The 42593-nt window shown below is 67.4% G+C and carries 26 protein-coding genes and 3 pseudogenes; 20 read left to right on the forward strand and 9 right to left on the reverse strand.

Annotated features, from left to right (window positions below):
- The 7 genes from Van01_RS28515 to Van01_RS28545 all read left to right on the forward strand — a co-directional run.
- A partial coding sequence (locus Van01_RS28515) for an SDR family oxidoreductase (protein ID WP_204014075.1) occupies positions 1-779 on the forward strand: 779 nt, incomplete at its 5' end.
- Complete coding sequence (locus tag Van01_RS28520) at positions 776-2158, forward strand: MFS transporter (RefSeq protein ID WP_204014076.1); 1383 nt, start codon at positions 776-778, stop codon at positions 2156-2158. The genes Van01_RS28515 and Van01_RS28520, both read left to right, overlap by 4 nt.
- A 1846-nt stretch (positions 2159-4004) precedes the next feature.
- Complete coding sequence (locus Van01_RS28525; RefSeq protein WP_204014077.1) at positions 4005-4652, forward strand: hypothetical protein; 648 nt, start codon at positions 4005-4007, stop codon at positions 4650-4652.
- A gap of 102 nt (positions 4653-4754) precedes the next feature.
- Positions 4755-8918: a LamG-like jellyroll fold domain-containing protein gene (locus Van01_RS28530; RefSeq protein WP_204014079.1), complete on the forward strand. Its 4164-nt coding sequence runs from the start codon at positions 4755-4757 to the stop codon at positions 8916-8918.
- A gap of 81 nt (positions 8919-8999) precedes the next feature.
- Positions 9000-15095 carry an RHS repeat domain-containing protein gene (locus Van01_RS28535; protein ID WP_204014082.1) on the forward strand — a complete coding sequence of 2032 codons (6096 nt, stop codon included), beginning with the start codon at positions 9000-9002 and terminating at the stop codon, positions 15093-15095.
- 523 nt (positions 15096-15618) lie between these two features.
- Positions 15619-16407: a PIG-L deacetylase family protein gene (locus Van01_RS28540; RefSeq protein ID WP_204014085.1), complete on the forward strand. Its 789-nt coding sequence runs from the start codon at positions 15619-15621 to the stop codon at positions 16405-16407.
- 127 nt (positions 16408-16534) lie between these two features.
- Positions 16535-17305 (forward strand): MBL fold metallo-hydrolase, encoded by a 771-nt coding sequence (locus Van01_RS28545; RefSeq protein ID WP_204014088.1) that lies wholly within the window; start codon positions 16535-16537, stop codon positions 17303-17305.
- Here the strand turns inward: Van01_RS28545 and Van01_RS33320 are convergent.
- Positions 17269-17430: pseudogene (locus tag Van01_RS33320) on the reverse strand (IS256 family transposase); the annotation flags it as partial. The gene Van01_RS28545 and the pseudogene Van01_RS33320 sit on opposite strands and share 37 nt — an antisense overlap.
- 700 nt (positions 17431-18130) lie before the next feature.
- On the opposite strand from Van01_RS33320, the gene Van01_RS28550 reads away from it, so the two are divergent.
- Positions 18131-18658: a SigE family RNA polymerase sigma factor gene (locus Van01_RS28550; protein WP_204014091.1), complete on the forward strand. Its 528-nt coding sequence runs from the start codon at positions 18131-18133 to the stop codon at positions 18656-18658.
- On the forward strand, positions 18655-20064 hold the full coding sequence (locus Van01_RS28555; protein ID WP_204014094.1) for a hypothetical protein: 1410 nt from the start codon (positions 18655-18657) through the stop codon (positions 20062-20064). Before Van01_RS28550 ends, Van01_RS28555 begins: the two co-directional genes overlap by 4 nt.
- A gap of 161 nt (positions 20065-20225) precedes the next feature.
- Here Van01_RS28555 and Van01_RS28560 read toward each other — a convergent pair whose 3' ends face one another.
- Positions 20226-21062, reverse strand: coding sequence for an IS5 family transposase (locus tag Van01_RS28560; protein WP_204014096.1), 837 nt, complete (start codon positions 21060-21062; stop codon positions 20226-20228).
- Positions 21063-21983: 921 nt separating this feature from the next.
- On the opposite strand from Van01_RS28560, the gene Van01_RS28565 reads away from it, so the two are divergent.
- Positions 21984-25310, forward strand: a complete 3327-nt coding sequence (locus Van01_RS28565) for a S8 family serine peptidase (protein WP_204014099.1) — start codon at positions 21984-21986, stop codon at positions 25308-25310.
- Positions 25311-25724: 414 nt separating this feature from the next.
- Here the strand turns inward: Van01_RS28565 and Van01_RS28570 are convergent, their stop codons facing one another.
- The 3 genes from Van01_RS28570 to Van01_RS28580 all read right to left on the reverse strand — a co-directional run bounded on the left by Van01_RS28570 (position 25725) and on the right by Van01_RS28580 (position 28886).
- Positions 25725-27029: a hypothetical protein gene (locus Van01_RS28570; protein ID WP_204014102.1), complete on the reverse strand. Its 1305-nt coding sequence runs from the start codon at positions 27027-27029 to the stop codon at positions 25725-25727.
- Between the two features lie 404 nt (positions 27030-27433).
- The gene (locus Van01_RS28575; RefSeq protein WP_204014105.1) at positions 27434-28348 is read right to left on the reverse strand and encodes a hypothetical protein; all 915 of its coding nucleotides are present in this window, start codon (positions 28346-28348) and stop codon (positions 27434-27436) included.
- Positions 28349-28364: 16 nt separating this feature from the next.
- A complete protein-coding gene (locus Van01_RS28580; protein WP_204014108.1) occupies positions 28365-28886 on the reverse strand; it encodes an RNA polymerase sigma factor in 522 nt (173 codons plus the stop codon).
- 89 nt (positions 28887-28975) lie between these two features.
- Here Van01_RS28580 and Van01_RS28585 point away from each other — a divergent pair.
- The 5 genes and pseudogenes from Van01_RS28585 to Van01_RS28600 form a co-directional block, all read left to right on the forward strand.
- Positions 28976-29115: pseudogene (locus tag Van01_RS28585) on the forward strand (helix-turn-helix domain-containing protein); the annotation flags it as partial.
- A gap of 163 nt (positions 29116-29278) precedes the next feature.
- Positions 29279-29404 (forward strand): hypothetical protein, encoded by a 126-nt coding sequence (locus tag Van01_RS33580; RefSeq protein WP_275410414.1) that lies wholly within the window; start codon positions 29279-29281, stop codon positions 29402-29404.
- Between the two features lie 181 nt (positions 29405-29585).
- Positions 29586-30452 (forward strand): ABC transporter substrate-binding protein, encoded by an 867-nt coding sequence (locus tag Van01_RS28590; protein WP_204014111.1) that lies wholly within the window; start codon positions 29586-29588, stop codon positions 30450-30452.
- Positions 30452-31984 (forward strand): amino acid ABC transporter permease/ATP-binding protein, encoded by a 1533-nt coding sequence (locus Van01_RS33950; RefSeq protein ID WP_272491677.1) that lies wholly within the window; start codon positions 30452-30454, stop codon positions 31982-31984. Before Van01_RS28590 ends, Van01_RS33950 begins: the two co-directional genes overlap by 1 nt.
- The gene (locus Van01_RS28600) at positions 31977-33077 is read left to right on the forward strand and encodes an amidase (RefSeq protein ID WP_204014114.1); all 1101 of its coding nucleotides are present in this window, start codon (positions 31977-31979) and stop codon (positions 33075-33077) included. The genes Van01_RS33950 and Van01_RS28600 overlap by 8 nt, the downstream gene beginning before the upstream one ends.
- Here Van01_RS28600 and Van01_RS28605 read toward each other — a convergent pair.
- Positions 33064-33960 carry a LysR family transcriptional regulator gene (locus tag Van01_RS28605; RefSeq protein ID WP_204014117.1) on the reverse strand — a complete coding sequence of 299 codons (897 nt, stop codon included), beginning with the start codon at positions 33958-33960 and terminating at the stop codon, positions 33064-33066. The two genes, Van01_RS28600 and Van01_RS28605, sit on opposite strands and share 14 nt — an antisense overlap.
- A gap of 39 nt (positions 33961-33999) precedes the next feature.
- On the opposite strand from Van01_RS28605, the gene Van01_RS28610 reads away from it, so the two are divergent.
- The 3 genes from Van01_RS28610 (at position 34000) to mmsA (ending at position 37330) form a co-directional block, all read left to right on the forward strand.
- A complete protein-coding gene (locus Van01_RS28610; RefSeq protein WP_204014120.1) occupies positions 34000-35202 on the forward strand; it encodes an aminotransferase class V-fold PLP-dependent enzyme in 1203 nt (400 codons plus the stop codon).
- Positions 35203-35204: 2 nt separating this feature from the next.
- Complete coding sequence (locus tag Van01_RS28615; protein WP_204014123.1) at positions 35205-35585, forward strand: ectoine synthase; 381 nt, start codon at positions 35205-35207, stop codon at positions 35583-35585.
- Between the two features lie 236 nt (positions 35586-35821).
- A complete protein-coding gene (gene mmsA, locus Van01_RS28620; RefSeq protein WP_204014126.1) occupies positions 35822-37330 on the forward strand; it encodes a CoA-acylating methylmalonate-semialdehyde dehydrogenase in 1509 nt (502 codons plus the stop codon).
- A gap of 477 nt (positions 37331-37807) precedes the next feature.
- On the opposite strand, the gene Van01_RS28625 is transcribed toward mmsA, so the two are convergent.
- Both Van01_RS28625 and Van01_RS28630 read right to left on the reverse strand, forming a co-directional pair.
- Positions 37808-39223: a WD40 repeat domain-containing protein gene (locus Van01_RS28625; RefSeq protein ID WP_204014129.1), complete on the reverse strand. Its 1416-nt coding sequence runs from the start codon at positions 39221-39223 to the stop codon at positions 37808-37810.
- Positions 39223-39756 carry a SigE family RNA polymerase sigma factor gene (locus Van01_RS28630; protein WP_204014131.1) on the reverse strand — a complete coding sequence of 178 codons (534 nt, stop codon included), beginning with the start codon at positions 39754-39756 and terminating at the stop codon, positions 39223-39225. The genes Van01_RS28625 and Van01_RS28630 overlap by 1 nt, the downstream gene beginning before the upstream one ends.
- Positions 39757-39997: 241 nt before the next feature.
- Between Van01_RS28630 and Van01_RS28635 the strand changes: the two genes are divergently transcribed.
- Positions 39998-40875, forward strand: a protein-coding gene (locus Van01_RS28635; protein WP_204014137.1) for an IS5 family transposase whose coding sequence is annotated in 2 segments (ribosomal slippage) — positions 39998-40394 and positions 40394-40875 — 879 coding nt in all. Because the reading frame shifts where the segments join, the coding sequence is not laid out codon by codon here.
- Positions 40876-41490: 615 nt separating this feature from the next.
- Positions 41491-41673: pseudogene (locus tag Van01_RS28645) on the forward strand (DNA cytosine methyltransferase); the annotation flags it as partial.
- A gap of 121 nt (positions 41674-41794) precedes the next feature.
- On the opposite strand, the gene Van01_RS28650 reads toward Van01_RS28645, so the two are convergent.
- Complete coding sequence (locus tag Van01_RS28650; RefSeq protein WP_204014133.1) at positions 41795-42577, reverse strand: VOC family protein; 783 nt, start codon at positions 42575-42577, stop codon at positions 41795-41797.
- Between the last annotated feature and the right edge of the window lie 16 nt (positions 42578-42593).

Consider the following 42593-nt stretch of genomic DNA (forward strand, 5'->3'; position numbering starts at 1 on the left):
TTAGTGGCGCCCCGCCAAACGGCTACTGCGCCGACCTGGGCGAGGCGGACCAGCTTCTCGTCGCCTTCCAAGGATTGACGTCGCTGTGCTTCACGATGCCTCTGGTCTACGACCGTAAGACCGTTCGTCGGTATGCGCGAAACGTCGCAGAGGCCGCAGTCAAGGCCGGCGTCCGGCGAGTCGTGTTCAACTCCAACACTCGAATCCCGCCGAGCCCCACCGACGTGGCGGGATTCGAGACGCGACGGGACGCCGAGATGATCCTGCGGGAGAGCGGCCTCCCGGTTGTGGTGATCCGCCCCACGATCTACCTGGAGAATCTGCTCGCCCCAGCCGTACTCCACGGGATCGAGACCGACGGCGTGCTCGCGTATCCGGTGCCAGCAGAGGCGCGCATCGCGTGGCTCGGCCTACGGGACCTGGGTGCGGTCGCCGCAGCCGTGTTGGAGCGCGAGGACGTCACCCCTCCTGTCATCGAAGTTGGGGGCGCGGACCTGACCGGGCCGGAGCTCGCCGGTCACATCAGCCACCGCCTCGGCCGAGAACTCGCATTCGTGAGCGTCGCCCCTCGCGACTTCGAGGCGGGCCTGGCGAAGGTGCTCGGCGAAGACGCCGCGCGGGGTGTAGCCGGTCTCTACCACTGGTTACAACGCCACCCCGACAGCGGCCTGATGAGCGGGAGCGAGACTCAGGCTCGTGCGGGCATCGAACCCACCTCCATCATCGAGTGGGCGGAGGCGACCTGGCCGAGTTCCAGCAACGGTGCGGATCGCTCATGACCGGCGTGGATGGGGGCGCCCCGCTGCGCTGGTTCCTGGGACTGACTCAGTTTCTGATGATCCTCGACACGGCCATTCTGAACGTCGCCGTCCCCGTGATCGGCACGGAGCTCGCCATGTCCCCAGCAGCCGAGACGTGGGTCCTCAACGCCTACGTCGTGGCGTTCGGGGGCCTCTTGCTGGTGGGTGGTTCGATCGCTGACACTCTCGGTCACGGGCGAGTGCTGGTCGTGGGCCTCGTCGTCCTGGCGCTCGGCGCTGGCATCGGTGCACTCGCACACAGCGGCGCAGTGCTCATCGCGAGCCGTGCATTGCAGGGAGCGGGCGCCGCGATGGCCGCCGCTTCGGCAATGGCCCTGGTCTTCTCGAGGTACAGCGGTGGCGCGCGCCGCAAGACGCTTGGACTGTTCGCTTCAATGGCCGGGTTCGGCGGCGCTGTGGGCACCGCCTTGTCCGGCCTCCTCACTGAGTACTGGGGTTGGCGGGCAACCTTCTGGGTGAATGCGGTCGCCGCCGCGGTCCTGGTGGTGTGGGCGTGCAGGCTTCAAGGCTTCTTCATGTCGGGACGCCAGCGGCAATTGAGTGTCCTCGGCGGACTCCTCGTCACTGTCGCGCTGGCTTCGACCGCATACGCGATCACGTCCACATCCGACGGCGGCGCAGGGGCACATACGGCTGCCGCCGGCCTCTTGGCTGCAACGACTGCGGCAATGTTCATCGTGCGGGAACGACGCTCGTCCAACCCGTTGATCGGTCGGGCGATCTGGCGCATCCCACCGCTGCTTCGCGCCCTCCTTCTCGCAGGGGTCGGGCAATGGGTGCTCGTGCCGGTCTTCCTCTTCATCAGCCTCTACCTCCAGCGCGTGCTGGGGTACGAACCACTGATTGCCGGATTGGCACTACTACCGATGTCAGTCATCATCTTCCTCGTCGCGCCTTTGGCCCCACCCGTGATAGCCCGCTGGGGAGTCACTCCTGTAATGGCCGCCGCCTTCCTCCTCGTCGCGGGAGCCGGAGCATGGCTGACACAGGTCTCTGTTGACGGATCGTTCGCCGCCGACGTTCTGGGGCCGACACTGCTGCTGGCGTTCGGGCTCCCCTTGGTCTCGATCAGCACAAACCTCATGACGGCGGAGAACGCGCCCGCTCAAGACCCGGGAACCACCTCAGGACTTTTGACAACGACCCAGCAGTTCGGAGCAACCCTTGGACTGGCGTCATGGGTCGCAATCGCTGCCACCGGCCCTACATCGAACCTTCAGGACCTCGCCGAAGGGCACGCTCGGGCCTTCCTAGTCGCCGCAGTGGCAATGGCTCTGGCGGCGTTGGGCGCAATGTACCGGCCGCGTCACACGGCTCGCCCTCTGCCTGGACCATGAACCTCTTACCCGCGACATGCTGGGCGTCACGCGCCCGACACTGACCGTCGCAGTGTGTGACGATGGGCGGCGACAAGTCAGAATTCTGCCACCCTTGAACCGCCCCGGATCTTGTAGGGCCGGCCGGTCTGTCGCGGAGCTGATCCGGGACTCGGAGATCATTGATCAGACGATCTACAACTGGCGCCGCCAGGAGCTGATCGACACCGGCCAGATGCCGGATGTCACCTCTGCCGACCAGGTTGAGTTGGTCGCGGCTTGACGGCGTATCGCCGATTTGGAGACTGAGTTGGCGTGCATCGCCGCGCCCGCAGCCTTTCTCGACCGATCCGGATCCGGCGGGCGGCATCGGAGCTCAGATGGTCGGCGAGCCTGCGCACGCTCCAGCAGGTGTTACCTGATGGCAGGCTACGAGCGGTGCTGGCGAAAGTCCTGGCAGTTGGAGGATCGCCGAACGGTCGTCGGCGGTGTCGACCCTGGCCACCTCGCCGGCGTGGCACGCTCCGAGCCGCAACCACACACGCGGTCGGCGGCGAGCTGGCTGGCAGATCCTCCGGCCGGGTCCGAACGGGTAGACAGGCGCGTCCGGTCGGGCATTCGGCGACCGGACGCTTCGGCGTGTATCGGGTCGGACTGTCCTTCCAGGCGGGCTTCCTCGTCCTCCCTGGTCTGCGGGAGCGACGTTGTTCCGCGGAGCGCCTCAGGATGGTCCGCGACCTGGCCCGGCTTCGGTGGAACAACGGCGCAGAATCGACGATTTCGTCACCCGGGCCTTCGCCGGAGTCGAGGGCGGTGACGGTGTTGCCGTGGCTGTGTGGCAGTTGCCCATTGGTCTTCCGGACAATCCGACGCCCGAGCAGGTCGATGCGTGGGTGGAGTTGGCCGAGCTTGTCGCCGACGACTTTCAGAGCCGGGCTCGCCAGATGGCGGTGGCCCGCGACGGGCAGCCCGTCCCGGCTGTCGGTGGATCTGGATCTGCTGAGCCGGAGCGTGGGTGTGGCGATCACGGCGGGCGTCGCTCCGTACTCGCTGGAGGACCGGGCGGTGCTCGACCGTGTGGTCGGGCCCGATCTGCCTGCGGCCGATCGGCGTCGGCTGACTCCTCCGAGGTCACCCCGGCCGCCGGCCGTCATTGACCTGCTCCTGGCGAGCCCACCTCCGCAACGTCTCAGCCGTGCCGATCCCCAACCCGGCCGCCACCGCCGTGACCGCCGCCCAGTCCGACTCATGTTCGGCCGTTCCTCCGCGACTATCCGCAACGCCCATTCACGCAACTCCTGCACGGTCCCAGCAGGTCACCACCCAGACTCGGCCCTCCAGGTCACCGAACTACGTCGAACGCTGGGAACGTTTGGATAATTTTCGAATTCCTTCTCCGCCTCGCTATGCCTGGTTGAAGATGTTGCCGGCCGGCCTCCAGCCACTGCCGTGCCGAGTTGCGGTTTGGTGGGAGAGGCATGCGTGTAACGGGACGTACCCTTCACGTCCAATCAGGAGCGCATCGCGCATGTGTCGACTATGGCGGAGCTGCCCGCATGGTTGACCGCGTGCCGCACCCGGTGCGTGAAAGATGAGGAGTAGCAGTCAGTCCTGGGCGACCGTCACGGCCGGCCGACTGGCCTCGCCCGCGCCGTTGGCGGCTGGTGAGATGGTCCTGGGCGCCACGGCGACGGCTGGGGGAGTGATCGGGCTCCTGACGACGATGGAGCCGAGGTGTGCACGGGGGTTCGTCCAGGGGCCGAACGGGAACTCGCTTCCCTACTACGAACCCGTTCGTCCCTGCTCGTCGGCGCTGCTCAGGTTCGAAGCGGGGGCGTGGAGCCGGACGGGGCTCGACCATCTTCCCGTGTCGTACCCGATGCTGGCCCTGTTACCCGGTGGCGAGGCGCTCGTCGTGTGCCCCAGGAGGCCGTGGACCGGCGAAGGATGGAACCCGCACAATGCTCACGTTTTCGCCGCCGACGGCGCACACGTGCGCACGCTGATTCTCGGGGACAACATCGTCGGCCTGACCGTCGACGACGAAGGCGGGATCTGGACCGCTCACGGTGAGGAAGGCTGGAAGAGCGTCGGGGGCTCCGGTCTCGTGCGGTGGGCCGCTGGTGGAGCCCGGCTGTGGGGATCCGGCATCGCGTGCGACGAGGGAGCTGTCAACGCCACCCGGAGCGCCGCATGGTCGTTTTCGGGGCCGACCGAGCTGACCCGCGTCGTGGCGTCCGAGCAGGAACGGTACGGGAGCCCGCTGCACGACGTCCACGCCATCGCGTTCGACGGGAATCGCCTGCTGCTGGCCGGTGCGGAGCATCCGGGCGGGCGAGTTGACCAGCTTTACCGGGCGCTGCTGGCCGATGGCGCGGTCCTGCGGGTGGATCGCGTGCAAGTCGTCGACCCGGCTGGACGGCCACTCGACTCGACCATCATCGCGAGCCACGGCAGCCGCCTCTACCTGCACGATCACCGCGACGGGTTTCACGTCCTGGACATTTCGATGTGACCGACGGCATCGAATCGGACGACCCCTTCGAAATCCTTTTCCAGCCAGAACAATCGTCGGGCTTTCGCCGTATCAACGGCGGAGCCCAGGGATGAGGTCATTGTGAGACGTCAGGTCGTGACCGGCCTGCTGATCGGCGGGCTGGCGGTGACCGGGCTCGGCGTACCCGCCGCGGCCGGTCATTCCGTCGTTGCCCCGCAGGCGCAGGCGCAGGCGCAGGCGCAGGCGCAGGCGCAGGCGCAGACGCAGACAAAGGGCGAGGAGCAGGCACCGCCTGGCTCGGTCGCCCGTGCGACAGCGGACGCCCGGCGATCGGGCCAGCCGGTCGAGGTAACCGCGCAACGTGGCGAGTTCAAGGACGTGCACGCGAACCCGGACGGGTCATTGCGCGAGACGTTGCACCTCAATCCAGTACGCGTGCGGCGCGGCGGGGACTGGGCGGCGGTCGACACCACCCTGAAGCCGGCGGGTGCAGGCCGGTTCGCGCCCGTGGCGACAGGTGGGGACGTGTCGTTCAGCGGCGGGGGCGACGGTCCCGCGGTGCGGCTCGCGGAAGGTTCGGCCGAACTGGCGCTGACCTGGCCGACGCCGCTGCCCGCGCCGACTCTCGCCGGAGACACCGCCACCTACGCCGAGGTGATTCCGGGCGTGGACCTGCGCCTCACGGCCACCGCGCGCGGCTTCTCCAAGGTCTTCGTGGTCAAGAGCCGGTCGGCGGCCCGCGATCCGCGTGTGGCCAAGATGGCGTTCGGTCTGACCGTGAAGGGTGCCGACGTCAAGGCGGACAAGCACGGCAACGTCGAGGTGACCGGGCCCGACGGGAAACAACTGTTCGCCATGCGCGCGCCGGCCGCGTGGGACTCCTCGCGGCCGGAGCCGCGGCGGGCGCTCGGCCGCGTCACCCTCGAGCCGGGCCGCCTGATGCTCACCCCGGACGCCGGCCTGCTCACCGACGAGCGGACGACCTTCCCGGTGCACATCGACCCGAGTTTCGAACGGGGCAAAACCGGCTGGGCGTTGGTGGCTTCAAATAAGCCGAACCAGTCGTACTGGGGGGGGCATGACGGTGAACCCACCGTAGCCAAGGTGGGGCCATGCCCGCTCAGTTTTGATCCGTCATGTGTTGATGTCGGAACGGCGATCTCGTACTTCCAGTACAACGCCTCGCCGATGGTGGGCAAACAGCTCATCAGTGCCGAGTTCAACATTGTTGGCACATACTCGCCAGCGTGCGTCGCGAAGCCGGTGAAGGCGTACGGGACCACCCCGGTGAGTTCGGGGACGACCTGGAGCAATCAGCCGTATGGGCGTTCCAGTTCGGTGCTCCTTGGACAGCACAACGCCGCGTTCTACAACTCGGGGCCTGACTGCCGACCTCGGTGGCTCGGCTTCAACGCTCTGGAGGCCGTGCGGAAAGGGGTGAGAGACCACGGCGGCACGGTGGCGATCGCCCTGGTGGTCGACGACACTCACGAGTATGCGTGGAAGAAGTTCGATGCTTCGAACCCGACGCTCGCAATCACGTACAACTCGGAGCCCACCGTGCCGTCGGCGCTGTCGGTGGAGGGCAAGGGGTGCAAGGTGACCCCGAACGAGCCCTATGTCAACCCGCGGATCGACAACGACCCACTCAAGGGCCCCCGTGGCCCCAGAATCTCCGCCAAGGGCAGCGACCCGGACGGCGGTTTGGTGAAGGTGGAGTTCGAGTGGGCGAACTACTCCGGCACCCGGATCGGCGGGACGACGACCGTGGACAAGTCCTCGGGCTCGACGTTCACCGCTGACATTGCCTCAGCCGCCGCTCCGGACGGGGCGAAGCTGGCGGTTCGGGCCCGGGCGAAGGACAGCTCGCTCACCTCCGGGTGGAGCTCGTGGTGTCACGTGGTCGTCGACCGCACCTTGCCGAAGATGCCGGCGGTCACCTCGACCGTGTATCGCGAGTGTGACGGCGAGGACTGTCAGGCCACGGGTGGCGTCGGACGCACCGGCGCCTTCACCTTGACCGCCGCCGCCGGCGACACCGACGTGGCCGGCTACCGCTACCACCTGCTCGCGCAGGCGCCCACCTACATCCAGGCCGACTCTGCGGGTCGGGCCGTCGCCCAGGTCACGCCGGCCGACGACATGACCAATCAACTCTACGTCCAGGCAGTCGACCGGGCCGGCAACGTCTCTCCGCCGAGGATCTACCTCTTCTTCGTCGGAGCAGGTACGCCGCCGGTCGGCCACTGGCGCCTGGATGGCCATGGCGACACAACCGTTTACGACACCAGCAATGGACGACGTCACGGCACCATCAACAACAGCGCGGCCGGTTGGTGGGACGGCCGGCACGGCCGCGGACTATGGATGAACGGCACCCTCGACGCGTCAGTTACCACCTCCGGGACGGCTCCGCTGGATACGTCGGCGTCGTTCGCGGTCTCCGCCTGGGCCCGGTTGGACGGCCTAGGTGACAACCCGACAGTCGTGTCCCAGGACGGCAATTTTGCGTCTGCCATGCGGCTGCACGCCACGTCGGCTGGCCAATGGGCCTTTACGATGTACTCCGAGGACTCAGTCACCCCCACGATCCACCGCGTCTTCTCGGATCGGCCTGCCCGGGTCGGCGCGTGGACCCATCTGGTGGCGCTTTACGACGCCGTCGCCAAGAAGCAGACGCTTTACGTCGACGGCCGTGCGGCTGGGTCATTGACCCGTCCGGCGGCGTGGCGCGGTGAGGGTGCGCTGGCCCTCGGCCGGGCCAAATGGGTCGGCGGCCCGTTCGAACCGTGGCGGGGCATCGTCGACGATGTGCGGGTCTACGACCGGCTCCTGACGGCCCGTGAGATCGCGGACCTGGCGAACCTGCCGGCCCTGCCGGAGGCACAGTTCCCGCTTGACGACCGCCTTGGCGCCACGACTGTCGACGTCGCCGCGCGGCACCACGTCGCCGCGTTCGGCACCGGCACGTCGCAGGTGGCCGGCCGGGTCGGCGCCGGGGCAGTCGACTTCGACGGCGGCGCCGGCGGCGCCCTGACGACGCCGGGGCCGGTGGTGCGAACCGACAACAGCTTCACCGTCGCCGCGTGGGTCAAGCCGGACGCCGACTCGTACAACACCACCAGGACCGTGGTGAGCCAGCACGGCCAGTTCGCCAGCGGGTTGAACCTCCAGTACCGGCCCGACAAGGGCTGGTCGTTCATGCTGTTCCACGAGGACGAGCTGAACGCACAGCGGACCATCGCGGCCACGCCGGCCAGCCCGGGCCAGTCGGAGTGGCTGCACCTGGTCGGTGTGTACGACGCCGCGGCCCAGGAGATCCGCCTCTACAAGGACGGCGAGCCCGTCGCGATCGAGCCCTACACGCTGCCCTCGTGGCACGCGAACGGGTCCATGGAGATCGGGCGGGCCAAGTACAACCGCGAGTTCAAGGACAACTGGAAGGGTGCGATCGACAACGTGCAGGTGTGGGCCGGCGCGCTCACCGACGACCAGATCTTCGCCGAGTTCGCCGAACCCACCTCGGTCAAGGAGACGCCGTACAGCGGTCAGCTGTCGCGGTGGTGGTTCGGGGGTCGCCATGTGACCACCAACATGCCCGTCTCCGCGGGTCACTACTTCGAACGCGGGCTCGGCATGCTGACGCCGATCGGCGCGGAGGGAACCCGGACGATCTACTCATGTCGCATCAACGAGAATGACTACTACCTCTCCGCGGAGGAGAACTGCGAGGGTTACACCCGGCTCGGCGCGCTCGGCGGGCTCTACATCAGCGTTCCGGCCGACGTTCCGACCGTGCCCGTCTATCGGTGCGTACGCACCGCCAACCGGGTGCACTTCCACTCCAACGACCCGGGTTGCGAGGGCCAGACCGTCGAGTTCCTCATGGGTCACGCCCTCGCCTACGGCAATCTGGTCGCGGCCCAGCGGCCGTCGACGCCGCCCGACCGGGTCGCCACCGTGTACGAACTGCCCGGCGAGTATCGGGCGGACCAGAAGCTCGGCATCACGCCCTTGCTCTCGGGTCCGGGGACGGTGCCGCTGATGCGGTGCCGGTCCGGGGACGACACGTTCAGCTCCACGGACCCGGCCTGCGAGGGCGCGACGGTGCTCGGCCGCTCCGGAAACCTCTGGGGCCCCGACTCGCCACCGGAGGGCGTGACCGAACTCGGCACCGTCTGGCGGTGTCGCACCGACGCCGGAGAGGTCTTCGAGGCGGCCAACCCGGACTGTGACGGTGGAGAGATGGTCGCGTTCCTCGGATACACCATCGTCCAGTTCTGACCCGCGATTGTCCCGTACCGGGGCGGCGTCGACCCGACGCCGCCCCGGCCCGCCCCTTTCACCTGACTCAAGAGGACGCACATGAGTACATCCCGATGGCGGCGAGGTCTCGCCGCCGCCTTGGGCGGAGTGGTGGCGCTGAGTGTCGCCGTACCCGCCGAGGGTGCGATACGCAGACCCGTGGACGACACGATCGGCCCGGCGCCGATGAAGTGGATCGAGCCGCAGAAGGTCCGCAGCGTGCCGGTGCGCGAGGTGCCCGGCAAGTCCGCGACGCCCCCCACGCAGCGCGTGGTGACCGGCGACCCGAAGGTGACATGGCCGTCGGCCGGAGCAGCGGAGGTGGACCTCACGAGCCGGGCGGCAGCGGTCGGAACGCTTCCGGTCGCCGTCGCCACCCCGGCGGCAGGTGCCGGAGCCGCCCAGCGGTCCGCCGCCGGAGACAAGCCGCCGCAGCGGGTGCAGGTCTCGGTGCGGGATCGCGCGGCGGCCGCCAAAGCCGGTGTGGACGGCCTCGTGCTCACCGCGCGCCGTGCCGACGGCCGGGCCGAGGCCGCCCCGGTGAAGATCTCGGTGGACTATTCGTCGTTCCGGCACGCCTTCGGCGGCGACTGGGCGAGCCGGCTGCGGCTCGTGCCGCTCGACGGCGCGGCCGCTCCTACGGCGATGCGCAACGACGTGATCGCCGGTCAGGTTTCGGCCCGGGTGACCGTGTCCGGCGCCGACGCGACGTATGCGTTGACGGCGGGACCGGCGGGCGACGCGGGTGACTACACGGCGACCTCGCTGTCGCCCGAGAGCAGATGGCAGGTGTCGACGTCCTCGGGTGCCTTCGCCTGGACCTACCCGATGCCGGTGCCGCCGGTGCCGGGCGGCCTCGTGCCTGAGATCGCCGCGTCCTACAACTCGCAGGCGGTCGACGGTCGGGTGGCGGCCCGCAACAACCAGCCCTCGTGGCTGGGGGAGGGCTGGAACCTCGGAGAGGCGTTCGTCGAACGGTCGTACAAGGCCTGTGCCGACGACATGGGCTCTGGTGCGAACAACACTGAGAAGACCGGTGACCTGTGCTGGGAGACGCAGAACGCCACGATGTCCTTCGGAAGCCGTTCGGGTCGGCTGGTGGCCTTGGACGCCGACGGCGACACCTGGCGGCTGATGGATGATGACGGTACCCGGATCGAGCGGCTGACGGGCGCGGTCAATGGTGACGACAACGGTGAGCGGTGGGTGCTGACGGCCACCGACGGCACCCAGTATCACTTCGGGCTCAACCGCCTGCCTGGGTGGGCGTCGGGCAAGCCGGAGACGCGTTCGGTGTGGACCGTGCCGGTCTACGCCAACGAGGCGAGCGACCCGGCCGGTACTGGTTACGACGCCGGGGACTTCGCCAAGTCGAAGAAGGACAAGCAGGCGTACCGGTGGAACCTCGACTGGGTGGTCGACCCGAACGGTAACGCCATGAGCTACTACTATGCGACCGAGTCGAACAAGTACGGCGCCAACCTCGGTCGGAGTGTTGTCGACTACGTCCGTGGCGGCTGGCTCGAGCGGATCGAGTACGGCCTACGCAGCACCAACGCCTACGCGGCGGAACCCGCCCAGGTGGTGTTCAGCGTGGCCGACCGCTGCGTACCGGGCTCTTCGAGCTGCGCCAAGACCAACAAGCCGGCCTGGCCGGACGTGCCGTGGGACCAGGAATGCACGGCCGCGCCGTGCGCCGGGAAGTACTCTCCGACGTTCTGGTCGAGCAAGCGGTTGACCACCGTGACCACCCGGATCCTCCCGTCCACCGGCGACTACGTGCCGGTGGACCGCTGGAACGCCCAGCACAGCTTTCCGAGCCCGGAGGACGGAACCACCGCGGCACTCTGGCTGACCCAGATCCAGCACACCGGGGCGAGTGGCGGCGAGGCGTCGCTACCTGCGGTGAAGTTCGTCGGTGACCGTTTTGAGAACCGGGTCAACTGGGAAACCGATGGCAAGCCTAAGCTGAACAAGTTCCGGATCATCAGCATTCGGTCTGAGTCCGGCGGTAAGACCGACGTGAAGTACTCGGCGCCGGAGTGCGGCACCACGGTGGCGGAGGGCAACATCAAGCGGTGCTTCCCGGTCAGGTGGGCGATGCCACCCGAGGAGCCCGAGAACGACTGGTTCCGCAAGTACGTCGTCGAGCAGACCGTCGAGGGCGACAACGTCCTCGGTGCCGGCGCGAGATCCCCGGACATCGTCACCAGCTACACCTACGTCGGCGGTGCCGCCTGGGCCTACAACAACGACCCGTTGGTGCCCGCGACCAGGCGGACCTGGGACCAGTGGCGCGGTTACGAGAAGGTCGAGGTGCGCAAGGGCGATCCCGGCGGGCAGCGGTCGTTGACCAGCTACCTGTACTTCCGCGGCATGGGCGGTGACGTCAAAGACTCGACCGGGACCGAGGTGACGGACGCCGAACCTCTCGCGGGCTTCCTCCGCGAGGAGATCACCTACAACGGTGACGGCGGCTCCGAGGTCGAAGGCGAGATCCACACCCCGTGGAAGCGCAGTGTCGCCACCCAGGGCCCGTTCACCGCCTATCAGGTGGAGAACTCCCGGACGGTCACCCGTACCCGGCTGTCCAGCGGCACCTACCGGAGCACCCGGGTCGACACCACGCACGACCACTACGGCAATCCGATCGAGGTCGACGACCACGGCGACACGGCGGTCAGCGGCGACGAGCGGTGCACCACCACCGAGTACGCGCAGGACGCGGCCCGGTGGATGATGGACCTGCCGAAGCAGACCACCACCGTCGCGGTCGACTGCGACCGTACGCCGACCTTGCCGGCGGACGCGATCGCCGATGAGCAAGCCACGTACGACGGCGCGGGTAATCTCGCGAAGACCGAGGTGGTGTCCGGCTACACCGGCGGCGAGCCGACCTGGCTGACCACGGCGACCTCCAAGTACGACATGTACGGCCGGGTCACCGAGACCACCGACTCGCTCGAAAGGACGAGCAAGACCGCCTACACGGAGACTCGCGGTCTGACGACGCGTACCGTGGCCACCAACGCCCTCGATCACACCACGACCACCGATATCGACCCGGCGCGGGGGGTGGCGGTCAAGACGACGGACGTCAACGGGCGCAGCACGTCAGTCAAGCACGATCCGCTCGGCCGGGTCACCGAGGTCTGGAAGCCGGGCCTCGAGAAGGACAAACCCGTGCTGAGTGCCAAGTACGCCTACGCGGTCCGCAACGCGGACGGGCCGAGCTGGGTCCGCACCGAGACGCTGGCGGCCAGCGGCGACTATGTCGTTTCCTATCAGCTTCTCGACGGTCTGCTGCGGCCCCGGCAGACGCAGGCGCCCAGCCCGGTGGGCACCGGGCGGATCATCACCGACACCCTGTACGACGCCCGGGGTCTGGTCAACCGCACGCACGCCGCCTACTACAACGTCGATGCCGCCCCGGGCACGACTTTCGTCGTTCCCAACGCCGGCGACGTTCCCTCGGCCACGGTGAAGGTCTACGACGGCGCCGAACGGGAGACCGACTCCATCCACATGGACCGCAATACCGAGCGCTGGCGGACCAGGACCTACCACGGCGGCGACCACACAAGCGTCGTCCCACCGGAGGGCGGTACCGCGACGTCGACCCACGTTGACGCGCGTGGCCGCACCGTCAAGCTCGTGCAGTACGAGACGCGCCCCTCATCAGGGGCGCCGACCGGGGCCGGGAACACCACCCGGTACACCCACAACGCGGCGGACGCGCTCGAAACGGTCACCGACGCCACGGGCAACGTATGGCGCTACGAGTACGACATCCTGGGCCGCAACACCCGGGTCGATGACCCCGACAAGGGCGAGTCGAGGATGACGTACGACAACGCCGGTCAACTTCTCACCATCACCGACGCGCGTGGGAAGACGATCGCCTCGTCGTACGACGCCCTCGGTCGTCTGACCGAGACGCGGCTCGGCTCCGCCACCGGCACGCTGCTGACCAAACGGGTCTACGACACCCTGACGGAGGGGAAGGGCCTCCTGACGTCGTCGACGAGGTATGTCGGCGGATCGGAATACATTCGCCAAGTTACCGGCTACGACGTGGCCGGCCGCCCCACCGGTGACGAGACCGTCATTCCGGACACGGAGAGTGGGGTCAAGGGCACCTACAAGGAAACCTTCGAGTACCTGGCCGACGGCAGCCTCAAGAAGAGGATCCTGCCGAAGCTCGACAGTGTTCTGCCTGTGGAGACCCTCAACTTCACCTACACCGCAGACCTCGGGCTGCGCAACTCGGTTTTGGGCTGGAAGACATACGTCAACGAGACCAAGTACAACGAGTTGGGCGAGGTTGCGCAGGTCTGGATGGACTCGGTGGCTTCGGGCAAACGCCTGACCTTCACTCCCACGTACGAGTCGGACACTCGCCGGTTGGTCGAGACCGTCGTCCACCGGGAGGAGCCCGAGAGCCCGTTCGTGAACGACCAGAAGTACCAGTACGACCACGTCGGGAACGTGCGGTCCATCGCGGACCGGACGACCGGCCAGGCCAACGACACGCAGTGCTTCGCCTACGACCACCTGCGCCGGATGACCAGCGCGTGGACGGCCAAGGAGGACTGCACCGTCGCGCCTTCGACCAGCACGGTCGACGGCCCGGCGCCGTACTGGCACACCTACTCCTACGATGCGATCGGCAACCGCACGAAGCTGCAGCGGCACGGCCTCGGCGGCGCCGCGGACGTGACGAGCACCTACAAGTACCCGGCGCCAGGAGCAGGCGTGGATCGCCCGCACGCGGTGACCTCTGTGGACACCGGCTCGACCAGGGCGACCTACGGTTACGACGCCGCCGGCAACATGACCAGCCGACCCGGACCCACAGGAGCGCAAACGCTGGCCTGGGACGACGAGGGCCGGCTGTCATCCATCGCCAGCGGCGCGGAAAGCACCGGCTACATTTACGACGCGGACGGCGCAGTGCTGATCCGTCGTGACCCCGGCAAGGTCACCCTCTTCCTGGCCAGCGGTGAGGTCACCGTCGACACCGCCACTGGCAATAAGCGGGGCACCCGTGTCTACGACGGGATCGGCGTGCGCAGCGGTGGCGTCTTCACCTGGACGGTGGCCGACCGCCACGGCACCAACACGCTGGCGATCAGCAGCAAGCTGGAGGTAACGGCGCGGCGCAGCGATCCGTTCGGCAACGCAAGGGGCACCAACCCGGCCTGGCCGGCAGGGAACCGCGGCTTCGTCGGTGGTTCCGACAACCCAGGCACGGGTCTCGTGCGCCTCGGCGCCCGGGAGTACGACCCGCTGCTCGGCCGGTTCATCTCGGTGGATCCGATCATCGACCCGGACGATCCGCAGCAGATGAACGCCTACGCGTACTCCAACAACAACCCCGCCACCATGAGTGACCCCGACGGGCTGCGGTTCAGCTGCCCCGACGGCGACTGCGGCGGACACCGCGGCCCCAGCGCCAACAAGAAGGGCAAGAAGCACACCGCCGCCAAGGCGCCGGGCACCACCTACAGCAAGAAGATGTACCAAATCTACAAAAAGAAGCGGTACGCGGGCACGACGAAGAAGCGTATGCCGAGCCGAATTCTCAACGACGAGAGGCTGTGGCAGCGAACTGCGAAGGAGAAGGCCCATCGGACCCCGAAGGTCCCATCGGGAGATCCGCACTACCACTTTATTTTCCCGTTGTTCCATATGGGGCCGAATCCGACCGTTGGTGAAGACGGATTTCCTGTCTACCTTTTGCCGTTGATGGCCGGCGCGGATAAGGCCATGAAGGAGCTGCATCGTTGTTTCAACTGCAACTTCCCTATACCTGGAGCGCCTAAGCGCTTTCCGGCCCATGGCGAGCACCTGCCGTTGAAGGTCGCAGGTATTGTCCCCGCGCCTCTTGAGTCCTATCCCTTGGAGACCGGAGACGGCATGTACTACCACGTCTCGGGAGATGGTCACTTCGACGGACGCGGGTCTGTGATCCATTTCCGCATGCAGCAAGATGGTAAAGGGCAACTACAGCTCCACGTACGGGGATATGTGGTGGATCCAAAAGTTCCAACAGCTGTGTCGACACCCTTGGCGTATGCCGAATGGTCAAAGTTTGCGGGCAAGTTGGGGCACAACATCGCCCAACACCAGTGCAACTTCAGTCCTACCTGTTGATGCGTCTGGCCGCTCGGCGGGTTACCTGATGTAGATGAATGAATGCACTGCCCACCGCGTCGGTGGGCAGTGCATTCATTCGTACCCGCCCGTCATGCCTGTCATCTCGCCCACGCTGCCCCAGGCGCTATCGCTGGTGGCAGGTTGAGATGGGCATGGCCAGGGTCTTTGACGGCGCGGCGCGAATGCAGCGTGTCACTGTGATGAAGCCGGTCGGTGGGACACTTTCGGGGTTCGCCTTACGGAAGGAGAAGGCCCGTGATTGTGTTCTGGTGGCGGATCAGACTTTGACAGTGATGAAGGGCGCCACTCCTCTGATGGCGCCCTTCATCCGGCCATCTATCGATCCGGCACCTTGGTCACTTGGTCGCCTCAGCGATGGTTTCGGCCTCGCTGCCGTCAACGACAGTGGGGACTCGCATTGTCCCGCGGACGCTCGGAGACGTCGACAACCGGCGTGTTTGCGCCAGCACATCAACGAGGAAACGTCATGGTCACACGTAGAGCTACGCTGGTCGGAGCGATGTCGCTCGCGGGCGTGAGTGTGCTTCGTCCAGGTACGGCGATCGCGGCCGGCACAACGCCTGTCATCTTCGCCGCCGCCCATCCTGATGACGAGACCCTCGCGATGAGTGTGGCCATCGCCAAGCACGCTGCCGCGGGACAGGCAGTACACGTCCTGCTGCTCACCGACGGTGAGGGATCGGGCGTGATCGGCTCCTTGAATGGAACGACGACGAGCAAATGGTGGGGAGTACGCCACGTTCCGTCGGCCGAGGGATACGCGCCCCTCACGCCCGCCGATCTGGCGGCCGCCCGCGTTCGGGAACTGACCACCGCACTGAAGTCGCTCTTCGCGGGGCTGCCGGGCTCAGTGACCCTGCATCGCGCCGGCCTTCCGGACGGTGGCGTGACGACATCGACGGCCCGGGCCGCCATTCTTTCGCTAGCCGATGAGATCGCACCCGGCGCGGCTGTACGGATCAAGGGTCACAGCCACGCCGTGGACGATCACCGTGACCACATCGCGATCGGGCAGGCACTCGTCGCGCTCTCGGCCGAGGATCCCACCCGATTCAGCGACCGGCGGCACTACATCCTGCCCCACTACTGGTCGGACCCGCGCCTGTCTCGGGTCGCCTACGCGTGGGACATGCCCGGTGACGCGAGCATCGCAGCGCGCGCCCGCAATGCGTGCAATTCCTACCGTTCGTGGGCGCCTGCCAACGGCCACTACGCGATCGGCTATCACAGCGTGCCCGAGATGTTCGATGCCCTTACGGGAAACATCAGGAGCATGTACCACAGCTGACGAGGACGTTCAGACTGTGTCAGTCGGGGTTGTTGCTGGGCAGCATCGTGGAAGTAAACCCAGACCTCCTCGCGGCGGTGACGAGAAGTAGTCAATACCTGTGGATCAAGCGCTCTAGACTTCGCGGATGACCAGTGAGCCTCTCCGTCTTACGGTTTTGGGTTGTGCAACGCCATACCCGAGTGTGGATAACCCCTGTTCCGGCTACCTGGTGTCCGGTGGGGGCACTCGGGTGTGGGTGGATGCGGGCAGCGGGACGCTGGCTCAGCTGCAACGACATGTCCGGCTGGACGAGTTGGACGCGATCTGGATCTCGCATCTGCACGCCGATCACAGCGCAGACCTGCTCACTGCCTACTACGGCGCGCTCTACGCCGACATCCAGCTCACGGCGCCGATCCCCTTGTACGGCCCGCCGGGCATCGCCGGCCGGCTGGCCCACTTCCTCACCAACACCGACATCCGCAGCCCGATGGAGTTCGCCTTCGCCGTCGAGGAACTGCACGACGGACATCAGGTGCGGGTCGGGGCGCTCACATTGACCAGCCGAGCAGTGGCGCACGGCATCCCCGCCTTCGCCCTGCGCGTCGAGACCACGGAACGGTCACTTGTGTACTCCGGGGACACGGCCCCCTGCCCGGGACTGACGAGTCTGGCCAAGGGGTGCGATGTGCTGCTGTGCGAGGCTGAGAGCGCCCAGGCCCCGAGTGCGGGGGAACAGGTCCACCACACACCAGAGGACGCCGGCGACACCGCCCGTGCGGCTCAGGCGGGACGGTTGATCGTGACGCACGTCGGGCGTTTCCTCACTCCGCAGCAGGCAGTAGCACGTGCCAAGACCAGATTCGACGGTCCCATCGACTACGCCGCACCTGGTGCCACCTTCCCCGTCGGCTGAGCCGCTGCGACCTCGGGGCGTTCGACGAGATGACCGTTCTCGAAATGAGCTCCGGCGCGGACCAAAGCGACGAGGTGGGGTGTGGTGACTGCCCTCCAGCATTCCTGGGCTGATTCGGCGAACTTGAGACCATGTGGCCCGGCCGCTCAGCGCTGATGCTCTGCGTTCCGGTTGTTCTCGCCGCTTGGGGTTGATGAACTTCCGCCGGTTCAAGGCGAGCTTTGCGAGCAGCCGAGTGATCGTGCGTTGACTGACGGGCGTGCCATCGCCGCGCAGTTCGAAGGCGATGCGTGAGGCTGACCACTTGTGCTCACGTCTCATCGTCTCGATCTGCCCCGCGATCCGGCCCGGCGTCGAGGTCGGCTGCCGGGCCGGAGCGGAGGAGCTGTCGAGGATTCCGAGCTCGCCGTAACGGCGCGTCGGCGTATGAGTCCAGGGGTCCAGGTAGGTACGAATGAACGGGACCAGGTGGCAGTTGCAGATGGATCTTCCGGACGTCCCGACAGCTGAGCAGTGAACCGCCCCGGGTTCTGTGGAGACTCACCTGTTCACTCCGAGCAGCTCGCGGGGCTGGGGTTGAGCGTAGAACGTTGACTCGTACTCGTTGGTGGGGCGTGCCCGATGGCGCGGAGATGAGGCGCTGGTTTGTGCCAGTCGACCCACTCGGAGGTGGCCAGTTCGACCTGGGCGAGGCTGCGCCAGCCAGGTGGCCGCCACTCTTGACCTTGGTGTGAGTTTCCGGTGCCTTCCACTCAACCTGGTGCGGGGCAGGAAGCGTCTTACCTGCCATGCGAGAACGAGCGTGGTGGACGAAGTGGGGCAGTTGTGCCGGGTGAGGATGAGGAGAAGTTTCGCGAGTTCGTCTTGGAGCAGTGGGGGCCGTTGACCCGGCTGGCTTACCTGCTGACCGGAGATAGGGGGGCCGCTGAGGACCTGGTGCAGTCGGCGTTGGAGAAGACCCACAGGAGGTGGGCTCGGATCCATCGTAAGGACGCACCGACTGTTTATGTCCGTCGGGCGATGGTCAACACCGCGGTTTCGTGGCGGCGACGCCGCCGAGTGCCCGAGGTGCCGCTCCTGGAGACTGACGCTATGCGAGCGCCCGACGCCTACGAACGGGCAGAGAGCCGGCATCAGCTGTTGGTGGCGCTGCGTCGGCTGCCGCCGAGGATGCGAGCGGTGCTCGTCCTGCGGTACTTCGAAGATCTGAGTGAGGCGGACATCGCCCGGGTTCTCGGCTGCTCGACCGGGACGGTCAAGAGCCAGGCGTCGCGAGGGCTCGGTCGGCTCCGAGCCGATTTAGAACCGGCGTCCACGCTTCTTGAGACAAGCCTGCAGGGAGGTCAAGCATGACCAGTGATCTTGAATTCAAGCTTCGTGAGGATCTCCTGGCGGAGGCTGACGCGTTGGCTGTGGCGGAGGATCCGTGGCCACGCTTCGTCCAGCGTGAGGGCGCCCATCGCCGCTCACGTCGGGTCCGTGCCGGCGTGGTCGCCGGGCTCCTGGTCGCCGCCGTCGGTATCCAGACGAACCTGATTCCCCTACCCGGATGGATTCCTGGTATTGCCGTCGCCTCGTCGGCTTCGCCTTTGGCCGAGGGGCCTACGCGGGGCAGCCTCGCCGCCGACCGGGCCTGGTTGGATGGCTTGCGGGGACAGGTCAAGGACCTTCAGGACCCGGAAGGGTTGTGGCGAATCACCGATCGTGACGCGATCCACGTCGCCTATGCCAGTGACGTGCCCGGTCGGCGCGTGGCGCTGGTCGTCGTGCCGCTACGCCTGGGCGTCATCACCGCCTCAGAACTCATCTGGTTCATCGGTCCACCCGGGGCCGAGCCGGAACAGATGGAACAGGGCGGCAACCAAGGCGCTGACACTGCGGTAGCGACGTGGATGGAAAGCGACGCAACCGATGGTGGTGTCGCGGTTGTCGTCGGACCTGCAGGTTCCACCGTGACGATCAGCAGCTTTACCGGCTACTCGCCGAAGGGCGTCGTGGAGCACCGTCAGCTTTCCTCGTCGACCGGCACCGGCGTCGGCGTCGCGGCGGTGCCACCGGCTAGAACTGTCGGGGGGCCCGCGCTCACCGCTCGGGTTACGAACGGTGACACCGTCATCCACGACGGGGAAATCGGTGGCGGCTGGTCCGGAGATGCCGACATGTCGGCCAGTCAAGAGCCGACCGACGAGATGCTCAGCGTCGCCGTCCGTGACGCACAAGGACCCGTCATAGACCGGGCAGTCCTGGCAGTGTTCGTCGGTTCCGCGTTGCGTGACAGCCGGCTGTCAGCTCAGGACGTCACGATCCGCCTGCGTTGGTCGGGAAGCATCAACGACAAACCGGCCGCGCTGTTCACCATCCAACCCAAGGGGGGTGGCGTCATCGCCTACGCCATGCACGGCGACGACACCGGCTGGCGAACCGACCTTCGGCTGCTGCTACCCGCTGACGGCGCCGCACAACGACCGATCGCATGGCGGATGCGCGCCGAGGGCAAGGACACGCGAACCGACCGCGTCATCGTGGTAACCCCACCGGGCACCGCCACCGCCACCATCACCGTCCGAGACGGCGCCCCGACCGCGGTCACCCTCGACGCATCCGGCTCCGGCACCACCACCGTCGCACCAAATCAACCCGCAACCGTCACCGCACTCGCCGCCGACGGAACCACCCTCGCGAGCACGCCCGTTCCCGCCTTCGAAACCAACATGGGCGGAGTGCCAGGCAGCACCATGAACACCCGAATCATTCAATAACAGCAGCACCACAACTGGCCCTGCATCGTTCGCGCGGCAGGATGGGCCCGGCCCTGTTCGCCGGCCGGGCCCACTGGCGGAGACCCGCCCCTGAAGGGATGGGTCTCCGCAGCGGCTCTCAGAGGGCGTCTGATTCACGTATTTTGCGAGTGATGCTGCCTTCAGGTGTCTCGCCAGGTTGGGGTGGTTTCGTCAGTGATACGTTTGGTGAGGTTGTCGATCATCGCGATGCGGATCATGCTGGCGGAGTTGTCGGGCAGGGCTTCGTAGTCGCGGGCGAGGCGCCGGTGTTGCATGATCCAGCCGAGGGTGCGTTCGACGACCCAGCGGCGTTTTACCACGGAGAATCCCTTGATTTGGGGGTCTTTGGCGACGACTTCGACGTCGATGCCGAGGGCGGCGCCGTGTTCGATGACCTTGTTCTTGAAGCCGGCGTCGACCCAGGTCTTGGCCAGGATCGGGTGGGTTGTCGTGGCCTGGTTGAGAAGGTCGATGCCGATGGTGTTGTCGCTGGTGCTGGCCGCGGTGACGACGACGGCGAGCAGCAGGCCGAGGGTGTCGGTGATGATGCCGCGTTTGCGGCCGACGATTTTCTTGCCGGCGTCGATGCCTTGCGTGGGCAGGGGCGCGTTGGTGGAGGTCTTCACGCTTTGGGTGTCGATCACAGCGGCTGAGGGTTGCGCCGCGCGGCCAGCCTTGGTGCGGGCCAGGCCGGTGAGCTGGTAGTTGAGATGGGTGAAGATGCCGTCGCCTGTCCAGGCGGTGAAGTAGCCGTAGACGGTCTGCCAGGGCGGGAAGTCGTGCGGTAGGTAGCGCCAGGCGATGCCGGTGCGGTTGACGTAGAGGATGGCGTTGACGATCTCGCGCAGGTCGTGGGTGGCGGTGCGTCCGCCGATCCCCGCGTCGGTGCGGGCCTGACGCCAGGCGATCAGTCGCGGTGCGATCAGCGCCCAGCGGGCGTCGGACAGATCGGACGGATAGGCGGGTCGCTCAACCATTCGATAGATCTACTGTGGATGCCGAGTAGGCAATCGCACCCACAGTCCGACGATCTCCGGTTACCTCGGAACCAGACACGATCTGCGGCATCAACCTGGCATATCGCAACGGCATCAAGCGGGGCGAACGGTGTCAGGAGCCGCAACACGACCGACGTAGCGGCCAGCCACCGGGCCTACCGAACCCCGTCAACCACTCACGAACAACATCCAAACGCCCAGTCACAGCTTGTATCGCCACCAGAGAGGGGCCATCGGTCATCTCCTTCCGCAATGCGAGCTTCTGAGCCAGGCTTGCAGCCCCCGGTTACACGTCAGCTCCGTGTCGCCTACCCGGCAGCGCCGCTGTCGCTCGTGGGCATGGCGCAGCTATGGACCGCAGCCACCGACCGCAGGTCCACAGCCCCGAAGGTGATCGAGTGCCGGCGTCCCGGCCGGCGGGAGCCTGGCTGAGTGCCTCCGCCACGTTCTGCCGACACCGCGACCGCACCAGTATGCTCGTCACTCGGTTGTCGACGGCCGTCGTGACGGACCGTCCGGCGACGCGCTGCGGTGCTCAACGTGGCCAGCGCAACGGCGGCGGGTGACACCCTTCGTACGATCCACATACGGCCGTTCGCAGCGGTCGCATGCGCGGATCCGCCGCCACCGTCGACTGCACCGAGCACCGCCAGCATCGAAAGGGCCTGCGCCACCCGCGACGACCTCCCTCTGCGAGCGGGAGGAACATGCTGAACCCTTACGTGGCTACAGAGGGAAGGGACCGGCATCGTCGGGGAAGCATGGGCGTTCAGCAGTACTTGGTGATGCTCTCCCGGGTCTCCCGACGAATCGAGTCGTGCGCGAAATACAACGGCCGGTTCGGACATGGATGTCGGGACGAGGCGCAACGCCTCCGTTTGTCGGATCCGTGGAGGTTGGGTGAAGCGACAACGCGCAATCCGGTTCATTGCGTTGGCATCGACCGTTCTGCTACTGCTCACATCAGGTATTGGCAAGTCTGGGTCTGCCTCGGCCGCCGGTGAACTGAGCGGGGCCACCGGGGCTGTTTCGGCTAACCAGCGGTGGCTCACGTTGGTGACTGGTGACCGGCTTCTCGTTCGGGAGGAGCCGGCGGGAGACGAACTTGTAGAGGTCAAGCCGGCCAGGGGGCGCGAGGATGTGCCGCTGTTCAGTAGGCGCATCAAGGGGGCGCTGTCTGTGCTGCCAGCTGACCTGGCGCCCTTGGTGGCCGCCGGTGCGGTCGATTCTCGGCTGTTCGCGGTGTCTGCCTTGATCGATCATGGATACGATGATCGTGCCCGTGCCGACGTACCGCTGATCGTGGTGTCGAAGAGCACCGCGCGGTTGGCGGCCCGGAAGCAGGTTTCGGCCGCCGGGGCCAGGATCAGCCGTGAACTGCCCAGCGTGAACGGCCTCGCGGTGCACGCCGGCAAAGATCGGGTCGGCGCCTTCTGGATGTCCCTGGGAGGCCGACCTGGGGCGGCGCGGCTGGGAGGCGAGGTGTCGCGGATTCTGCTGGACGGACCGATCCGGGCTGCACTCGCGGACAGCGTGCCGCAGGTGGGTGCACCTGCCGCCTGGGCGGCCGGGCATAAGGGTGCGGGCGCGACGGTGGCGGTGCTCGATACCGGCATCGACGACAGCCATCCCGATCTGGCCGGCGCGGTGATTGAGTCGGTGGACTTCTCGGGAAGTGCATCCGGTACGCGTGATCGGCACGGCCACGGCACGCACGTTGCATCTACCATCACCGGCGACGGTGCGGCCTCGGCCGGCCGACACGTTGGTGTAGCGCCCGATGCCCGCCTGTTCAACGTCAAGGTGCTTGACGATTGGGGCGGGGGTAGCGAGTCGGCGTTGATCGCCGGTATGGAATGGGCTGCCAGCAAGGGTGCCGATGTGGTCAACATGAGCCTCGGCGGCGGCATGCCGCCCAATGACGGTAGGGACGAGGTGTCCCAGGCCGTCAATCGGTTGACCGCGCAGTCGAACACCCTGTTCGTCGCCGCCGCAGGAAACAGCGGCCCCGCGGCCGGCTCGATCGGTAGCCCTGGTGTGGCGGACGCCGCGCTGACCGTCGGCGCAGTATCGAAGCAGGATGAGATCGCAGAGTTCTCCAGCCGAGGACCTCGCACGGATGGATTAATCAAGCCCGATCTAACGGGACCTGGGGTGGGCATCGTCGCCGCCCGGGCCGAAGGCTCGGCTATGGGCATCCCGGTCGATGGTCTTTATACGAAGGCTTCGGGAACGTCCATGGCCGCGCCGCATGTCGCCGGTGCCGCCGCTGTCCTCGCCGCACAGCACCCCGAGCTGGCGGCGCCAGAGATCAAGGCGCTGCTCATGGCCAGTACGGTTGGGACTGGTGAACACTCGTCGTACGCGCAGGGCGCCGGCCGGCTCGACCTTGCCCGAGCAACGAGGCAGGGAGTGCACGCTGAACCGGTCAGCCTCGGTTACGGGCTCGTGCGATGGCCACACAACGACGACGCCCCGATCGCAAAGACCATCACCTATCGGAACGTCACTGAGACAGCCATGACGTTCACCCTCGCCGTGGACGCTCGCGGCCCGGCGGGAGCGGCGGCGCCTGAGGGAATGTTCTCACTCAACAGCCAGCGTGTGACCGTACCGGCCGGTGGTGAGGCATCGGTCATTCTCACCGTTGACACCCGAGTCGACGCCGTGGATGGCGTCTGGGGCGGCATACTCCTGGCCACCAGCACCGAGGGCCCAGCCACCACCGTGCGGACGCCGGTCGCCGTCGAACGCGAGGGAGAAAGCTACGACCTGACTCTGACCTTCCGTAACCGCGCAGGCCAGCCCACCTCGGACTACTTCTACCGCTTCGTCTCCCTTGACGATGCGCAGGTGTGCTCAGCGTATGACCCGTCGGGCACTGTCGTGGTTCGGCTGCCGAAAGGCCGCCACTTCTTCGAGGCGAGCGTCTCAGAGGACCCGGCGTCACCGGAGGCCAGAACGATCTTCGTCGAGCCGCAGGTAGACGTTACCGAAGATGCCACGATCTCCATCGACGCCCGCAAGGGTCGCCCGTTCGGGCCCGAGGTGGATCGTGCCACCGCACGAGGAGTCGCCACGGCGATAGCCGCCACGCGGACCACGAGCTGGGGGAGCATCGGTTTTGCATTGTTCGGGGGCTCAATGGAAGACACCCTGATCAAGCCGTCGACGCAGACCGCGCCCGCCGGACAGTTCACGTTCGAGATGAATCGGCTACTCGCCGAACCGGACGGATCCGGGGGATTCACCGGCACCCCCTACCTGTATCACATTTACCGGAACGTGGACGGGCACGTTCCGCCCGATCTGAAATGGAGGGTTGCCGATAGTGATCTGGCGCTAAGCCGAACGCACGTGGCCGCGACAGGCCCTAACCAAACTGTCGCCGTCGACAGCGCTCGTGTCGTTCTGACCGCGCCCGCGACCGTGACTAGTTACTTCACGCCAGGGGTAACCTGGGGGCGAATCGTCGCACTGTCTCCGGACCCGTCCCTGCCATACGGGGAGCTCGGCCGGTTGACCGGCGAGCGCCGCTACGAGCGCGGCGACAACGGGACGGAGCAGTGGAACATGGGCGTCTTCGGACCCGCGCTGCCCAAGTTCTCGAGGCCGCTGCCGATGGCGGAACGTACCGGTAACCAGATCTACCTCGACCTGCCCATCCACACCGACCAAGGCGCAGACCACGCTGGCTACTCGGTAGTCGACTCGGGCGGGCTGACCTTGTACCGCGACGGCGAGAGGATGGGGGAAAGCGACAGCCCCGGCTACGGCGAGTTCACCGTACCGAAAGAACCGGCAGCCTATCGCCTCGAATCAGTGGCGAACCGGTCGGTATCATCGCTGTCGACGCGCGTCGAGACGGCATGGAACTTCCGGTCCGCGGCCACCACCGACACGCCCGTGGCTCTGCCGCTAATGGTCGTACGGTTCGCCCCGAAACTGGACGCCAGCAACCGAGCACCCATCGGCCACTTCTCCTTCCCAGTCTCGATACAACGACAGGCGACTGCGTCGTACGGGACGCTGCGGACACTGGCCGTTGAGGTTTCCTACAACGACGGCGCCACGTGGCAACCCGTACGCCTGACCGGGTTCGGCCTGAACCGGACCGCGCATGTCAGACATCCACAGGCACACGGCTTCGCCTCAATTCGGGCATCCGCAACCGACGATGCCGGCAACTCGGTAACCCAGACCATCACCCGGGCCTACGCCTACTAAACCCGACATGACAGTTCAGCCCGGCCGGCGGCATCCGCCCGGCCGGGCTGACCTGTCGATGTGGGCGCCAGCGGACGGGCGGCCACCGCAGCGTCATCCGACACGCCGTAGCCTCCCAGCAAACCCAGCTGCAGGCGTCAATCGACCAGGTCGACATCGAGGGCACCAGCAGATCACCGCGATCCTGGTACTTCAGCCCGTCCAGGAACAAGCGCTACCCAGCCGAAGGCCGCACCAAACGCGAGGTCATGCGCAACCTCAAGCGCTACATCAGCAGGCAACTCTTCCGAACCCTCAACGACGCCCAACCAGCTACCAGCACCACTTGACAGTTACAGAAGCATCTCATTGCTGCGACGCCAACCCGATCTCGACCCAGAGGCGAAGCTGCTGCCGACCTGGCACCTGACGGTATCACCAGCGCCAGGTCTTCAAGTCAAGCCGCGCAGACAGGCTCCGGGTTAAAGCGCGAGCGTATTGCGCCAGGCGCGTCACGAGCGGTGCGGCAAGCCATAGCAGGACCGCGGCGTGCAGCATTAGTTGGAGTTGTTGACTAGGGCTCAGGTCCGGCCGTGCGACCAGCGGATACCACAGCGGGCTGAACTCTGGGGTGAAGTGGCACAGTGCTTCCAGCCGGTATCCGTCCTGGTAGCAGGTCCATGCCCAAAGGTCGCCGAAAGCGAGGCCGTTACTGGCCACCCACACCGACACTGCGAGCAGGCCCAGGGTGATGACGGTCCGGATCGGACTGGCCCGCGGATCGCCCAACCAAACCGCAAGACCAAGCGCAGCGGGCAAGATTGCGATGAGGAAGAAGCGGGGGCCCCAGTACATTCCGCCATACCATGCCCACCACCGTGCGTATATGACGACCAGGCCAACCGTGAATGTCGTCCACAGTAGCCAGGCGTACCCCAGGTCGATGGCCGAGCCCGTCTTGGACGCTGCAGACAATCGTCGTCGGACTGGCAGGAACAGGCCGGGGGTAAACCAGAGTAGACCCTTTCCAAAGGAGAACACGATTGCTAGCAGCCCGAGGGTGAACGGGTAGGAAAAACCGGAATGCCCCGAGTAGGGCATAATCGTTTCGGCCCCATGGTTGTCGGTGTATCCAGTAACGAATGGACCGCCGCGTCGCAGCCAGGATTCGCCGACGATGAGAGCCACTGCCGCGAACAAGGACACCATCGGGCCGATGCGTCGGCGCCGGACAGATTCGAGGCATGCAACGAATGCTAATCCGACTATGGAGGCGGGAGTGTTTGCCACCCCGAGCACGATCAGCGCCCACGCGCCCGCCCGGATACCTTTAGGCGGACGGCGCAATGCTAGGGCCAGCAGTCCGACGCCCACTGTGCTCATGGTGAACGTCTCCCCGTAAAAGTCCGCCAAATGCGGAGCGATCATGCTGCCAGTAGTCAGGATGAGGAGAAATCGGCGCAGCAAGCCCGCATCGACATGGCGGCGCAGCATCAGGTAAAAGGCGCCGAGCATCAGGCAGAACAGGAGTGGATTATAGTTGCCGAGCAACCCCTCAGTGTTGCCGGTGTATTGGCTGAGGATCCATAGCGGCGCGGCGAACAGTGGGCCGATCATGGAATAGGCGGTGTCGGGCATCCGCTGATGGCCTAGCAGGTCGATAAGGGCCTGGTAGCGGGCCAATCCATCGCCCATCAACCGGTGTTCCTGAGTTATCAGCAGAACCGCAAGCCCGAGCATGAAAAGGCTACCTTCGATAAGCCTCCTGGGTTCGGGGCTCCAGTCACGGAGTGTGCGCCGTGGCCTTGACTGCAGTTGATGAGGGGCGGCAGTGCCGGCCGGATCGACGACGTCGGGCCGCAGACCATCGACACACAATGCTTGAACCTGCTCTGGCGTAGAAAGCGACACGAAGTTGTGCCTTCCCGGTGGCTATTGGGCTGGAGCCGCCGTGAACCAAGGCCTCACGTCAAATGTTCTTCGGTCGCTCTATAGCTGGCAGCGTGGCAGCCGCCGGCCGTCCTTAATCGGGCGATGTTGTGGTCTGGGAGGCGATGGAGGTGCTGGCGGCAGTCATAGCGGCCACGCACCGGCATCGGGATTGTCCCGGTGCCGGTGCGTGGCCGCCTCGCGGCGCTTATTGATTAAGGCGTGCTGGTGGGCTGAACGGGCTGAGGCGCCGGCCCACTGTCGGACGGGTTGGAGTTCTTCGGCTCCTTGCCGTCTACTGAGACCCACAGAGCGACGACCTTGTTCGACAACGGCGCCGAGTCGTAGACGATCCAGTGGGTGGGTACGTTCTCGGCCGGCACCTCGATTGACTCCCAGCCCACGCGGTAGCTGGCGGCCTGGTCCTTTGACGCGAGGATCTTGAGGGCGTCCGCCACAGTCTTTCCGACCAGTTCCCGCGCCTGCGCGTCGTTTTCTGCAGAGCCGCCTTCGATGTGTTCGCCGGGTTTGGCGGTCCTGCCGATGACGATCTTCGCATACGACGTGAAGGTCATTGGGACCTTAATGCCGACCGAGCAGTTGCCGTTGGCGGTGCAGTCACCTGGCGCCTCGATGTACTCAAGACCACCGGCGGAGTCACCGACTTCCGAGAAGATGACCTTCCCGACGTGATCAGGCGTGGCGGGCACCAGGGTCAGCTCGACGTTGAGGTTGTACTTGGAAAGTTCTTGGCGGTAGCGCTGAGGGTCGGCGATGGGGTCCTTGATCTTGATGTTGATGTACCTGTCGTCCTTGGTGATCTGCAGCGCATCTGCCTGTGCGGGGGCAGGTCCGACGGATCCGGAGCCGCCGGGGAGTACTGCACTAATGCCGAATGCCAGCGCAGCTACCGCGGCTACCGTCGGCACCGCGATGGCCAGCCGGCGATGCCGGGCAATCCAGGAGGCGCGCCTGACCGGCAACGCAGTCGTGGTCTCGAAGTCTTGCATGATGCCCTTCAGAAGTGTGGTGGCGGCGTCGCCGGACGGGCTTTGCGCCGAAGGCGGGAGGTGATGCACGGGAGCGAGCAGCCGAATCACGTGATCCTGGTGGCTGTCGGGTTCGGTCATGGCCGTGTCTCCTTGATTACCTGTTGAGTGACGGCTCACGCAGCGCCGCGGCGAACCGGCGCCGGGCGCGGTGTAGGCGGATGCGGGCAGCGTTCGCTGTGCAGCCAAGTACTAACGCCAGTTCGTCCGCCGCGAGCCCTTCCCAGGCCACCAGTCGAAGCAGTTCTTGGTCGGCCTCCGGCAGCGAGCGGAACGCCCGCCTGATCTCGTCCGGTACCTCCGGCTCCACAGGGGTGACCCGAGTGAGTTCCTGACGCAGGCGCTCGGCGAGGCCCGCCGAGCGCCGGTCGGCCCTGTGATGGTTCGCCATCACATTGCGTGCCACCCCGAACAGCCATGGCCTTGCCTGATCCGGCCGGATCTCGTGAAACCGTCGCCAGGCAACCAGGAAGGTGTCGGCCACCACATCCGCGGCAGCCTCTGGTCGATCGACACGGCGCAGAACGAAACCGAGCAGATCCCGGTAGCAGGCCCGATACAAGCGCTCGAAACTAGCGGCGATATCGCCGTTCGAAGAAGTGGGTGCGGCGCGTGCCAAACGTGGCTCCTAGTTCCGTCGGTCAGTGCTGGGCGGGTACGCCCTGTTACCAAGCACGTGTCCGGCAGAAGCCAAACATTTCATTGAGGGCTCTCGACTTGGCCGACCGGGTGCTGGTCGCCGCATACTGGCGAACGAACCTGACGATGCGGCAGATCGGACCGTTGTTCGGGTATCGCACTCCGCCGCTCACCGGGCTATCGACGCCCTCGGCCCGCTGCTGGCTTTGACCCGCGCCGCAGGATAGGCCCGGCCCTGTTCGCAGGCCGGGCCTATCCTGCCGCTCGCAAAGTCTCTACAAGATCCGGGGCGGTTCAATGTCGTGGTCCGCCTGCTCAGGTTCGAGCGGGCGGACCACGTGGCCTGGCCGTGGGCCATTCAGGGTGAACGTGGTGAATCCGGTCGTCGGCCTCCAGTCGGTCGAGCCGCTGCTGCGCTCCCGGATCGGCATGGATCGGCGGGCGGCGTGGGCGCGGAAGGAGGAGCGGCTACGGCGGGACCAAGGGCCCTCGGCGTAGTACTCCAGCCGGGGACGTTGACCTCGGCTGACCGGGACCAAGGGCTGCGGGATGATCAGTGTGCATGACGCCGGGGGTCCGCCGAATGATGCGGGTGTGTTATAAGTGCCAGTCCGATGCGGTATTGGACGATGCGATCCCCGCCACCCGAGACTGACGGGCAGGTGGAAGGGGAAGAGTCATGCGTCGTGCGATGTGGCTGTCGGCGGTGGTGCTGCTGTTTGTGACGGCCTGCGGAGGTGGTAGTTCAGTCCCGGACGCGGCTGCCGAAGCTGAGGTGAAGCCGCCTGGGACGCTGGTCAAACCCGGCACGTTGACTGTGGCGGCCGACTTCCAGGGTCCGCCGTTCGACTACGTCGAGAACGGCAAGCAGCGGGGCTTCGACGTCGAGTTCGACAAGGCCGTGGCCGAACTGATGGGCCTGAGGCTCAACGCGGTGGACGCCCGCTTCGCCTCGCTGGTGCCGGGGCTGGAGGCCGGACGATACGACGCGGTCGTCTCGGTCCTCTACATCACTCAGGAACGGGCGAAGGTGATCGACCTGGTGCCGTACGCCCAGACCGGCTCGGGCTTCCTGGTGCGTAAGAACAACGGTTTCCAGCCCAAGGCGGCGGAGGAGCTGTGCGGTCGTAAGGTCGCCGTACTGGCCGGCGGTTTCGAGGAGCGGATGGCGACCGGCAAGCTCACCGCGGACTGTCGCGGCAAGGGCCAGCCGCTGGAGGTGAAGTCTTTCCCGTCCGACGTGGAGGCCACAAAAGATGTGGCCGACGGACGTGCGGACGTCTTCTTCACCAACCACTCGATTGTGCTGTACCGGGCCGAGAAACTGCCGGAGCTGAACCTCGTCGTGTCCAATCCGGCACCACTGTTCCCAGTTCCGGCGGGTATCGGCGTGCGCAAGGACCGGCCGGAGGTCAAGAGGGCCTTCGAGGAAGCGATCGCGAAGTTGCGCGTCTCCGGTGAACTGCGCACCCTCCTGAACAAGTACGGGCTGCAGGAGCCGGATCAGGAACTGGTATCCAGGGCGCTCGCGGGACCCCTGTACTGATGGAGATACTGCGCTTCGACGTGCGGTACGCGCTCGGTCTGTTCGCCGACGAACGCGTCTGGATCGCCGCCGGGAACACGCTGTGGCTCGCTACGCTTAGCTGGCTGTTGGCCGGCGTCTTGGGCCTCGGCATGGCGCTGCTGAAGACCTCTCGTACCCGCCTCAGCCGTGGCGCGGGCGCCGGCTACGTCTGGTTCTTCCGCGGCGTACCATTGCTCCTCCTGATCATCTTCATCTACAACGCGGTACCGCAGGCAATCCCGGCCTCTCAGGGCTTCCTGTCGGACCCGTTCAATGCCGGCCTCGTCGCGCTGGTACTGAGCGGGAGCGCGTACATGGCCGAGGTGTACCGCGGTGGCCTGTCGGCGGTCAGCCCGGAGCAACGCGACGCCGGGCGAGCTCTCGGATTCGGGGCGGTACCGTTGCAACGCTTCGTGGTACTGCCGCAGGCATTCCGGGTGGCGATACCGGGGCTCGGCAACGAGTACGTCTCCAATCTCAAGAACACGTCCCTGGTCTCGGTCATCTCGTTCGTCGAGCTAACCCTGGAGGGGCAGCGCATCTACAGCGGGAACTTCCTGATCCTGGAAACGCTGTCCGTGATCGGCGTGTTCTACCTGGCCATGGTCTCGCTGTTTTCCGGCGTACAGGCGTTCCTGGAGCACCGCCTCGACGTACGACGCGACCGGCGGCCACCAGCCAGTGCGCCGTCCGCCGTCCGTCCGGTACCGGTAACCCCGCCGCTCGCATCCGCCAAGCAGTTCGGGCCTGTCGTGCTGGAAGCTCGCGACGTGCGCAAGAAGCTCGGGGGCAGGCTCGTGCTCGACGGCGTCGACCTTGCGGTGCGCCGCGGCGAGGTGTGCGTGCTCATCGGGCCGTCCGGCTCCGGCAAGTCGACACTGCTGCGCTGCCTGAACCGGCTGCTGACCACTGACGACGGCATCGTGCTGCTCGACGGTGAGCCGTTCGGCTACCGGTTGAACGGCGGCGAGCCGCACTCCGAACCCGAGCGCCGACTGGCCGCTCGGCGTCGGCGGGTGGGCATGGTCTTCCAGCGCTTCGAGCTATTCCCGTACCTCACTGCGCTTGACAACGTGCTGCTCGCCCCCCGCCATTTCGGCACGGTCGGCGGCGCCGACGCGGTGGCGTACGGGCTCGAACTGCTGCGCAAGGTCGGCATGGCCGACCACGCGCACAAGTTCCCGCACCAGCTCTCCGGCGGGCAGCAGCAGCGCGTCGCCATCGCCCGCGCCCTGGCCAACGAGCCCGAGATCGTATTGTTCGACGAACCGACCTCCGCGCTCGACCCGGAGCTCGTCACCGAGGTGCTCCAGGTGATGACAACGCTCGCCGCCGAGGGGCTCACCATGGTGGTGGTCAGCCACGAGATGGGCTTCGCACGCAGGATGGCCGACCGGGTGCTGTTCATGGATCAGGGCCGGATTGTCGAGGAGGGCCCGCCGACACAGGTGTTCGAGGCGCCGGAGAACGCCCGGACCCGCCGTTTCCTGGCGACGATCGGCCATGACTGACAGCGCGCGCGCCCGGGTCATTGCCGCCCTCGAACAAGTTGACCCCGACCTGGGCGCCTTCATCACCGTCGACCCCGACGCCGCGCTGCGCCGGGCGGCCAGGGAGCCGGGCGGCCGACTGCGTGGACTCGTGCTGGCCGTCAAGGACCTCGTCGACACCGCAGGACTGCGCACCACGTACGGGTCACCGCGCTACCGGTACCACGTGCCGACACTGACCGCCCCGGTCGTTGCCCGGCTGGAGAAGGAGGGCGCAATCGTCGTCGGCAAGACCAACCTCAACGAGTTCGCGTACGGTGTCAGCGGCTACAACCCGCACTACGGGCTGATGCGTGTGCCCGGCGACCGGGATCGCACCCCCGGCGGGTCGAGTGGCGGCTCGGCGGTCGCGGTCGCGGCCGGGATGTGCGATGTCGCGGTCGGCACCGACACCGCCGGCTCGGTGCGCATCCCGGCGGCCTGCTGCGGCGTATTCGGGTTCAAGTGCGCCCACGGCGCAGTGCCGATGACTGGCGTCCACCCGCTGGCCCCGCAGCACGACTCCATCGGATACCTGGCGCGCTCGGTCGACGTACTGCAGCGGGTCCTGGACATCCCGGAGCTGCCTCCGACGCGGAACGTGCGGGTGGCCACCGCGGACGACGTCCGGCTGCCGCCGTTCCCGGCGGACGACCACTGGACAGTGTTCCGTGAGCAGAGCTACCGGCTGCACCACGAACGGGCGACCCGGCACCCCGGCGAGTACGGCGACGACCTGCACGTGAAGCTCTCGCAGCCGGTCGGCGACGTGGCGATGGCACGCGCCGTCCTGCACCGGTGGCGGATTGACTTCGTCCGGTCGCTGGCCGGGTTTCACCTGCTGGTGCTGCCCGTTTTCCCGGGCGACGCGCCGACCGTCGAGGAGGTGCTGCGCGACTACCGGGACCGGACACTGCACACGTCCGACCGGCTGCTGAGCATCACGCCGATCGTCAACGCGCTCGGCTGGCCGGCGCTCGCCGTGCCGACGTCCGACGGACCTCGGCAGGTGATCGGACCGCCAGGCACCGAGGCGAGCATCCTCGCCGTGGGAGATCGGCTCAGCCGTGGCTGAGCCGATCGCGGATCAGGTCGACCAGTGCCCGCGAGGCGGCCGACTGGTACCGCTCGTAAGCCCGGATCAGGGAGATCGTGCGTCGCAGGGCGACATCGGTCCGCAACGGTGCCAACGGCGGGCCGTCGACGTCGACAACCGGTCGCGGCAGCAATGCGACGCCGAGTCCGGCCGAGGCAAGCGCCCGCACGCTGCCGGTCGCGCCGCTCTCGTACCCGATGCGCGGTTGGAAACCAGCGTCGGCACAGGTCCGCTCCAGAATCTGGCGCAGCCCGGCGCCCTGGTTGAACGCCACGAACGGCTCGAGCAACAGCTGCCGCAACGCGACGGACGAGCCGGCCAGCCGGTGCCCGGGCCCGACGACGAAGACCAGTTCCTCGTCGAACAGTGGCTCGACGGTCATGTCCTCGGCGCGCGGCCAGGTCTCGTCGAACATCGCCAGCGCCAGGTCGAGCCGACCGTCGGCGAGCATGGCGATTGTCGGCGCGGCGAACTCCTCGCGCAGCTCGACATCGACGCCCGGGTACCGCTCGTGGAATTCCACAAGTACCCGCGGCAGCATGCCGGACGCGTTCAGCGACTGCTGGGCGCTCACCGTCACCCGCCCCTCCGCGGAGCCGCTCAGGTCGCCCATGTGCGTCTGGGCGTCAGCGACCGTGGCCAGGATGCGGGTGGCGTACGGCAACAGGGCCTGCCCGGCGTCGGTGAGCACGACCCGTCGGCTGGTGCGGTCGAACAGCTGTACCCGCAGGGTCCGCTCCAGCTGGCGGATTTGCTTGGACAGGGCCGGCTGAGCGATGTGCAGCGCGTCGGCGGCACGCGTGTAGTTCAGGCTCTGCGCGACCGCGACGAAGTACCGCATCTGCCGGAGCTCCGGTTCCATGCGGTGATCATGTCAAACCGGAGGGAATGAGACATCGGGATGTCAGATCTGCTTGACAATGGCGTCGACCTGCCGGAACGCTTTCCGGGGCTCGACGATCCGGGACCGGACGGCCTGCTGGCGGTGCACGCCGACGCGCCGGGTGGCACCCACGTGACGGAGTCGGTGATCGCGGCCATGGCGGCCTACCAGAGGCACGGCAACGCCAATCCGAACCGGGTCTATCCGGCGTCCGTGGGGTCGGCGGACATGCTCGCCACCACTCGGGGGGCGTTCGGTCGCTTCGTCGACGCCGACCCCGCGGGCGTGGTGTTTGGTCCGAACGCGACGACACTGACCTGGCGGTTCGCGCGGGCGTTGGAGGCGCGACTCAGGCCGGGCGACGGCATTGTCTGTACTCAGCTTGACCACGAGGCGAATGTGGCCCCGTGGCTGGCGGTGGCCGAACGCACCGGTGCCGAGGTGCGGTTCGTGACACTGGATCCGGAGACCTTCGAGCTGGACCTCAGCTCGCTTGAGCGGGCGGTGGACGGGCGGACCCGGGTCATCGCGTTCACCCGGGTTTCGAATCTTCTCGGCACCGTCGTCCCGGCGGCGCCGTTCGTCGAGGCGGCCCGGTCCTGCGGTGCTGTCACGTACGCCGACGCGGTCGCCGCGGCGGCGCACTTCCCGCTGCGCCAGCGCGCCGAAGGTATCGACGTGCAGGTTTGCTCGGCGTACAAGTTCTTCGGCCCGCACATGGGCGTGATGTCGGCACGGCCGGAGTTGCTTGATGCGTTGTCCCCGGACCGGGTGCGCCCTGCGCCGACGTCCGGACCCCGTCGCTGGGAGGCCGGCATGCCCCCTCTGGAGGCGGTCGCCGGGCTCGCCGCGGCGCTGCACTACCTGGATCGGCTGGGGTTCGACCGGATCGCCCAACTGGAGAGGGTGCTCACCGAACAGGCCCTGGAGCGGCTGGCCGAGCTGCCCCGGATCCGGCTGTTCGGCAAGCGGACCGCAGCCGGCAGGGAGCCGACGTTTGCGCTCCGTGTCGACGGGGTCAGCCCGGCCGAGGTGGCCACCCAGCTCGCCGCCGAGGGCGTTTACGTCTCCTCCGGCACGAACTACGCCATCGAGACGCTGAACGCGCTCGGCCTGTCCACCACTGAGGGAGTGGTCCGTGCCGGCTTCGTCCACTACCACCGGCCGGCTGAGGTCGACCGGACGTTGGCGGCACTCGGCCGCATCGCCGAAGGGAGCTGAAGATGCTCTACACGACCTACGACCGGGTCGACGGCACACCGCGCGCCGTCGACTGGGGTAACGGAACGAGTGTTCGGCTGGTGGTCGCGGCCGACGGACGCGGTTACACGGTGACCGACACGTACGTCCGCCCGGGTACTTCGACGCCGCTACGGTTCGACCGGCACTTCGAGTCCTGCTACTGCGTCGAGGGTGGCGGGCGGGTCGAGACGGCCGACGCCAGTTACGACATCGTACCCGGCGTCCTCTACGCGCCCGACCTGGGCGAGGAACACCGGCTGGTGGCGGGACCGGATGGCATGCGCTTGATCTGTGTGTTCAATCCGCCGCTGACCGGCACCGAGACGCACAGGTCCGATCCCGACCGGCCGTCCGGTTACTGAGTCCGGTTAGCGGTGACACGACACATGATCGACAAGGCTGCCGCGCAGCCGACGAGAGGGAGGTCCCAACCGATGTCCGGGCTGTCGTTGCCTGTCACACCCAACGGCTCACCCTACGTCCGTTCACGCACGACGATCTCGACGGGGAACGCTGGGGGAGCGAGTACGTCCTTACCACACTCGCCCGCGAGGGTGAGTCCGAGCGGAGTGGGGCTGGATGCATGAGTGAGCGGGGCATGGAAACGCGTGACACACCGGTGCGGATCACCCACGTCGTCGACGGCAAGCCGTGGACGGGAAAGGTGGGACGTACCGCCGACGTGCATGAACCGGCGACCGGCCGGGTGACGGGTGTGGTCGACCTCGCCGGGACGGTCGAGGTCGCCGCCGCCGTCGACGCCGCCGCGCGGGCTGCCCGGGAGTGGGGGGAGGTGTCGCTGGCCCGGCGTACCCGGGTGCTGTTCGCGTTCCGGGAGGCGGTCGTGGCGCACCGCGAAGAACTCGCGGCGGTGGTCACCGCCGAGCATGGCAAGGTGCTCTCGGACGCGGCGGGGGAGGTGCAGCGGGGCCTGGAGGTTGTCGAGTTCGCGTGCGGGCTGGGGCACCTGCTCAAGGGTTCGCACAGCGAGAACGTCTCCACCGACGTCGACGTGCACTCGATCCGCCAGCCGTTGGGGGTGACAGCGGTGATCGCTCCGTTCAACTTCCCGGTCATGGTGCCGCTGTGGTTCGTGCCAGTCGCGATCGCCTGTGGCAACGCGGTGGTGCTCAAACCCAGCGAGAAGGTCCCGTCGGCGGCGAACCTGTTGGCGCGCCTGTGGTCCGACGCGGGCCTTCCCGACGGGGTGTTCACGGTCTTGCATGGCGACCGGGAGGCTGTAGACGGGCTGCTCGATCACCCCGGGGTGGCGTCGGTGTCGTTCGTTGGTTCCACCCCCGTCGCCCGTTACGTCTACGGCCGGGCCACCGCCGCCGGCAAGCGGGTGCAGGCACTCGGCGGCGCGAAGAACCACATGGTGGTCCTGCCGGACGCCGACCTCGACGCCGCCGCCGACGCGGCCGTCTCCGCCGGGTTCGGCTCGGCGGGACAGCGTTGCATGGCGATCTCGGTGGTCGTCGCGGTCGACCCGGTCGGCGACGACCTCGTCGAGCGTATCCGCGACCGTATGGCGGGCATCCGCACCGGGGACGGACGCCGGGGCTGTGACATGGGGCCGCTGGTGACCCGCGAGCACCGCGACCGCGTTGCGGGCTATGTCGCCGCCGGTGTGGCGGCGGGCGCGACGCTGGTCGTCGACGGCCGCGACGTCGTCCCGGATGGCTCCGCCGGCGGGTTCTGGCTTGGTCCGACGCTGTTCGACCACGTCACTCCCGACATGCCGGTGTACGCGGATGAGATCTTCGGCCCGGTCCTGTCCGTGGTGCGCGTGGCCTCCTACGACGAGGCGTTGGCGCTGGTCGAGGCGGGCGAGTACGGCAACGGCGCGGCTGTGTTCACCAACGACGGCGGTGCAGCGCGGCGGTTCGCGCGGGACGTGCAGGTCGGCATGGTCGGCGTGAACGTGCCGGTGCCGGTGCCGGTGCCGTACTACTCGTTCGGCGGTTGGAAGGCGTCGCTGTTCGGCGACTCGCACGCCCACGGAGTGGAGGGTGTGCACTTCTTCACGCGAGGCAAGGTCGTGACGACCCGCTGGGTGCAGCCGTCACACGGCGGGGTGAGCCTGGGCTTCCCGACGCCGACCTAACGAGATGGGCGTCGTCTACCGGTCCGGTACCAGCGAGTCGCTCACCCGGATTCGGGACTGCGTAGATCTCGGTTCAGTCTCGCATTCGGTGATGACCGAGGGCGTCGATGTCATTGTGTGCAAGATCTGGGACCTTACGAGAATGGTGTCCTGGCCACGCCGCACAGGCGAGTGGTCTATCCACGGGCAGGAGCGACTTTCATACGACCGGTTGCCGGTCAGGGCACGACGGGCGTCCAGGGCACATATGGCTACTCAATGTCGTAGTCGTCGTAGTCGTACCGGTCCGGCGGCTCGTTGCGGTCTGCGACTTCCTGTGCCCGGATCTCAAGGCCACTGGTCGCATTCCGGGGAGTCAGGGTCGCGGCAGGCGGCCACGCTGATGCGGTCGGCCGTCTCGTGGTCCATTCGTTGTGATCGGGCCATGACGGTTCCTCCGTCGGCGTGGGCAGTGTTCGTCGTGTTTGTTGTGGTGGGTCACGGTGCCGAACGTCTGCGCCGACGTAGCATCCAGCCAAGTACGGTCAGTGGTCCCAGCACGATCACTGTGATGGTGACGGTCACCCCGTACAGCCACGGCGCGGCCGGGAACGCGGTCGGCTTGGGTGATGGGCCGCCGAACCGGTCGTTGGTGACCAAGTCGTGGGCGACGTCCATGTCCCAGATGTCGGTCGGGGTTTCGATCAGTCTGGTCTGGCCGCCGCCCGGATGCAGGGCGAGCAGCTCAACGCTGCCCACCTCCCGGTATGACGTCAGGTCCTGGCCGTCGTCTGCCGTCGCCTCGTCGTAGTTGGGATCCACTTCCACGAGGTATCGCAGGACCACGGCGTCGCCGTTGCGTTGCCAGCCCACGATCCGCACCGCCGCGCAGGCCACATCATCGAACCCGCTCGTCGACGGGGCGAGTGGACGCGCCGCCCCGGTCACCGGGTCGAGCCACCCGAGGCGCCAGCGCCGCTGGTTGCGTTCGGCGTCAGTACACCGGTTCTCACAGCCGTCATAGGTGTACGCCGCGATGCCGTCACCGGCAGGGCTCCACGCCCCGGCACCGGCCAGCCGTCCCCGCGGACCGAGGTCCGCCAGCACCCGGCTGGCGCCGCTCGCAGTGTCCACCACGATCAGCGACCGGTCGACCTGCACGGCGACCTGCCGACTGTCGGGTGAGAATGCCAGCAACGTCGCCCGGCGGATTGTGCCGTCGGCTTGGAGCAGGCTACGGGTCTGGCCGCTGGCCCGATCAAGCAGCCAGAGCCCAACGGACGAGGTCGAGTCCCGTAGGAGCACCACCTGGGTACCGTCGGAGCTCCAGGCGACCGGCTGCCCGGCCGGTAGGCCGGTGTACCGGCGCACCGCACCGCTCGTCAGGTCCACGATCGTGATCTCGGAGTTGTTGCCGCTGCTGAGACGGGCGTCGAGGGAGGTGTCGCCCGCGACGTAGCGGCCGTCCGGCGACAGCACCACATCCTGCGCGGACTGCATATAGGCACGCCCGTACCGCAGCGTCCGGTACGAGCCGTCCCGACCCACCACGGCGATCTTGCTGCCGAACGCACCCGGCATGTCGATGGTGCCCGTGCCGCCGCCACTGAACAGCAAGGAAGCTGGCCCGTTCGGGGACTGCTGGACGGTGCCCTGCCAGGCGTGCGGGTTGTACAGCCGGGCAGGCACCATCGCGTTCGACACCGCAACCTGCAGCGCCGGCTCCGGCGTCCGCACGAGCACGGTGACCCCCACCTGTACCGCCGCGACGATCGCCAGCACGAGCGCGGCCACCCCAATGGCCAGGCGCCGGCGGTGCCGGCGCTGGCCGGCCTGCCACAGGTCGGCTGGCACGCGGGCCGTTGGCATCTCCTCCGACGCCTCGGCCAGGGCCTGGCGCAGCACGTCCGTCATTACGGCACCTCCGAGACAGAGCCGACCGGTTCGGGTAGGTCAGCAGCGATGGCGAGGTCTGGGGCAATCACCCGGAGCCGCGCCAGGGCATCGCGGGTCTGGCTCTTGACCGTGCCGACGCGACAGCCGAGGACCTCGGCCGTCTGTACCTCTGTCAGATCCTCGAAGTAGCGCAGCACGAGCACCGCCCGCTGGCGGGGGGGCAGTCGGGCCAGCGCAGCCCGCACCACCACGCCGCGAGCGACCGCCGGGGCCGGGTCCGCCATCACGCGTTGCGGCAGATTCGCGGTTGGAAAGGGCTGGGGTAGCCGACGACGCCGGTCCGAAATATACCGGTGGTACAGCGTCTTTCGTACGTAGGCGTCGGGGTCACCGTTGCGCACGAGCCGAGGCCACCGGCCGACGACGCTCAACAGCGCCTCCTGCACCAGGTCCTCCGCCGCGTGCTGATCGCCGGTGAGCAGGTACGCGATCCGCGACAGCGCCACCGTACGTCCCCGCACGTACGCCAGGAATGATTCCTCAGCATCCACTGCTACCTCCTACACCCCTTACACGCTCACCGGCCCGGCCATGGAGGGGTGCCGGCGGCAAATATCAACCCCGGCCGGGTAGGGGACGTAACCTTACGCAGAGCCCCATGTGTCAAAGTCCGCCTGCGGTGAGGGGTGGCGGGTCCCGGCGCGTCGGTGATCGATAGATGGCGAGGTCTCCGGTAGATGGTTCATCGACGAAGGAGACCATCAGCACGGAGACCTCGTGGCCACTGTAGCGGTGACGAGGCGGCATGACCTGACCGACACCGAGTGGGCGGCGCTGGAGCCAGTGCTGCCCGCGGGGCGTCGGCCGGGGCGGCCGTCGACATGGACGAAGCGACAGCTCATTGATGGGATCCGGTGGCGGACTCGGGTCGGTGCTCCGTGGCGGGACGTGCCGGAGTGCTACGGGTCCTGGTCAGCGGCGTACGCGCTGTTCCGCCGCTGGCAGCGTGATGGGACCTGGGCGAAGATCCTGACCGTGCTGCAGGCCCTCGCGGACGCGGCCGGACGTATCACCTGGGACGTGTCAGTGGACTCGTCGGTCGCCCGGGCGCATCAGCACGCTGCTGGGGCGCGTAAAAGGGGGATCTGCAGGCCGAACGGCCGGGCGGGGTCGCGGTCGAGCCGACCGATCACGCGTTGGGGCGGTCGCGGGGTGGGTTGACCACGAAGCTGCACGTGGCCTGCGAGCAGGGGAAGAAGCCGCTGTCGATCGTGTTGACCGCCGGGCATCGCGGGGACAGCCCGCAGTTCGCCGCGGTACTCGACGGCATCCGGGTGCCCCGCCTCGGGCCCGGTCGGCCCCGCACCCGCCCGGACCGAGTCTTGGCAGACAAGGCGTACACGTCCCGGGCCAACCGCCGCTACCTACGTCGACGCGGGATCGCCGCGACCATCCCGTCCAAGACCGACCAGGACGCCAACCGGCGCAAACTCGGATCGAAGGGCGGCCGGCCCCCGGCCTCCGATCCGCGGCGGTACAAGCAGCGGCACGCCGTGGAATGTGGCATCAACCGCCTCAAGCGCAACCGGGCTGTCGCGACCCGGTTCGACAAGCTCGCCGTCCGATACGAAGCCACCGTTCACATCGCTGCGATCAACGAATGGCTGTGACCGACTTCGACCCTCGCTATCACCCTTGCCGCGATCCTCACCCCGACCACGCTCGGTTACGCCGGGCTGTGCTGGATCAAGCCGGTCACACGCTGCCGGCGGTGTGCCGGCACCGGCCGCACCACTACCCGCGTGCTGCGCCGGCCGCGCGCGTGCCGCCGCTGCGACCACGGCTACCGGCTACGCGCCGGCCGGTGGATCTACAACCAGCTCTCCCGCCGGCACCGCGAAGCCACCCACTGACTTCGGAGGGATCGACCATGCCCACCAAGACCAACACCGGGGCCACGGTCGCCGGCACGGCGGTCCGCTTCACCAACGCCCAAAGCGCCGCGCTGATCGTCTGCACACCCGTCCGGATCACGCCAGGCGTGCTGGCGCACCGCTCGTCCCGCACGGTCCTCGGCACCGCCGAGGGCAACCCGACCGGCGGCGGGCGGCTGGTATTCACCGCCGACCGGAGTTGGGCCACCACCCCGGTCTGCCGGGCCGACCCGGCCCCGGCCGACCCGCACGCCGGGCGCGGCTGGTGCGAGGTCTCCGCCGGATGGGCCGAACACCTGGGCGCGCTGGCGTGCCCGACCTGTTTCTGCCGACTGGGACCGTGGAGGGCTGATGCTGACAATCACCAATTTGTTCTGCGGTGCCGGCGGTTCGTCGTCGGGTGCCGTGCTGGTACCGGGGGTGCGGGTGCGGATGGCCGCGAACCATTGGCGGCTCGCGGTGGAGACGCACAACACCAACCACCCTGAGGCCGACCACGACTGCGCGGACATCTCCCAGACCGACCCGCGTCGCTGCCCGGCAACCGACATCCTGTGGGTGTCGCCGGAGTGCACGAGCCACTCTCAGGCCAAGGGCAAGCGGCCGCGTCGAAGCGGTGGCTCGCTCATTGAAAAGTCAATAGTGACCCAGCGTGTCAGCGGTCCGTTGTCACGCGGTCCAGTGCAGCAGCGGGTCGGTCGCCTGCGCCGGCTCCCGTTCGGCCGGGACCAGACCCGGCCGGCCGTAGGCAGAACTCCTTGCCGTCCGGGTCGGTCAGCTCGGCTGATCCGTCCTCGTTGACCGCGATTAGCGTCGCGCCCAGCGACATCAACCGGTCGATCTCCGTGCGCAGATCGGCGCCGACCGTGGCGAGCAGGAACCGCTGGTTGCTGCGAGCCACCTTCGGCGCGCGGGGCTGACCGCCCCACGCGACCTTCGTGCCGCCGAGCGGCGACTGTACAGCCGTCTCCTGGTTCCAGTCCCACACCAACGGCCAGCCGAGCGCTTCGCTCCAGAACAGGCCGACGTCGCGCGTACCCACGCAGGCCACCTCACCGAAGAAGCCGCAGCCGGCCAGGTACGTGCTGGTGGGCTCAATGACGCAGAAATAGTTGCCGCCCGGATCGGCCAGGACCACATGCCCTTCATCGGGCCTCTGGCCGACGCCGACATGCTCGGCCCCGATCGCCAGCGCGGCCGCCACCGTGTCCTGCTGGTGGGCGAGGCTGGCGCTGGTCACGTGCAGGTGCAGCCGGATGGCGTGTTCGGCCGCCGGCGGGCCGGGTACGAACCGGAGGCCGACCTGGGTCGGCGAGCCGGGCAACAGCAGGCCGTCGCCATCCTCGACCGCCTCGCGGCGAAGCATCCCGCCCCAGAAGCCCGCGAGGCGCGCGGGGTCGTCGGTGTCACAGGTCAATGCCAGCAGTTGTACGGCCATCCCCGGGGGCTAAGGC

Source organism: Micromonospora andamanensis (genome assembly GCF_016863495.1).
In the GTDB taxonomy this organism is placed as follows: domain Bacteria; phylum Actinomycetota; class Actinomycetes; order Mycobacteriales; family Micromonosporaceae; genus Micromonospora; species Micromonospora andamanensis.

Excerpts from the sequence above, each read along its gene's own strand:
- Van01_RS28605 (WP_204014117.1), bottom strand. The coding sequence starts at position 33,960 with ATGGAACCGGAGCTCCGGCAGATGCGGTACTTCGTCGCGGTCGCGCAG.
- Van01_RS28650 (WP_204014133.1), bottom strand. The coding sequence starts at position 42,577 with ATGGCCGTACAACTGCTGGCATTGACCTGTGACACCGACGACCCCGCG.
- Van01_RS28610 (WP_204014120.1), top strand. The coding sequence starts at position 34,000 with ATGTCAGATCTGCTTGACAATGGCGTCGACCTGCCGGAACGCTTTCCG.
- Van01_RS28555 (WP_204014094.1), top strand. The coding sequence starts at position 18,655 with ATGACCAGTGATCTTGAATTCAAGCTTCGTGAGGATCTCCTGGCGGAG.
- Van01_RS28560 (WP_204014096.1), bottom strand. The coding sequence starts at position 21,062 with ATGGTTGAGCGACCCGCCTATCCGTCCGATCTGTCCGACGCCCGCTGG.
- Van01_RS33950 (WP_272491677.1), top strand. The coding sequence starts at position 30,452 with ATGGAGATACTGCGCTTCGACGTGCGGTACGCGCTCGGTCTGTTCGCC.
- Van01_RS28520 (WP_204014076.1), top strand. The coding sequence starts at position 776 with ATGACCGGCGTGGATGGGGGCGCCCCGCTGCGCTGGTTCCTGGGACTG.
- Van01_RS28535 (WP_204014082.1), top strand. The coding sequence starts at position 9,000 with ATGAGTACATCCCGATGGCGGCGAGGTCTCGCCGCCGCCTTGGGCGGA.
- Van01_RS28625 (WP_204014129.1), bottom strand. The coding sequence starts at position 39,223 with ATGACGGACGTGCTGCGCCAGGCCCTGGCCGAGGCGTCGGAGGAGATG.
- mmsA (WP_204014126.1), top strand. The coding sequence starts at position 35,822 with ATGGAAACGCGTGACACACCGGTGCGGATCACCCACGTCGTCGACGGC.
- Van01_RS28615 (WP_204014123.1), top strand. The coding sequence starts at position 35,205 with ATGCTCTACACGACCTACGACCGGGTCGACGGCACACCGCGCGCCGTC.
- Van01_RS28570 (WP_204014102.1), bottom strand. The coding sequence starts at position 27,029 with ATGCTCGGGCTTGCGGTTCTGCTGATAACTCAGGAACACCGGTTGATG.
- Van01_RS28540 (WP_204014085.1), top strand. The coding sequence starts at position 15,619 with ATGTCGCTCGCGGGCGTGAGTGTGCTTCGTCCAGGTACGGCGATCGCG.
- Van01_RS28600 (WP_204014114.1), top strand. The coding sequence starts at position 31,977 with ATGACTGACAGCGCGCGCGCCCGGGTCATTGCCGCCCTCGAACAAGTT.
- Van01_RS28545 (WP_204014088.1), top strand. The coding sequence starts at position 16,535 with ATGACCAGTGAGCCTCTCCGTCTTACGGTTTTGGGTTGTGCAACGCCA.
- Van01_RS28590 (WP_204014111.1), top strand. The coding sequence starts at position 29,586 with ATGCGTCGTGCGATGTGGCTGTCGGCGGTGGTGCTGCTGTTTGTGACG.
- Van01_RS28575 (WP_204014105.1), bottom strand. The coding sequence starts at position 28,348 with ATGACCGAACCCGACAGCCACCAGGATCACGTGATTCGGCTGCTCGCT.